Raw genomic sequence first — 54124 nt, 5'->3', positions numbered from 1 at the left:
ATCGTCTCCGGCATCGGCGGCGGCAGGTGCTCCCACTCCATCCACGCATTAGGCAGCAGATCGCGCAACTCGGTTGCCATCGCAATGAGATCCGCTTTCTTCACTTCCTGAAGATGCGCCCGATAACCGAAGCGCCGGGCGAGCGCGTCTTCGATCGGCGCCAGTTTTCGGTTGATCTCATCCCGGCCGAGATAGAGCTTGAGCGGCGACGGCCAGTCGCCCTGGATGAATTCGATCGCATCGTGCCAAAGCGCATCATAGGCTAGCTCCTCCCGCACGATGCGCGACACCATCACGCTGTGCTCCGCGACGGAATAGAACTGCTTCGTCGCACCACACCACCGCGGCTGGTAAGCCAGTGCACGTGCAACGTCCTCCACGGGCAGCCCGGTTGCATCCGGCTTCGTGAGGTCGAACACGAAACCCGAGGCGGTCAGCACCGCTGTGCGTCCACTTGGCTTGATAAAGAGATCCGCTTGATTTCCCTGGCTCACCTGCATGTCCTCCTTCGTACGAGGATAAAGTGTGCCGGATTTTACAGGGGTGCGCTGCAGCGGCCGCTCCACGCCAGTTGCGCCAGTCATGAGGATGCCGGGATCGACGGTTGGAACAGCTGCAACAGCGAAACCGCCTTAGTCGCGGCTGCGACTGCCGCGAGTCTGCCGGTACCGGATCAGCTCCTGCACGAAGCAAGCCCATTCCAGTTCCTCCTGGTACAGCTGTGCGCTGCGCTCCATGTAGTGATACACCCATGTGCATTCGCATTGTTCCGGGCATTCAAGCGTCGGGATTGCCTGCGCCATTGCAGCCGCCATGCGTTCCAGGTCGTCCATGGACACTTCCTGTTTGCTCGTCATACGTCCTCCTTGGGCTATGTCACTACGACAACGGCGACCGCAACTGATTCCTCGGGATGCCCAATCACCGCGCAAAGATCCATTGCGCCGCCACAAACGCGCTGACGCTCACGCGACATCCCGCCTTCGTTGTTCGGCGCCCCAATCAGCAACTACCGACGTCGATCCACATCTTCCTGCCGTCCTGCTGCACCTTCGCTCCCATTTCCTTGCACAGCACAGTCATCCAGTCGATGATGTAGCGCGCCTCATCGCCACGTGCCGTGCGCGTCTGGCACCGTTCGATAAAGACCGGATGTAGCGTGATGCGCCTTACTCGTTCCGGAGAGAGATCGAGCTCGACCAGCAGCTGATGGTCGTTCCTGAAATCCGGATCGACATAATAGTCATCCACCAGGTCCCCTGCCGCATAGATGATCGGGCAGCCGTGATGGAGCTCGATGCCCTGGAACACATGCGCGCTGTGACCGAACAGGATTTTCCAGCCCATTGCGATCGCGGCATGCGCGAGACGCCGGAATTTTCTTGAGGGGCGGAACACCATGTTCGGCCCCCAATGCAGCGACAGGATCGGCCAATCGACGCCCTGCTGGCGCAGCCTGTTCAGCGCTGTGTGCCAGGCCCGCGTGACGGCAGATTCGTCATCAAAATCGAGCCAGGCAATGCCGGGCGTATGCTTGTCTGCAGCGAAGTCGGACTGATGGTCGCAGAACGCCGCCATGCCGAAGCGCAGGCCGTGCCGCTCGACCAGTGCCGGCGACAGCGCCTCGTCCAGATCCGCGCCCGCGCCGGCATAGGCAATATCGTGCTGCTGCAACGTATGGAGCGTATCGATCAGCCCTTCCGTACCGAAGTCGAGCGCATGGTTGTTGGCCAGGCTCACCATGTCCACGCCGGCACCCGCGAGCGACGCGATCGCCTGCGGCGGCGCGCCGAAGTAAAACGCCTTCGGCATGCCCGGCCACTGCTCCAGCGACGGGGTCATCGCACATTCAAGATTGACGATCGTCAGGTCCGCATCACGCATGAGCGGTGCAATCGGACCAAGCGGATAGTCCGGGCCAAAGCGAAGGATGCATTCCTTCACATTGCGGCCCAGCATGACATCGCCGCCGAACATGGCGCGCACGCCGGGAGCAGAGTCAGCTTGCATGGGCAAAGACCCTCCCTAATGTGGCAAGGACGGCATGCAACCGCGCAGCCGCCTGCAGGCAAGTCCATGGAGGAACTATACGCCCGGCACCACGTGCCCGTTTGCAGGACCGATCAGATTTTTGAAAACTTTGATCCACCACAAAAAGCCCCGTGTCATCATGCAGGAACCGCCGCCGTACCAGCGTCTCTATGTGCTATCAGGGAGCACGCAATGCCTTCCCGGAGGAGAAATGCCATGCAACTCTTCGTCCTTCTCACCCGCCTGTCGCCGGAAGCGCTGAAGTCCCCTGCCTCGGTGGAAGATTTTGAAAAGCGCGCGGTCAAGCATATCGAGGAAGAATGCCCGGATGTGAAATGGCTGCACAGTTATGTGCTGTCCGGTCCGTACGATTATCTGGATATCTTCTCCGCACCGGATTTCAATGCCGCGCTGAAAGTCTCTGCGATGATCCGAACCTTCGGGCGCGCGCATTCCGAGATCTGGAGCGCGACGGAATGGAGCAGTTTCAAGGACATCCTGCATTCACTGCCTGCGCGCTAGCAGGCTGTTGAAAACTACTGTGCGGGCCGATCTTAATGCCTGTTCGCTACGTTTTTCAACAACCTGCCTGGAGTCCTGCCACACCCAGCAATCAAGCGTCCAGCAGCTCCGTGATGGAACCGCCTTCATGCAGGCGGCGAATCGCTTCGGCAAACAATGGCGCGCAGTTCAGCACGGTAAGTTTCGCCCGCGCAGGCGTTGCGTCGAGTCGAAACGGTGGCACGGTATCCGTCACGACGATCGCTTCCAGCGCGCTGTCGGCGAGCACGCCCGGTGCGTCGTCCGTAAACAAGCCGTGCGTTGCGGCGGCGAACACGCGCACCGCGCCGCCATCGCGGCAGGATCGTGCGGTGCGCACCAGCGTGCCGCCGGTGCTGATGAGGTCGTCGATGATGATCGCGTCCTTCGCATGGACATCGCCGACCAGCATGTTGCCGCTGACCTTGCCTTCGCTGCGGTATTTCTCGGCAAACGCAGCACCGACCGGCTTGCCGATCGTCTGCGCAAGGCGCTTACGGAACTGATCGGCACGCTTGATGCCACCGGCATCCGGCGAAACCACGACCACGTCCCGCTCCGTCAACAGTGGCGCGAAATGGCTGCAGAACAGTTTCTCCGCTTCCAGGTTTTCGGCGTTGCAGCGAAAGGCATTCTGGAATGCGGCGAGGTTGTGCACGTCCATGGTGACGACGGCATCCGTGCCCACCGCTTCGAACAGCGCGGCGACATAGCGGGTAGTCACCGGGTCGCGGGATTTGCTTTTCCTGTCCTTTCGCGCATAGGCGAGGTAAGGCACGATCGCGGTCACGCGTGCGGCGGAGGCATCCTTCAACGCCCCAATGAAGAACAGCAGGCGGCACAACTTGTCGTTGCCGCTTGCGCCCGCTTGACCGTACAGAGACTGGACCACATACACGTCCTTGCCGCGCACACTCACCAGCGGCCGTGCCTTGTGCTCACCGTCCTCGAATTCGCGCTCTTCATGCGGGCTCAGCGAAACGCCAAGATGTGCAGCCACCTGTTCGCCGAACACGCGGCTGCTGTCAAGCGCAAACAGGATCATGCCTTGGTCTATCATGACTGGGGGACCGCTCCTTGAACCGCTACTCCGGATACCTCATGGCCCACTTTGACGTATTCAACGGCGATGCCGACGGCATCTGCTCACTGCATCAGCTGCGCCTTGCAGCGCCGTGCGAGTCGGTGCTGGTCACCGGCGTCAAGCGCGATATTGCGCTGCTGGAAAGAGTGAACGCTCATGCGGGCGACTCGGTCACCGTGCTGGACGTCTCTTCCGATGTGAACGGCGCAGCACTGCACGCCCTTCTGGAGCGCGGGGTCAAAGTGCAATATTTCGATCATCATGGCTCCGGCGAAGTTCCGGCGCATCCGGGCCTGGACGCACACATCGATACATCTCCGGCGACTTGCACCGGCATCATCGTGGACCGCTGGCTGGGAGGCCGCTTCAGGATCTGGGCAATCGTCGCCGCATTCGGCGACAACTTCCCGCAGGAAGCAGCAAAGCTTGCACAGAGCCTGTCCCTTGACGCAGAACGAACCGTTGCGCTGAAGGAACTCGGTGAGTGCATCAACTACAACGCTTACGGCGACACCGAAGACGACCTCGTCATGCGTCCGGCCGAGCTCTACACCACGCTGCGCCGCCATACCGATCCCTTCTCTTTCATGGCCGAAGAACCCTTGTTTGCGCAATTGCGCGAGGCGCGGCGCGAAGACATGGAACGCGCGCGGCAGGTTTCGCCCTGCGCCGACCTGCCCGGCGGTGCGGTCGTCGTCTTGCCGGATACGGCATGGAGCCGGCGGGTACGCGGATCGTATGCGAACCAGCGCGCCGTTTCACTGCCACAGCAGGCGCTCGCCGTCGCCACGCCCAACCTCATTGGCGGCTATACCGTCAGCGTGCGCGCGCCGCTGGCGCGGCGGCTTGGCGCGGACACGCTCTGCGCGCAGTTTCCGACCGGCAGCGGGAGGCCGGCGGCCGCAGGCATCACGCATTTGCCGCAGGACCAGTTGCCGGTGTTTATACGTGCATTTGAAAAGACCTTCGGCGCTGCCGGGACGGCCGGAACCGTCAAAGCCTCATAGAACGTCCTTTGTGTCGCCAAGGAAAAGGTTGCCCCAAAGTAGATTACGGCGCCATTTCGGCGGAGCAACGAAGCCAGCTATCCAAGGAGAAACGGGACCTCTAACGTGGGACAAAATTTCAATTGCCGTTCGGTTGCCTGAGCCAGCTATACTGCCTTCTTCTCAATTGTTCGAAATCCTCGAAGAAGGAACCCAATGGATAAGCCATACGCGCCGCAGACCTTTCTCACCGACGGCGGAGAAATGGGCGAGCGGATGCGCAATCATGATTGGTCCCGGTCACCGCTAGGTTCCCCTGATACGTGGCCGCAATCATTACGCAGTGTTGTTGGTCTGCTGCTGAATTCGAAGTTTCCGATGTTTGTTGCATGGGGGCCGGAGCTGGGCTTCCTCTACAACGATTCCTACGCACTCATCCTGGGCAACAAACATCCGGCAGCATTAGGCTGCCGTTTCCAGGACATATGGTCGGAAATTTGGGACGACCTCTATCCCATCATTACGCAGGCCATGGAAGGCAAGGCGACTTTTCACGAAAACATGCCGCTGTTAATGCGCCGCAAGGGGTATGACGAGCCGACATGGTTCACCTTTTCATATTCTCCCGTGCGCGATGAAAGCGGCGCGGTTACGGGAATGTTCTGCGCCTGCACGGAAACAACAAGTCAGGTGCTCGCCGAGCGTAACAGTGCCGAGGAGAACGAGCGGCTTCACCAGCTCTTTGAACAAGCCCCGGGCATCATGGCGGTTCTACGGGAACCCGGCCATGTTTTCGAACTGGCCAATGCGGCCTACCTCCAGTTGGTCGGGGGCCGCGATGTCGTTGGCAAAACGGTGCGCGACGCATTGCCCGAGCTGGCCGGACAAGGTTTTTATGAATTGCTGGACCACGTCTCCACGACAGGAGAGGCGCATATCGGCAGAGCGGTTTCAGTCAGGCTGCGCCGCGGACAGGACAGCCAGTTGGAAGAGCGGTTCGTTGATTTCGTTTTCCAACCTATCCACAATACGGCCGGCGGCGTCACCGGCATTTTTGTCGAGGGCAGCGATGTGACTGAAGCGGTCAGTGCGACTGCCGCGTTGCGTGAAAGCGAGCGGCGGCTGCGCCTTCTTGCCAATACGATTCCCCAGCTTGCCTGGATGGCCGATGCGGATGGCCAGGTGCACTGGTACAACGACCGCTGGTATGAATATACCGGCACCACACCTGAACAAATGAAGGAGCGGGGCTGGCAGAGCCTGCATGATCCGAACGCGCTGCCGCAAGTGCAGGAAGTATGGAACAAAGCGATTGCCACCGGCGATGCCGTTCAGTTCAGTTTTCCGCTGCGCGGTGCCGACGGCAAGTACCGACAGTTCTTTACCTCGGTTGCACCGCTACGGGATGCCTCCGGCAAGATCCTGCAATGGTTCGGCACCAATACCGATGTGACTCCGCTTGAGGAGGCGCAAAATGAACTGCGCGCCGCGAACCGGCGCAAGGACGAGTTTCTCGCGATGCTGGCGCATGAGCTGAGGAATCCGCTTGCACCGATCAGCGCAGCGGCTGAATTGTTCAAACTGAGCGGCTTCGATCCGGAGCGGCTTGGCCAGACGAGCGACATCATCACGCGCCAGGTTGCCCACATGTCCGAGCTGCTGGACGATCTGCTGGATGTATCCCGCGTGACGCGCGGACTGGTCGTCCTGCAAAAGGAAATCATCAACATTAACGGGGTTGTCGCAGATGCTGTTGAACAGGCGCATCCGCTGATCAAGTCAAAGAATCAGCACCTTGTCGTCCACGTGCCGGCAGAAGACCTCTTTCTTGAGGGAGACCGGACGAGACTGGTGCAGGTCTTTGCCAACGTCCTGAACAACGCGGCCAAGTACACCCAAGCGCATGGACATATCACCGTGCGGCTCGATGCGGGCGAAGAGGATGTCGAATTCAGCGTGCAGGATAACGGCATCGGCATTACGCAGGAGCTGCTGCCACATATCTTCGGACTGTTCACGCAGGCCGAAAGATCGCCGGACCGGGCCCAAGGCGGGCTGGGATTGGGGCTCGCACTGGTGAAAAGCCTTGCGGAGCTGCATGGCGGAAGCGTCTGTGCGCAGAGTGAAGGCCTTGGAAAGGGAAGCCGGTTCGCCGTGCGCCTGCCACGACTGCCTGTCAACACAAACACGCAGGAAATCCGGCAACGCAATGCCGCCGCGCCCAGACGCAGCGATCCGTTGCGCCTGATGGTCGTGGACGATAATGCGGATGCCGCAAAGGTGCTGTCCCTGCTTCTGGAAACGGTAGGCCACCAGGTGGCTGTCGAATTCAGTGCAAGCAGTGCGATCGAACGTGCGCGCCGTCAGGCCCCCGAGATGCTGTTTCTCGATATCGGGCTGCCGGATATGGACGGCTACGAGCTTGTCAGGCGGCTGCGCGCAATGCCGGAGACGGCGCAATCCGTGCTCGTCGCTGTGACCGGTTATGGCCAGCCCGAAGACCGGGAACGTGCAAGGGAAGCCGGATTTGACCATCACCTGGTCAAGCCGGTGAAGCTGGCCGCGATTCTCGGCTTGCTTGCCGACTTCGAAAGCGCGCGGCGCACCTTGCCCCAGCTGTAACGCGTGAATGGTGCGCGTTACTGGTGCGGATCACATCGGAATAAGTTTTAGTGTGTCGGATCCAGCTCGAGCAGCACTGCCGCCGGGGCGTACTCGGCCGACAGGCAAAACGGCAATGGCGACCGGGAGGCGTTCGCACTATGGCGCCCGGCGGAGATGCGGTGAACTTGCGCGCCCGGCTCCGCCGCGACGTGGGTGGGATCGAGTTCATACAGATGGACGATGCGGTGTTCCGAAGCCGGCCATGCAGCCAGGAAACTGGTGAACTCGTGTTCAGCGTGAATCAACATTGCAGTGTTCCCAAGAAGTAAAAACAAGCGCGATCATCAATCGGTCCGGGTCAGGCCCGGGCGGTCAATTCACGCATGCCTAAGCTTACTCCTCGGACGCTGCGCTGCAGCAACATGACCAACTAAAAGTTGCATCTACGCGACATCTTTTTTGCGTTGCAAAACAGTTAAGTCCTTGAATAAAAAGCAAATTTTATCCAGCCCAGGAACGGATAAATGCTTGATTTCTCTCGGTTTCTCTCATGCTGCGTCGCAACTTTCCGTATGAAAAAAACCATCCATTGGCAAACCCGACACGCGCAATCCGGCAACGGTCGCCATTGTCATGCGACACCGATGTCGTTTCATATCCGGTCCTCCTTGGTTGGGTGTTAGCGCGCTGCCCTGCCCTGCGTGCGCCGCGTATGACCGTATCGCACCAATGCCGCCTCAAAATCTGTAAACGCCCTTGTATCGCCCCCGTCCTGCTCCCATCGCTGCTGCAGTTCCTGAAGAACATGCGCGCGGCTGCGCAGCCGGGAGGAAACGTAATGCAGTTGCTGCGCGGCCGCGACCACACGATCGGATGGCAGGGGCGCAGCCTTATACCAGATGCCGCGCAGTTCACGCAGGAAGATGTTGACGGTGACGTCACCGATGCCTTTGCCCAGCCCCTTGAGCCTGCGCTCGAGGTCGTCAGGATCGCTTACCGCTGCATGCAGCAGATTCAGGTCGCCCCTGTATTCGTGCAGCAGCGCTCGGTTGACTTCGAGCAGCTTGGTCGCCGTCTTGAAGTCGTAGCGAGCGTAGCCGCCCCGATCCAGCACTTCAACCAGACGGTCCCAGCCCGCATCGACAATCCTTTTCGGCGTAAGAAGGCGGGCGTGCTCGAACTCGCGATACGTGCGTTCCGCAAGCTCCTCGGAAATCCTCGCCCCGAACAGGATGGCGGCAAGGAACCATTGTTGGATCTCCGCCGCGCTCCCATCGGACAGGTCGATGCCCAGTTCCGCCGAATAGGTGCCGCCAAGCTGCGTGACAAGTTGGGCGGGATGGATTGGGTGCATTGTGCGCTTTACATGCCACTGGAAAAGCGGTCAGCTACCCGTCAGCTGCCGGTCAATCGCCTTGACTGGGCTTGTGCACCAGCACCGGGATCCTGCTGTGCACCAGCACCTTCAGCGTCTCGCTGCCGGGAAGCTGCTGCTCCCCGCCCTTCCAGCCATGCGACGCCATGTAGATCAGGTCGCAATGCGTCTGCTCTGCCGTCTTGATAATGCCGAGATACGGCTCATCCGCCTTCACCAGCTTGCAAGTGCACGGGACCTCTTCGGCCAGCGCACTGTTCGAGATAAAGGCAAGGTGCTCGTTCGCAAACTTCTCGAACAAGGCATGGCGCCGGTCAATGAAGTGCGCGTCATGATGCATCCATGCTTCCAGCTGGTCGGGATGCGGAGAAGGAAGGACATGGACACCGACCACGGTGGCGCCCGTGTTCTTTGCAAACAGGATGCCGCTCGTCACGGCTTGCCTTGACAATGCCGAGCCATCGGTCGGCAACAGGATGTGCTTGTACATGACGCTCCTTTCCGTTCATCAGACCAGGTGCGCTGCGCGCGACGGCGTTGTTCGAGCCCACTCCAGCAAGCCATCCGCAGCCGGAACTTCGGCGGCATCGCGCTTTCGGCCCACGATGGAACCACGATGCAGCCTGCTTCCATGGTAGCAAACAGCGCGGCGCGCTTTTAGCTGAAACAACAGCGGTACATCATGCGGCCAAGGCTGTCTTGCCTGGCGCAAAGCGTCGTTCCATCACGCCACAGGTCGCTCCGACATGACGATGGTCGGTGCCGCAACAGCCGCCGACCACCGTCATCCGCGGCAGGAAGCGGTACAAGGCGCCGTACGCGTCTCCGAGCTCGCCGGGATTGCCATCGTCCAGGTCGGCCGCCTCATCCAGTTCCGCATGGCTGCGCCGGGATGCATTTGCGCGCAAGCCGCGAATCCTGTCGGTCCATGCGCCGCCCTCCTCAAGCCGCTGTGCAAAATGTGTCGGGTGCGCGCAGTTGAGCATGTAGTACACGGCATACGCATCAGTCTCGTCATCGGTGCGGACAATCGCATCCTGCAAGGTATCGCCGGATGGCAAACGTCCGTCGGTCTCCAGAGTGAAGGAGATTGCGACCGGAATGCCGCACGCCTTCGCAGCCTTGACGATGCCGATTGCTTCCTCGACATAGTTCATCGTGAATGCGGCGGCCATGTCGGCATCCGTCCGGGCAAAGCATGTCACCTGCGCCCGGTGATAGTTCTCTGCCTGCGCCACCGTCATCCGCAAGTCAGGCCGGTAACCGTCACCGCGCGGGCCCAGGTTGCCGCTGATGACGATGGGCGTTGCGGGCGTCTCGTACGCGGCACGGATGCGCAGCAGCAACGAGATCGCCTTGCGGTTCGCATCATTCAACGCGGCATCGTCGTAGCCGAGCTTCGCTCCCCAGTCAGGATTGGCACGCCAGGTCGGCGCTTCCAGCACGAGGCCCACACCGCGTTCGGCCGCCATGTCGGCGTAGCGGCGGTAGTAATGCTCGAGCACCGCGGTCCCCGCTTCGTCTTTCAGCAGGTCGAATGCGGCAAAGTACGGCAGGTCGATGCCCTCGTGAAAGATCAGCGTGGTTTCGAGCCCGCCATCGGTGATGAAGAGGCGGTCACTCAGCTGCGGCAGGCGTTGGCGATATTGGCTCATGATGTGTCTCCTTCAGACAGGTGGTGGCGATACGTCGTGCATCGGCGCAGGAAAGCTTGCACTGTGAGGCGATCCGCACTGTCAAAGCCGGTAGCGGCGCAGATCCTTGCCCCCGGAAGCAGCAACCAGGACATGCGCAGAACGCGGCAGGGAAACGTCGGGGCATTGGCATTGCGTGTCTGGCTACTTCGATGCGAGCCTTCAAGGTAAACCCGGCATGCCCCTGCCACTAAAGCCATTTCGGTAATCAACCGGACATATCGGCCATGGATGACAAAGCACCGATACAGGTCGCGATCCTAGCGTTCCCGGAAACCTCGGCCTCCGTGGTTTACGGCATGTACGACCTGTTCATGTCAGCGGGGCGCGACTGGCACGTCATCTGCGAGGGATCACCGGGCAGGCAGGTGATCCTGCCGAAAATCCTGTCCTGCCATGGCAGTGCATTCGTAATAGGAAACAATGTACGGGTGTCACCGGAAGGCGGACTGGACCTGTGCGCGCAGATGGATGTGGTATGTGTGCCCGAGCTGACGGTGCCTCCGGGCGAACCGCTTGACGGACGCTTTCGAGAGGAAATCGACTGCCTGCGCAGAAGTTACGCCGCCGGCAAGATCGTGGCAACCGCCTGTTCCGGCGCCATCCTTCTTGCCGAGGCGGGTCTGCTCGACGGCTGCGAGGCGACGACGCACTGGGCTTATTGCGACCTGATGAGCCGCCGCTATCCCAACATCAAGGTCCGACGCCAGCGCGCGCTCGTTGCGTCGGGCGAAGGACAGCGGCTGATCATGGCAGGTGGCGGCACTACCTGGCTGGATCTGGCGCTCTATCTCATCGCACGCCTGTGCAGCGTCGACATCGCAATGCAGACCGCTCGCCTGAACATGATCGACTGGCACGACATCGGGCAACAGCCCTTCGCCCGTCTCGCGCAAACGCGGCAGACGGAAGATGCGCTGATCGCGCGCTGCCAGCGATGGATCGCCGACCATTACGCGGAACCTGCGCCGGTCAATGCAATGATTGCGCTGTCCGGAATCGCGGAGCGCTCCTTCAAGCGGCGTTTTCAGCAGGCGACCGGCATGTCGCCGCTCGAATACGTGCATACGCTGCGGCTCGAAGAAGCCAAGCAGATGCTGGAATCCGGCAAGCAGCCTGTGGAAGAGATTGCGAACGAAGTGGGTTATGAAGACGCCGGCTTTTTCAGCCGGCTGTTCCGGCGCCACGTCAACCTGACACCGGCGCAATACCGCAGACGCTTCGGCGCATTGCGCCACGCCATCGAGCATGGCGGATGAAGGAACGGGTCAGGCGTCGGGATGCCTTGCCAGTTCAATGTCCTGCGACCGATACCGGCCGCCATTCGTCGATCTCCTCCGCGCGCAAGACAACCGGCGTGCCGCGATCGAGGTGATAGAAGCACCAGCTTGCCACGCTCCATCGCGCCTCGAACTCACCCTTTGGTGTCGTGACAATGCAAAGCTCTCCTTCTTTCAGGTGCGATAACGCACTTCCTGTTTTCATTTCATCTCCCCTCCTTTCCTGGCAAGGATTGCGAACACAACATCCCTCGCCTTCCGTTCCGCTCGCCGTTCCTACAACGGCGATGCCGAGGAACTAACTGTACAAACATACAGTCCACCATGCAAGCGTTGATTGACTGTCAGCAGAGGAGAAACAAATGGACAAGCGAACGCAAGAGGATGCGCAGCAGAGCAACATGGTGAAGGATCCGAAAGACTGGACGACCGGCGACGAGCCGATGACAGGCGCCCAGCGGTCCTACCTGAAAACACTGTCCGAGGAAGCAGGCGAAGAGATGGATGACACGCTGACGAAAGCACAGGCTTCCGAGCGCATCGATGAATTGCAGCAAAAGACAGGCCGCGGCATGGACAGCGGCGCGCGCCACTGATCGCTCGGTGCCGTGCACAGCTTATTCACATTTGCTGTGGTCAATACTGTGGATAAGTAGGGATAAGCCACCTTATGTCCATGATCTCTAAGGAAATTTTTCCGTTGAGTAAAATCAAGGCAGGTGGCTGACCGACTGTCGAAACGTGCGCAGACGGCCCGGCGTGGCATCGCCCTCTTGCGAGGCGGTGTCAAACAAGCAATCCGCCACGGAATGACACACCGACCACGACGAAGAGCACGGACACCGTCGTGACAAGAGCCACCCTGCGCGCCAATGCAGGCAGCGTTTCTGCGCTGAGCGTCGGAATGATGCGCAAGCGCGCATCCAGCGCCGTGATCAGCGTAATTGCCAGCAGCGCCAGTTTGAACGTAATGAGCATCGCCGGCGCGCTCGAAAGGGAAAACCACATCCGCACGTCGGGCACCATCGACTGCGCCATCCACAGACCGGACGCGATCTGGATCAACAGCGCCGGCATGCCGACGCGCTCGAATCCCGACTCGAACGCCAGGAGGATTGTCGGGTCGCGCGCAGCGAGCGCACGCGGCAGCACCGTCGTCGCGAGCACCAGATGACCGCCGGTCCAGACGGTGGCGGCTAGGATGTGAAGCAGGAGAATGTAGCTGTACATCGCAGGAGGGGTGTTTGCCGTTGGGCTTCTGTTGAGGATGGAGTATTTTAGGTTGCTTCACGTTAATCCGTGAAGCAACTTAGCTTTCCACCCAGCAGAGGTAAAGGGGGATAGCGGACGGCGAGGCATCCGCCGGAAGGCCGGGAATGATCGGCAGGAAAACCTGAAGCGGAATCCAGAATCAGCGCTACCTTCCCGCGCTTGCATCCGGGCCAGCGTGCGCCGGCTCGGTGCGACGGCAGCGCGTCGCTCAACGACTTTGCGCCATGGGGAAGAACAGCTGCTGGCCATCGACGCGGAACTCGCCGATGCGCTGCTGGCCGGCTGGCGAGGTGATCCACTTGACCAGTTGCATCGCCCCCTTGTAGTTGGCGTCCGGGTGCTTTGCCGGGTTGACGGCGATGATGCCGTAGGGGTTGAACATTTTTTCGTCGCCCTCGACGGCCACTGTCAGTCCTGTCTTTGCGCGGTAAGCAACGTAGGTGGCGCGATCGGTCAGCGTGTAGGCCTGCATTTCCTGCGCCATCGTCAGTACCTGTCCCATGCCGAGCCCGGCGGAGACGTAGTTGCTGCCTGACGGTTTCACACCGGCCTCCTTCCAGTAAGCCTGCTCCATCTGGTCGGTACCGGAATTGTCGCCGCGAGAAATGAAGCGCGCATTGGTGTCGACGATCTTCTTCATCGCTGCGATGACGTCCTTCATGCCGCGGATGCCGGCGGGATCATTATCCGGCCCGACGATGATGAAGTCGTTGTACATCACGTCGCGGCGGTTGACGCCATAGCCTTCCATCACGAACCGGTCCTCCGCCTTGCGTGCGTGCACGAGTGTTACGTCGACGTCGCCGTTCTTTGCCAGCTCCAGCGCCTTACCGGTGCCCACCGCGATCACCTGCACCTTCAGTCCGGATTCCGCCTCGAAGGACGGCAGCAGGTATTGCAGCAGGCCGGAGTTGTCCGTGCTGGTCGTCGTGGACAGGCGAAGCACCTGCTGCGCCGATACCGGAAGCTGTGCCAGCAGCAAAACGGCGGCAAGTGCCGCCGCCCGGGAAAGACGTGATCTGAATGCGCTCAACATGCCAGCTTCTCCTTGTCGACAGGTGTCCATCTTCAGGAGTTTCAGGAAGCGCGATGAAGAGATATCTCAAAATCCAGTCGAGAATCGCCCTGCCATAGCGGTGCAGGAAACGAGGTACAGAGGAAGCCGGGAACGCTTCACAAAGGAGAGACTGCCGAAGCGCCACGATGCAGCATGAATGCACTGCGGCCGCAGAGCTTTCATCACCGTGCGGACTCAATCACATCTTCAGGCGCTTCATTCACGCTATCGCCGCGGACCTTGTTGACCGGTACGCGCCTCGACATGCGAGAAATTCGCCTCGGCCGCCTGCATGCGCAGGCCGATATCGGCCATGTCGAGGTGTGCCTGTTGCAGCTTCGGGAAAAACTGCGTTTCCTCTTCCTGCATGTGGTGCAGCGTGATGTCGATGACCTGCCGCAACAACTGCTCTGCCTGCGGGTCGTCAAGCGGCGCCGTCCGCAGAGGCTGCAGCATGTCATCCGTTCTCTGGTGCTCTTGCAGGAAGTGGTCGATCATCGCCGGATCGACGTCGCGCACCGCCGGATAAAACGCACTTTCTTCCAGCTGCGTGTGGCTGTCGAGCAGCAACAGGATCTGCAATGCCGCCTGCTTCCTGACTTCCTCGTCCTGGCTGCGTGTAAAGGCGTCCGCCAGCTTGCGGAACAGGTTGTGGTCCCGCAGCAGCGCTTCGACCGGCCGGTCCACGGGAAAGGCGCCACGGTTTTCGCTCATCTCGGTATCCATTCTGGCCTCCATTACTCAGCTTAGTTGCAGCGACAAGCAGGTTCGATGAAGGGGCAAGTCCAAAGTTCAGAACGAACGGCGACGGTCAACGACGGACAACCACAGAAGCCGCGAACGTTCCCATTCACGCAACGCGCATGCGATTCTGGCGTGCCTGCAGCCGGCCGTCCTGCAACTTCAGCCGTTGCACACCGGGCAAGGCGATCAGGTCGCGGTCGTGGCAGGCCATGATGACGCTGCTGCCTGCGGCGACCAGCGAAGGAATCAAGGCGATGACCTGCTCGCGTGCGGCGCCGTCGAGGCTGGAGGTCGGCTCGTCCAGCAACAGCAATTTCGGCTCCAGCACCTTGGCGCGGGCCAGCGCCACGCGCTGCTTCTCGCCGCCGGACAAGGTGTGCGGCTTGCTCGCATGCAAATGGGCGACGCCCGCCCAATCCATCGCCTGCTCCACACGCCGGTCGATTTCTCGCTTCGGCAGGCCCCGTGCTCGCAGGCCGAAGGCGATATTGTCCGCAACGCCAGTGGAGAACAGTACCGGATGCTGGTGCACATACACGACCTGTTCGCGCATGGCTTTGGGATACGCGGGATGGACGGCGAGTCGTACGCTCTCCCCCATGAACTCGGCGCTGCCAACCTCGGCGCTTTCCAAACCCGCAAGAATGCGCAGCAGCGTGCTCTTCCCTGCCCCGTTCAGCCCGGTCAGCACGCAGGCGCTCGATTGCCGGATGGTCAGCACATCGATGTCGAACAGCACCCGCTCGCCGAAGGATTTCTTCAGGCGGTGAACCACGAGCAAGGATGTCATTCGCCCCCCCATCATGCGGTTCCCCGGGCCGGACGCGGATCGCCCTGCAGCAAGACCAGCAAGGCGTTAATGACGAGTGCGACAAAGACCAGCACGATACCCAGCGCAATACCCTGCGCAAACTCGCCCTTGCTGGTTTCCAGCGCAATCGCTGTGGTGATGGTGCGTGTTTCGCCGGCGATGTTCCCGCCGATCATGATGGCGCAGCCGACTTCCGAGATGACACGGCCGAAGCCGTGAATGATCGCCGCCATCATTCCGAATCGCACTTCATGCAGCACCGTGCGCATCACGCGCCAGCGGGAAGCGCCGAGCGCAATGGCCGTCTCCGCCAGCCGCGGGTCGGCGCTCTGGATGGCGGCGAGCGAAAACGCGGTAAGCACCGGCAAGGCAATCAGCATCTGGCCGGCGATGATGCCGGGCTGGGAGAACAGCCAGCGCAGCTCACCCAGCGGCCCCTGGCGCGACAGCATCAGGTAAAGCAGCAGGCCGATCAGTACGGTAGGCAGCGACAGCGCCGCCTGCGCGAGCCAGATGACAAAGCGGCGTCCCGGAAAACGGTGCATCGCAATCGCATAGCCGGCAGCGATCGCCAACGGCGTGGCGATCACCAATGCGACCAGGGAGGTCTTCAGCGAGACCCAGATGATGCGCCACAGTCCGGCATCGCCGGAAAGCAGCAGCAGGAAGGCGTCGCGGATCGAATCTGTCAGCTGCATGGATACATGCTCACATCCCGCACGGTGCCCATTTCATGCCAGCCGCAGCACATCGTCGGCCGGCGCCGCAAGCTGCGGCTCGAGGATCATGCGCTCCTTGCCGGTCAGCAGCAGGAAGTGCTTGCCAGTGCAGCGTGCCAGCAAGGACATGCCGAGCCGCTGCGCCACCATGTGCCCCATCTGCGTGGTGCCGGAGCGGGACAGCAGGAAGGGAATGCCCATCTGCGCGCCCTTGATCACCATCTCCGACGTGAGCCTGCCGGTGGTGTAGAACACCTTGTCGCCGCCCTCCACGCCGTCCAGCCACATCTTGCCGGCAATGGAATCGACCGCATTGTGGCGCCCGACGTCCTCGACGAAGTACAGCATTTCGCCGTCCGCCGAGAACAGCGCGCAGCCGTGCACGGATCCGGCCTGCTTGTAGATCGACTGCTGGGTACGGATGGTGTCGACAATGCGGTACAGCGTGGACTGCCGCAGCCGCGCCTCGGCCGACAGGCAAATCGTGTCCACCTCATCCATCAGGGAGCCGAACACCGAGCCCTGGCCGCAGCCGGTAGTCACCACCTTTTTCGCGGTGCGCTGCTCGATGTCGTCGATGCCGTGCACGGTCTTGACGGCGACTGCTTCCACGTCCCAGTCCACATGGATGGAATGAATGTCCTCGATAGAGCGCACCAGCCGCTGGTTGCGCAGGTAGCCAAGCGTCAGCGCCTCCGGTGCGCCGCCCAGCGTCATCAGCGTCACCAGTTCGCGCCGGTCGACATAGACGGTCAGCGCGCGCTCGGCAGGAATCAGGATCGACGAGGTGCGCCCGCGCTCGTCAATCGCCTCCACGCCGTAGGTGAGGCCGATGCTGGCATGGCTCAGTTGCGGAAGCCGGGGCATGGGGAGGGACATGGAATGCGTGCCTTTCTGATGGGCCTTATCCGTGCTCGCGCCCGCGGCGCGGACGCGGCTGGTAATGCGTCTGCAGGTAGTCGGCAAGCCAGGCGTAGATATCGACCGGCATCGGCACGCCGTCCGCTGCCTCGCCAGAATCCAGCATGCGGGTGCCCTCGCCATAGCTGACGGAAGCGACGACGGGCATTGCGCGTTCGTCCTCCATGCGCCACATGACGAAGACCTTGGGCTCGGGCGCGACCCAGTTTTCGAAATAGCCGTCGTTCTCGTCCGGATACAGGTCGAGCCGCAGGCCGGTTACGAGGTACTGCAACTGGTCGGCGGTCTCGCTCACCGTTTGCAGGGGCGGCAGTCCTCCCTTGTCCGCCATCACGCCAACCGCGGACCACGACGCATCCGACCAAGGATGGTTGATCTTCTGCCGCTGCATCAGCACCGCAATCGGCAGGCTGTCCATGAGCATGCTGTCCTCCTCTGTCTTTTCCTTGTCCTTCCTTGCACTGCGCCTTCTGCGCTACCAGCCCCTTGTTTGCGCCTCATTTGCGCCTCATTTACCCCTCATTTACCCTTCTCCGCCGGATTTTTCACATCCTCGCTGGGCGGCGCCGTACCTGCCTTTTCGCTGCGGATCGGCTGCTTTGCTGCCGCCGCGCCCTGCTTGCCGCCGGGCTGGCCGGACGCGCTGGATTGCGCGCCGGATGCGGAAATGCCGCTGGTTGCCTGCACCGGTGTAGGCGAGTGCGTTTTCCACCCCTTTTCCGCGGCACGCTTGCGCCAATGGTTGCTGATGCGATCCATCGATGCGGCGAGTTCCTTCTTTTCCTTTTCTGCCTGCTCGGCTGCCTGCTGCTTTTTCGCGGCGGCGGCTTGCTGCTGCTCGGGCGACGGATCCGGCAGCTTGGCCGCTGTCATGCCGGATGCGCATGCCGCTGCCAACGCGACCATGAAACGAACGATGCTGTTCTTCATTGCCGACCTCGCTATCTTTTCTCTTGCTGCGCCGGCACGCTCGGTGGTGCGCCGCCGGGTGGTGACGCTGGTGGCGCCGCCTGCGACGCTGCTGCGCCACCGGTCGCGCCGCCCATGGCCGCGCCGCTCGTATTGCCGCCCGAGCCTTCCGGCACACCCGGCGTCCCGCTCGAACCCGTGCCCGCAGCGGACTGGCCGCGCACGCCCTCCTGCGTCGCACCGCCTCCGGGCGCCGATTGCTGGGCAGGCGGCTGAGGAGGTTGCTGTGGAGGTTGCTGCTGCGAGACTTCGCCGGGAGGCGACGTACCTCCCATTGCCGCACCGCCGGTCGTGCCGCCGGAACCCTGCGGAATGCCCGGCGTGCCGGCAGGCATGGAAGCAGTGGTATTGGCAGCAGACGCGGCGCGCGCCATCACTTCGCCGCTGGTACCACCGCCTGCAGTCACCTGACCGGGGAATCCGGTCTGCTTCGCTTCCCGCTCCTGGCCCGCCCGGTCGCAGCCCGGCAGTGATACTGCAGCAAGCGGCATTGCCAGCAGCAAGCCACACAACTTCGCTGTACGGATCGTCACGATGCTCCCCTCATGAGTGCTGCCACGGGGATGTCCCCTGCGGAACGTTGTCGTAATGGCTGCCGCCCACGACCTCCTGGTACCAGAGCTCATGGTGCGTGCGTGCCCATTCCGCATCGACGGTGCCATGGCGCATCGCGTTGTAGGCGCCGGGCGTGCCGACCGTGCCGATGTAGATGTGCCCCATTGCCAGCGCGATGTAGAGCGTCGCGCCGATGATGTGCAGGTAGTCCGCCATCTGCAGCGCGTAGCGTGTCAGCCCGTAGCTGTTGGGGCTGATGCTCTTAAAGTACGGAAAATTCAGCATCAGCCCGGTAATGGACATCAGCAGGCCGAGCAGCACCAGCCCGCCCCAGAACCAGAACTTCTCGCCGGGATTGAAGAAGCCTGCCGGCATGTGCTTGTTGGTCGACAGCTTCGATGCCTGCTTCATCCAGTCCCAGTCGGTGCGGCGGAAAAAATTGCGCCGCACGAAAGTAAAGAACATCAGCAGCGAGCACAGGATGAACAGCGGGCCGACAAAGTTGTGCAGGTATTTGGAGATCACCGCAAACCAGGAGAAGACTTCATGCCCCATCCACGGCAGCATGATCTGCTTGCCAAACAGCGTGATGATGCCGGTGATGGCGAGGGTGATGAAGGTGATTGCCGTTGCCCAGTGGATCAGCCGCTGCCAGTTCGTGAAGCGCTGGATATGCTGGCCGGTTTCCCCTCGCTCCATCCGGATCGGGCCAACCGCCTTGTAGAACAGGAAGATCAGGAACGGCACCACCAGCAGCACCGTGCCAGACACGGTGGCAAACGGGCCGTTGCGCAGGTTGCGCCAGGTATTGCCACCGCGCTGCAGGATCACGTCCTGCTCGTTCATGAAGCCGGGCGGAATGATGAAATGCCGGTCAAAGTGCTGCCGCCCGGAGGCCGCCGAACCGAAGCCCGGCTGCGGCAGGCCCTGCTCCGACTGCAGGATGGTCTGCTCTTCCGCATAGGCGGGCTTTGCGCTTTCATGCGGGACGGCAGCCTGTGCCGTCGTCATCCACAACGCCAGCATCACGACCGAGGCGAGAACCAGAAGAAGCCTGCGCACGAGGGCATCTTGTACGCGGAGGTGAGGCAGTATGGCCGAGCTATGCATGTCCGACTCCTTGTTCCACGCGCCTTCCGTCACTTTCCATCACTCTTGGTCACAGTTTACGGATTGGTGCGCCGGTATTCGTTCTGCTTGTGGTTGCGGTTGGCAATCGCCGCATTCCAGGCCAGCTTGTCGTTATGAAAATACGCCGTCTGGTGCAGGTTGTCCTTCTTGCCGTTGTATTCACCGTTTCTCCACACCGGATGCTGTTCCACTTCCAGGCAGCCCGTGAGCAGGAAGGCGGCAACGGCGAGCGCAAAAAAGTTTGTGCGTGTCATGTCGGCAGCTTTCTCGGGTTGTTCTGGAAGTCGCCGGGGATGGCATTGGTCGGTTTTTCGCCGCCAATGGCCTTCGTGCGCTCGCCTGGTTTGGTCTCGTAGGCAATATCCCAGCCCCACAATTCCGGCCCGTAGCCGCGTGTTTCCACGCGTTGCTTGTAGATGCCGGCGATGATGTTGGCGTCGCCGCCGATCAGCGCCTTGGTGCCGCACTGTTCCGCGCACACCGGCAGCTTGCCCTCGCTGATGCGGTTGCGGCCGTATTTCTTGAACTCCACTTCGGAGTTGTCCGGTTCCGGCCCGCCCGCGCAGAAGGTGCACTTGTCCATCTTGCCGCGATGGTTGAAGGCGCCGGTGTCCGGAAACTGCGGCGCGCCGAAAGGACAGGCGTAGTAGCAGTAGCCGCAGCCGATGCAGGTGTCCTTGTCATGCAGCACGATGCCGTCTTCCGTGTGATAGAAGCAATCGACCGGACAGACCGCCATGCACGGCGCGTCGGTGCAGTGCATGCAGGCCACCGACATGTAGTGCTCACCCGGCATGCCGTCGTTGATCGTGACCACCCGCCGCCGGTTCACACCCCACGGCGTTTCATTCTCGTTCTTGCATGCCGTGACGCAGCCGTTGCAGTCGATGCAACGCTCCGTGTCGCAGATGAATTTCATTCTGGCTGCCATTGCGCGTCTCCGATTTCAGTCACACCCTGACCACCCGGCACAGCGACACTTTGGTCTCCTGCATCATCGTCACGATGTCGTAGCCGTAGGTCCAGCCGGTGTTCGCCGCCTCGCCGCGCACGATGGGCGCTGCGCCCTCCGGATAATTCTTCAGCTGGTCCTCGCCCATCCACCAGCCGCCGAAGTGGTAAGGCATCCACACCAGCCCCTGCGGCACGCGCGGCGTCACCATTGCATGCACCTTCAGCCGCGCGCCGGTCGGTGTTTCCACCCAGACGAATTCCTTGCTGACGACGCCGATGCGCCGCGCATCGACCGGACTGATCTCGACAAACATCGCCTGCTGCAGCTCCGCCAGCCACGGGTTGGAGCGCGTCTCGTCGCCGCCGCCTTCATATTCCACGAGGCGGCCGGAAGTCATGATCAGCGGATAGTCCTGCGCGAAGTTCTTCTGCTGCACTGCCTTGTACAGCGTCGGCAGCCGCCAGAACGCGGCCTTGTTGTCATAGGTCGGGTATTGCGCGATGAGGTCCTGGCGCGGCGTCATCAGCGGCTCGCGGTGCACCGGCACCGGGTCGGGGAAGTTCCACACATTGCAGCGCGCCCGCGCATTGCCGAACGGCGCGCAGCCGTGCTGGATCACGACGCGGATGATGCCGCCGGAGATATCCGTCTTCCAGTTCTTGCCCTCGGCCTGCGCCTGTTCCTCCGGCGTCAGGTCGCTCCACCAGCCGAGCTTCTTCAGGAACACATGGTCGAATTCCGGATAGCCGATGTCGAGTTCACTGTCCTTGGTCGTCGAGCCGTCCGCCGCCAGCAGCGTTTCGCCATTGCGCTCCACGCCCCAGTTGGCGCGGAACGGCAGGCCGCCTTCAATTACTGGCTTGGACAGGTCGTACAGGATCGGCGTGCCGGGGTGCTTGAGTTCCGGCGTGCCCCAGCACGGCCATGGCAGGCCGTAGTAGTCGCCCTTGCACGGCCCCGACTCGGCGCGCAGCGTGGTCGGGTTGAAGGTGTGCTTGTTGTTCATGTGCAGCTTCAGCCGTTCCGGCGAGCAGCCGGTGTAGCCGATGGTCCAGCAGGCGCGGTTGATCTCGCGCAGGATGTCCTCGATGACCGGCTCGTTGTTGACCACCTTGATGTTCTTGCACAGTTCTTCCGCGAAACCGAACTTCTTCGCAAACAGGTACATGATCTCGTGGTCGGTCTTGCATTCGAAGATGGGCTGGATCACCCGCTCGCGCCACTGGATGCTGCGGTTGGACGCCGTCACCGATCCCTGCGTCTCGAACTGCGTCGCCGCCGGCAGCAGGTAGACGCCATCCTTGCGCCCATGCATCGCCGCCGTCATCGTCGGATACGGATCGATCACAACCAGCATGTCGAGCTTCTGCATCGCCGCCTTCATGTCCGGCAGGCGCGTCTGGCTGTTGGGCGCATGGCCCCAGTAGATGACAGCGCGCAGCGTGTTCGGCTGGTCGACGAACTCATTCTTTTCCAGCACGCCGTCGAACCAGCGCGACACCGTCATGCCGGGCTTTTCCATCAGCTCCTTGGATGCATAGCGCGACAGCAGCCAGTTGTAATCCACGCCCCAGACATTGGCGAAATGCTTCCACGCGCCTTCCGCCAGCCCGTAGTAGCCCGGCAGCGAATCGGGGTTCGGGCCGACGTCGGTTGCGCCCTGCACGTTGTCATGGCCGCGATAGATGTTGGCCCCGCCGCCCGCGACGCCGATGTTGCCGAGCGCTAGTTGCAGGATCGACAGCGCGCGCACGTTGCCGGTGCCGACATGGTGCTGCGTGATGCCCATGCACCACACCACCGAAGAAGGCCTGTTCTTTGCCAACATCTCCGCTGCCAGCCGTACCGCCGCTTCCGGCACGCCGGTTACGTTCGATACCTTGTCGGGCGTCCACTTCGCTACTTCCTTGCGCACCTCTTCCATGCCGTAGGTACGCTCGGCAATGTACTTCTTGTCTTCCCAGCCGTTCTCGAAGATATGCCACAGTACGCCCCAGACGAAGGGGATGTCGGTGCCGGGGCGGATGCGCACATAGTGATGCGCAAAGCGTGCGGTGCGGGTAAAGCGCGGATCGACCACGATCATTTTCGCGCCCAATTCCTTCGCATGCAGGAAATGCAGCATCGAGATCGGATGCGCCTCCGACGGGTTGGACCCGATGAACATCACCGCCTTGGTCTTGTGCAAGTCGTTGAAGGAATTCGTCATCGCACCGTAGCCGTAGGTCTGCGCGACGCCGGCGACGGTGGTGGAATGGCAGATGCGCGCCTGATGGTCGGTATTGTTGCTGCCCCACATCGACACGAACTTGCGCAGCAGGTAAGACTGCTCGTTGTTGTGCTTGGAAGAACCGATCCAGAACACCGCATCCTGCCCGGCCTTCTCGCGGATCTGCAGCAGCTTGTCGCCCACCTCATTGAGCGCCTGGTCCCAGGAAATGCGCTGGTACTTGCCGTCAACCAGCTTCATCGGATAACGCAGGCGGTGTTCGCCATGGCCATGCTCGCGCAACGATGCGCCCTTTGCGCAGTGCGCGCCCATGTTGAGCGGGGAATCGAAAGCCGTGTCCTGCCGCACCCAGACACCGTTATGCACGATCGCTTCCACCGAGCAGCCGACCGAACAATGGCTGCAAACGGTGTGCTTCATTTCCGTCTTGCCAGGCGCACTGGGCGGCAACTCCTGCGCTGCCGCAGCCGGTTCGATCACATTGAACGGCAGGTGACGCGCCAGTGCACCAGCACCTGCCACGAGGCCCGCGCGGAGCAGGAAGCCGCGCCGGTCGACCGTCGCCGCCGCAGCCTGGCTGAGCCCCCGCTGAAGCGACCCGACGAGGCCGCCCGCTGTGCCACCAGTGCCACCCGTGCCACCATTGCCGCCATTTCCGTTTGCCCGATGCGGCGTGCCGGATTTCTTTACGAGGCTCATGGTTAGAACCCGACGGAACGATAGTATTTCCGGATGTGCTCGGTCTCGTGATAACCGACACTCTCCGGAGCGCTTTCTTCCTTGTCGGGAAGCGCCAGTTCCTGGGCGAGCTGCTCGCGTTTCGTCAGCAGCACCGCTGCCGCGGCCGCCGACGTGCCAATGGCGGCCAGCAAGGTGCGCCGCCGGGGAACAAACCGGAATGCACGGGAGTTGCTCATCTCGTCTGCCCTTCCATTGCGTGTTGCTGCGCATTTGCAGCGTCATCAATTGCATCGCGTTCCATGGCGAAGGCTTCCACTTCGAGCTGCAGGAACGCCTCGGCGAAGTCGGCAATATGCCGGTAGAAATAAGCGCCCTCCGGCGCCTCGCTGGGCACCTCATCGGCAGTCTCGTCGGCACGGCGGATATCATCCAGGCAGCGCGCAAACCACGGTGCGATATGCCGGGTAAAGAAGGTCTTCTGTTCCTGCGTGGTGCGGCGCGGCAGGTCCGGCGCACCGCTGATCAGCATGCACATGGCTTCGCACAGCGCGCCGAGATGGTCTTCCAGTTCGCCCGTGCCTTGCCTGCGCTGCAGGCCTAGCACAGCAAGGTCGTCGCGCAACGCCGCCAGCGGCTTTTCCATGAGAAAGCCGGCCAGGTAATACGAGGCGTAGGGATTGAGCCGTGGTGTGCCGGTGCCGATGAACAAGGCGTCAAACTGTTCCTCAACCTGCCGCAGGCTGGCGGTGCGAGCGGCGTCGATCAGCGCGTTCCATGTGCGCGCGAGCGCATTTTGCGGCTGGGCAGCCTGGAGCGGACTGGCTTCGGCAATGACGGACAGCAGCTGCGCATCCGGCGGACGCAGCAACAGGTTGGCCATCAGCGCATACATGTCGGCACGCGCCTGGTCTTCCTGTGGCAGCGGGAGGAAGGCCGCCCGGGATGAAATCGTTGCCGCTTCCGTTGCATTCATTCTTGCGAGATCCTGCGCACCACGGTGCGCGCCGTGTTTGTGAGTGACCTCGGGCAGACAACCAGCGGCATGCCGCCTCGTGCAACTGTCCTTATGCAATTGAAAGATGGAATGCAAAGATGTTCCGCTGTGGTGCGCGCATCCGGCGCACATCAACGCGTATTTTGTGGAAGATCAAAGGTGCTGCAGACAGCATCCTGGTTGTCTGCAGCAGCGGAACCCGTCGTTACAAACCCGTTACGAACCGGTCTTTCCGCTCGGCGCTTTACACATCGCGCGGACGCGACACTGACGTGACCGACATCACCTGTCCGGCCAACATCATGTCCGCCACCCGGCAATCGCCGCACATGCGCAGGCGATCGAGGTTGCCGGCAAATGCGCCGTGGCTTGCCAGCCTGCCCAGCATGTTTTCCATCATCTTCACCGTGCCGAACGGCTTGTTGCAGCGGATGCAGTGAAACGGCTCAGTCTCGTTGAGCACCACCGGCTTGCGCACCGCGTCATCCATTGCAAGACGCGGCACGAGCGTTATCGCCTGTTCCGGGCAGGTTGCGGCGCACAATCCGCACTGCACGCAGTTGCGCTCGATGAAGCGCAGCTGCGGCGAAGCGGGATTTGCATTCAGCGCTGCTTCCGGGCAGGCACCGACACACGACATGCAAAGGGTGCAGGCATCCCGGTCCACCGCCAGCGTGCCGAATGGCGCACCGGCCGGCAAGGCAATCTCCTCTTGCGACGTTGGTGCGTGGCGGAACAGGTGCTCGAAAGCGAAGTCGAGCGTCGTGCGCTTGTCCGGCAGGATATGGAAGGTGGCGTGCTGTTCCGGCGCCTGCGCCGGCGTGATGCGGGCCAGCTCCGTATCGAGTTCGAGTGCGTTCTCCACGCGCAGCAATTCGATATGCGTGCCGGCATAACCAAGCCCGGACAGGATGACTTGGGCAAAGCCGATCTGCTGAAGAAGAGCATCGAGGTATTGCGGTGCCTCGTCGCCGGTGGTGAGGATCAGGATATTGCTGGCGCCGTAAGCGATTGCGGAGAGCCAGACATCGATCCCGCAGGAAGCCACGTGATGCAATCCGAGCGGCATGACCCGCGCCGGGACGCCGCGCGCACCGCCCGCACCGGCCAGCCGGCCGAGCTGGTTGACCAGTTCTGCGCCACGCTTCCCGTCATGCAGCAGGAATGCCGGATTCCGCCCCCCTGCCTGGCGGTAAGCGGAAAGCATGGCACGCAGCCTGCTCCCCATGTCGGGCGTACGCGGATAGGCGTACGACATCGCACCGGACGGACAGACTGTGGTGCACGCACCGCATCCCGCGCACAGGTGCGGATCGACCCTGACGTGGTCGCCAATGCTGCTGATTGCCTCGGCAGAACAGATATCCACGCAGGCAGTGCAGCCTGTCTTCCGGTTGCGGCCATGCGCACAGATCTTTTCCTTGTACTGAAAGTATTTCGGCTTGCCGAATCGCCCGACCATGCCGGCCAGTGCCAGCGCCTGCTCTGCCTGCTTCGCCTCCGACGATCCGGGTGCGAAGTAGCCGTGCGGCAGTTGATGCTGTCGCAGCAAGGGTTGCTCCGACAAATCAAGAACGAGGTCGAAATCGCCACCGCGCTCGGCATCGCTGCGCGCAAAATCGATCGCCCGTACCGGCCCGCATGCCGCAACGCAATCGCGATGCGCGCGGCATGCCTCCAGGTTGATCTGGTAGCTCAGGTCGATGGCGCCTTCGGGGCAAGCCTGCAGGCAGGCATTGCATCGCGTGCACAGCTCCAGATCGATCGGGTTAGATTGCCGCCACGTGACCTTGAATTCGCCCAGCCAGCCCTGCACGCGTACATGCGAGCCGGAATAGCTTGGATAAGGCCGGTCGAGCAAAGGCTCGCCGCCATGGCCGGAGGTCAGCAGCACGCTCAGGTCCAGTTCGCCGGCCATCGCATGAAGGCGTTGCGCCCATGGAAGCGCCAATGCCGACGGTCCGATCACCAGCACCCGCCCCGCCGATTCATACTCGATCTCCGGCACCGGTTCCGGCTCGGGCAGCGCAGCGGCAGCCAGCAGCGCGGCGATTTTCGGCAACGCCTCTCTTGCCTCCGCTCCCCATCCACCGGTCTCGCGGATGTTGACGAAGCGTAGCGGTGCCACCGCCTGCTTCCGATCCGCCAGTTCCGAAAACAGCGCCTGTTCCTGCGTGCAGGCGACCACCAGCTTGTCGTTGCCGTCCAGCGCATCGAGATACTGGCCGACTTCGCGCCTACACAGTTGCGACGCAACCGGCAACGCGCCGCTGTCGAGAACACGTCCGAGCGCCGCGCCGGCAGCATTGTCGAGCGGCATGGAGCGGTTGCAATTACATACGTGAAATCTCGTTGCCATGGTCTGGGCCATCCTCCGGTTTTTCGGTGTTTTCCGTTTGTTCCTGCTGCGTGCCGTCTTCTGTCGGACTTTCGGGCGCAGGCGGGGTCAAGGAGCCGGTCCGTGCTTCGATTTCTTCATGCTGGACAGGCGGCTCCATGTCGGCGGCCTTGCTCGCGCTGCTGGCGCTGTCGCCCGTCTCCTCGATCAGCTTTTCGGGTGTGCTGTCGAACAAGGGCTGCGGATTCAACACGCCTTGTGCATGGTTCAGCGCGGCAAGCATTGCGTCGGGCAGAGGCTGGAACTTGTTGTAGTCGTCCATATAAATATCCAGCCCGTCAATCACATTGAAATGCGGATCGGAAATCATCTTTTTCATCGCCGAGCGCCGCACGGCAGGATCGACGCCTTGCGCGAGAAAGCGGCGGAAATCGGATTGCGGTGTCAGTGCCGCGACGTCTTCCATGGTGGGCGGCGGTTCCTGCACGGGCTGCGCCGCCGGTTCGTCTGTCGCGTGATCTTCCTCGGTGGTCGATGGCTGATCCTGCTGTTCCTGCCGGGCCTGCGCCTTGCGCCGCGACCAGCGCGAGAAGAAGTTTTCAGCGTCCATGCATGCCTGTCTTCATCGTGTGACGATGCTCAATATTGCGCGCAATGAAATCGCTTGTGCGTGGTGAAGCCGCCTAAGTGCATCTCGATTGATCTGGAGCAGTCCGGAAGCGCAACCGGGAAACTTCTTGCCCCGGTCCGCGAATCGACAGCCTATTGCCACCGATTTACAATGAGGCACCTTCGCTATTCCCCATTCCATGACAATCGACATCAACCAGATTAGCGGGCTCATTTTGGCCGGCGGACGCGGTACCCGCATGGGCAGTGTGGACAAGGGATTGCGGCCGTTCCGCGGCAAGCCGATGGTGGCGCATGTGATCGCACGGCTTGCGCCGCAAGTCGGTTCGCTGATGGTCAATGCCAACCAGAATATCGATACGTACAAGGGCTTTGGCCTGCCCGTGTGGCCGGACCAGCTCACCGGCTTTGAAGGCCCGCTCGCCGGCATGCAGACCGGGCTCGGTCATTGCAAGACCGACTACCTCGTCACTTCCCCTTGCGACTCTCCTTTCCTGCCGGAAGACCTGGTGGCACGCCTTGCCGCTGCGCTGGCGGAAAAGGATGCCGAAGTCGCCGTCGCCGTGACGGGCGGAGGAGACACCTTCCAGCGGCATCCGGTGTTCTGCCTGATGAAAACGTCACTGCTGCCGCACCTGACCGATTACCTGGACAAGGGCAATCGCAAGATCGAGACCTGGTACCGGTCGCTGCGCTTTGTCGAAGTGCCGTTCCCGGACGAATCCGGTTTCCGCAATATCAACACCATCGAAGAGCTCAACCGCTTCGAGCCGACCTGAACTCCCATTCAACCTTTCCTGACTTCCGCAATGTCCCAAACCCGCCTGCAACACGCCATCCGCTGCCTGTCCGACTACGATCCCGACGCCCTGTCGGTTGCCGATACGCAGCGCATCATCCAGGACGTCGTCGAGCCGGTGCAGGCAATCGAGAAGGTGGCGTTGCGCAGCGCACTCGACCGCGTGCTGGCACAGGACCTGATCTCGCCGATCGACGTGCCCTCTCATGACAACTCGGCCATGGACGGCTATGCATTGCGCGGCGCCGACCTCGACGCGCAGAAGCCGGTGACCCTGCAGATCCTCGGCACCGCGTTCGCAGGCACTGCCTTCGACGGACATGTCGATGCGGGCCAATGTGTGCGCATCATGACCGGCGCCGTGATGCCCGCCGGCTGCGACACGGTGGTGCCGCAGGAGCTCACGGAAAACGCCCAGGAAAAATCGGTCACGGTTCCCGCCGGCGCGGTGCGTCCCGGCGACAACCGCCGCCTGAAGGGCGAAGATCTGCAGGCCGGCTCGCCCGCGCTGCTGAAAGGAAAAGTCCTGCGCCCCGCCGACCTCGGCCTGATCGCCTCGCTTGGCATCGCGGAAATCCCGGTGCAGCGCCGGCTGCGCGTCGCGTTCTTTTCCACCGGCGACGAGCTGCGCTCCATCGGCGAACCGCTCGATGCCGGCTGCGTCTATGACAGCAACCGCTACACGTTGCACGGCATGCTGACGCGACTGGGCTGCGACATCATCGACATGGGCGTCGTCAAGGACGATCCTGCCTCGCTGGAAGCCGCATTCCGTACCGCCTGCGAAAACGCCGATGCCGTCATCACCTCCGGCGGCGTGTCCGTCGGCGAGGCCGACTACACGCGCCAGATGCTGGCCAAGCTCGGCGATACCGCCTTCTGGAAGATCAACATGCGCCCCGGCCGCCCGATGGCATTCGGCCGGATCAGCTCCAACGGCAAAAGCGCCTACCTGTTCGGCCTGCCGGGCAATCCGGTGGCGGTGATGGTGTCCTTCTACTTCTTCGCGCGCGATGCGCTGTTGCGCATGATGGGCGCACAGCAGCGCCCGCTGCCGCTGATGCGCGCCGTGTCCGAGTCACCGATCAAGAAGAAACCCGGCCGCACCGAATACCAGCGCGGCATCCTGTCCGTCAGCGCACAGGGCCGCGCACAAGTGAAGATCACCGGCGCGCAGGGTTCCGGCATCCTCAAGTCGATGTCGCTGGCCGACTGCATCGTCGTGCTGCACCCGGAACAGGGATCGGTGAATGCGGGTGATGAAGTGGACGTCGTCCTGTTTGAAGGACTGGTCTGAGAGCCGTTTCAGTCTTACTGAACCGTTGATGCCGGCCGCGCAGCTCACGCCGCGCGTGCAAACGCCACGACCTGACGCAGCCATTTGTTGCGCTTTGCCTCAGTCGCAAAGCGCACCGGCCCGAATGACGTGATCTTCACCGGTTTGATGCCGCAAAACTCCAGAATCGTTTTCTTCATCTGATGGTGTCCCGGCATGCTGTAGACGAAGCGGTAATACCACGGCGGCGTGTCCATGGTACTGATCACATGCGCACTGCGCCCCGCCAGCAAGCGGTCCCAAAAAGATGAGTTCTTCCGGTACTTGAATGCATATCCCGGCAAGAACACCCGGTCGAACATCCCCTTGAGCAGCGCCGGAATCGATCCCCACCAGATCGGATAGACGAAGACCAGATGCTTCGCCCAGGTGATCGCGTCCTGAAGCTCCTTCAGGTCCGGCTCCAATTCCTGCCGCTGGCTGTAGCCGTGATGCAGTGTCGGGTCGAATGTCATCTCCCCCAGCTTGAAAAAGCGTACCGAATGCCCCGCCTCCTTCGCTGCAGCGACATACGCCTCCGCCAGTGTCCCGCAAAAACTGGATGAATCGGGATGGCCGAGGATGACTGCGATGTTCTTTGACACTTTTGTTTTTCCTCTTTGATAAAGACCGATTCACCACTTGGCGGCGGAAAGGCTGCCTTGCACCGCACACGACACGTTCCCGCCATCTACGGTTTGCGTGAAGATCCGGCAGCCCGAATCGATCCTAAATTTGCTCAAATCGCATGAGACGATAAATGCAATATGCACCGACATGTTGAGGCTGGACAGAACCATGCACAAATGCAGCCCGCCTGTCTCGGACTCCACGCAGTACTCAGCATGCCATGACAAATTGATTGCCAATTACTGAAGGACGTCCGGTGATACCTCTTCCCCCATTAAGAGCCTGTCAGCCGCCGGTACATGCCTGCTGATGTGAAGAGGAATGCCGTCGCAATGCCGGGATCGAAGGCCACATAAAACGCAAGCGCCAAGCCTGCATAGAGCCCGGAGATGAACAGTTCCCGCGAACGGTTCCCCTTGCCAAACGCGAGGAAGAGCGTGGTCAGTACCGTAACCAGCGCAATCCCCACGCTGATCAACGGAGACTGGCCAAGCCGCCAGAGCGTGGTTCGCGCAAACAGCGGCAGCTGCATGCCGGACGCATCAATCAGGTACAAGATTCCCGCCGTGCTCAGCAGGATCCACAACAAGACGGTATCCGTCAACGCCTGTTTCATCGCTCCCCTCCCGCACTAACGCCGGTCATGGCCGCACGCTGATCCCGGCGAAACAAGCCTCTGCCACCAAGCGCTGCCATCTGGCGATCATGCATCCTGGACAGCAGAAGCATCGCGAGCGACGCGCCGATAAACGCAAGGAACATGTCCGACTGCGTATCCCACTGGTCGCCCTGTGTGCCGAGGAATTCGTCCGCACCCTGCCCGAGTGCCAGCGCCGCCCACCATTCGATCAGCTCGTACCATGCACTGATCGCCATCGCCACGCAGACGGATAGGAAGGCAGCCATCCTGCGGCCGGACACATACGCGCCGCGGAGCAGGATCTCGCGCGCAATCAATGCCGGCACAAAACCCTGCGCAAAGTGCCCGATCTTGTCATACGGATTGCGGTCAAGCGCAAAGAGATCCTGCAGCCAGAATCCCAGCGGCACGCGCGCATAGGTGTACGTCCCGCCCAGGATCAGGATCAGCGCATGCACGATGATCAGGGCATACAGCAGCGAGGTCAGCGGAAACCGCCGGTAAGTGAAGATCAGAATCGGCGCCGCAATCACCGCCGGCGCCACCTCCAGCGCCCAGGTTCCGTAGTCGGTGGTGATCCATGCAGACAGCATGAGGACGGCCAGCATGCCGAAGCCGGATGCGGCCAGAATTTTTTCTCTTTTCATAGTGACTCCTGATCCTTGCCTTTTACCGTGCCACCGGGACGTGGCTAAATGAACTCGCAACTCTCATAGTCGAACGCTCTGACGCCAAAGCGCCGCTTCAAGCGCTCCAGCAGCGAGGCATCGACACAGTTCGCCAGGCCGAACCACATTACATCCCCAGAATCGGGATCCAGATGCACGGTGACCAGCACCGGCAGGCCGTTATATTGCCCCTCACCGGCTGCCATATCTGCATCCGCGACATCGTCGAGCGCAAGGTTATCGATCTCCAGCGCCAGCTCCGCCTGAAATGAAGCCAGCGCCCCAAGCCGGATGAAGTTGTCGCCATCCCACTCGTTGGGCGGTCCCACGTTTTCCGGGGCGCGATACAGCATTGGTTCTTTGTGGCTCATGATTGGATCCAGAAGGTTGATGCTTCAAGAGTTGCACCGTTAAGCGCGTGGTGGTCGCATATGTTGCCTCGCGCATCGCGAGAATGCCTGCAGCAACGCAATCCCCACGATGGTCAGGACAGCATTACTTTCATAAAAGCCGGGTATACAACTATGCGATTACGCGACTGCACGACGGCGCGACTGCGGGCCGCACCGTCATGCCGATTCTCTCGGTCAGTTTCTTGTATTTCGGAGGAGCCATAAACTACTTGCCAGCCTTACCTTGAGGCCAAGGTTCACCACTGGCACGGGCAATCCAGTCAAAGTACATCTCAGTGCCGTAGGGCTCGTGAGGTATTTCTTTGCCATGAACCGCGAACCTGAGATCTTGAAGATTCATCAGCTCGCTAAGGACAGCCAGGCAATCATGAATTCCTGCGTCTCTTTCGCTCTGAAGCAGTTCCGCGACCAAAGCGCGCTGCTCTTCCGAGAGCGATTGGATAAGAGCGTTGAACCTCGCGTTTTCTGCTGTTGCAAGCCATAGCTCTCCCGCTCTGACTCTCGTCGCAGTGACACTTTCCCGGCGCTCTACCAAGGAGTCGATTATTTTCTCGTATTCCACTGGAACCTCGCTTCTGGTGACTGACGTTGGAAGTAACCTGCCGCCGGAATGTCGGAGGCATGGAGCACGTCTTTATTCAAGCTTAATGTCGGGCTTCCTTCGTCAGCCCAACCGTACTTCAGGGAGCCTCTATGCGAACCCGTTAAAACACGCATGGCCGGCCGACGTTGGCTGTCATCCCGGCAGCCAGCGCCACCAGAAGGGCTCGCGTTTCTCTTTAGCGCCGAGTCGACGCAGCAGCTTGGCGAACTCATTGTGGCCATGCTTCGTGGCCGCCTGAAGTGGAGAGAGGTTATCAAGCTCTGAAACAAGACTTGGGTCTGAGCCATGCTCCAATAGATACTGCGCGATTTCCAGGTGACCTTCAATCAAACTCGCGACAAGTGGTGTTCGAAGGATCTCGGGGTGTTGATAGTTTGGATTTACACCCTCTGTGATGTGATGCTGCACCAGCGACAGGTTGCCTTCTACTGCTGCCTGGTACAAGTTTTTCCAGTCTCCCGCTGACATACTCCTCCTTTGTTGGGTGCTGCGTCGATCTTTCGCCTGTGGCATGAGTGGCCTAACTGTGTCCTTACTCAGAGGACGTGAAGTAAAACGACGTATGCCAGACCGTTTCAAAGGACATGTCACCAACTTTGTAGTCTTACTTGACATCGTCTGAGTAACAGGACAGTTCCCACGTTATGCACGACCACGAGCCGTTATGCAAAGCTTGCCCTTCGGCGGCAAACCACGCCCTGCCTCATCTCCGAGCACGTAGATGCCGTCTTATTCGTCAGCTCGACCGAGCTTCTTTGCCATGAACCGAGAATCTGCTCACCGTTTTCGCGGATAGAGGGGGATTTCGCCTCCGGGCGGCCCGGGCGGCACGAGCAGAACCACCTGTTCTCCTCCCGGCGTGATCTCAACCTTGCAGGCGAACGGGCCGTCGGGCCTCGTATCGCCGGCGAGGTTGATGCAGCCACGCAGTTTCGAGCCCGCGAATCGTTGCCCGACCGAATTCTTGGTACGTTCAAATAAGCCCAATCGCGGCGTCCCCGGGTTCGGGTAGCTCTCGCGCGCCCCGCCCATTGTTAACGTACAAGAAGTGTCCGAGCACTCGAGCGTCATTTTTATCGTTGGACTGGGGATACCAATTCGTTCGGGAACGTCAGCTTCATACGCGCCGCGGAATTCATCGAAATCGATCGTCGGCGCCGGTATATTCGCACGCTCACGCATCGCCTTCATTTTTTCGGGTGTCAACTGGGCCGATGCAAGGGGCACCATCAGCAACGCGACGAGTGCAAATACAGGTTTGATCCAGCTGGTTGTGTGCATGGGGGCATCCAGTCGACAAGCTAAAAGGGATCGCGCAACGGCATCCGTGTTGAGCGACAAGTTGAATGTATTCACGATTGCTAGTCTCTTATTACGTCAATCAACTTTCCTTGCTCGTCAAACTTCAATCCCAAACGACCAACCCACGTATATCCGTCTTTTTCAAAAGGCTCGCCAGCAGACCACGCCATTTGTGCAGCCTCCACAATTTGTGCTCGAGAAGCCCCAGATCTCGTCGTTGTTCTAAGCACCGCGAGAGCCTGATTTAAGGTCTGCTGTTCTTCTTCCAGTTGCGCTCCTTGGTAGGTCTCCGTGACACCGGCATCCAGAACCGTAAAAGCCCACCATGCGTTCGATGTTAGAAGCGCCGCCGCCAAAATCGAAATAATTATGGTGGACTTCTTCACTACTCCTCCTAGCACATTCAACGACCTGTTGACCAGCGCGCGTGCGCGTCGGCGTCGAACTTCAAGTTAAATAGCATCATTCGAGAGAACTTTTCCATCAAAAATTCGTACGATCTCTTCGACTGCATCGATGCCACCACTGGGACATGCGAGTTGATCGAAATGGATCTCACCTTTCCCTGGGCCAGTGAAATGCAGGTTTGAGAGTTCAATGTCGGCGTTAATGAACGCGTCGACCCATGATCCAAAATCCCATGGCATCTGAATGTTCGGGTTCGCTCTCCATTTCTCAACCCACTCATCTGCAGCAGCTTTTTCGTGCACGAACTTCGACACGTAACGTTCACCAAGTAGGTCTTTGAGGTGTTCCTCGGCGATGACACCTTTCTTCTTGCCATCGGCGATAACGTCAAAAACCTGCGTCATGACAGAAACGTCATCCAACTGAATCTCTGAAAACTGAATAGTCGCCATGCTTTGCTATTTAATGCCGTATTAAGAGCCTATCCCAGTAGGAATCAGCCCCGCGCCGGTACCCATTGGGATCCAGGGCCAGGCGCGAGGCCCGCCGCGTGGTGATCCACGCAAGGGGTTCGCAACACCGCCATGGGCTTCAATGGGTACCGGCCCTTCGGGTTGGGGGCAAAAACGCACACCGGCGGTGTTGCTCGTCTTTGCATAGATCACTATGCGGCATCCTCGCGCCTTGCCGGTGCACCTTTTTGCCCCCAACGCGGGGCTGATTCCTACTGGGATAGGCTCTAAACGGCACATTTATGCGTCCGGGTTCAATTTCGAGTTAGGAGATACCCCCGCTCCGCACCACATGCAATTTGCCTCTGCTGATAGCGTTTCCCTGTTACACCGTTGGCAAAATACCATTTGCACAACTTGAGTCTGATCGTCGTTTTCCGCTATTTCCTTACCAGTGAAAGTCGAACTAAGATAACGCCGCAGCACGATTAACCAAACAGCTGCAACAACGAGCATTGACACATTGAGCGCTTGCGGGGTCTTGCCACCGGCCTCCGCGATAGCAAGCGCAATAAGCATATTGATGACTCCTAAAAGTGGAGCAATCGCGAACATCAACATCGCGGCAAGTGCGTTTCCCTTTCCAAGTAATCGAAGAGCTTCCGGAACTACCAGACAAATAATTGGAGAAATAAAAACGAGCTTTTCCAGCAAAGTGGTTGAACCGACTTCCGCTAGGACGGCGAATAAAAACCATACACTTCCGGCAATAAGCGCTCCAAATATTGCACCCACGGAATTTCCTAACTGAATATTTAACAGGACAGCTGCCGCCGTTATGCACACCCACGAGCCGTTATGCAAAGAGTGCCATTCGGCTGTAACCCACACCCAGCCTCTTCTCCCAGCGATGCTGGTTGAAAAAACAGTGATAACTAAACGAGAAATGCGGCAGCTCTACTGGCGTGCATCTGTGTCGATGGATGCTGCCACGGAAAAGTTGCCAGAGCAATATCACGTTTATGGGAAAGCGGTCATTTGTGGCTCGTAACGGTTCGCCGACGTCGCCCGCTGGAAGTAAAATCGCATGCAACGCCCCTCCGCGCCGGATCGCCCTTATCCCCGCCGCCATGACGAAAGAAGCCGATGCAAACGTCCTCCACAACACCGCCCATGCCCCTCGCCGCGCTTGTCTATCGCGACGGAATCGATCCTGCTCCTGTTCTCCAGAATGTTGTTGCGGCGCTACGCCAGCGGGGTGTGGTGGTCGGGGGCGCGGTCCAGCATGGTGATGTGGGCTGTGCGATGACGCTGGAACTGCTGCCGTCCGGTGTGCGCATTCCGATCTCGCAGGACCTGGGTAGTGGTGCGAGCGGTTGCCGGCTTGATTCGGTGGGACTGGCGGAGGCGGCGTCGCTGGTGCGCAAGGCGATCGATGCTTCGCCGCAGCTGGCGGTGTTCAACAAGTTCGGGGCACAGGAGGCGGCGGGTAGCGGCATGCATGCGGAGATGGTGGCGGCGGTGACGGCGGGCATTCCGATATTGACCGCCGTGCGCGATACCCTGTTGCCGCAGTGGGAAGAATTTACCGGCGGCGAGTCTGCGCAGCTGTCCTGCACGGTCGAAGCAGCCCTCGCGTGGTGGGACGCGGTGGCTCGCGATTGATTGCTGCCCTCGCCTGCCATTTCCGCCCATAGGGCGATGGCTGGGTCACCTTCTGCATCCTGTTCGGCTTACTTTTGGGAACGTCTTGTCTGCGCGTGATGCGGGCAGGATGAATGCGCCTGACATACCGCTGCAGATTGCTGAAAAACGGCGGCGCTACTCCTTGCCTGTTCTCTGAAATACCTTCCTCTCTCGCTACAGTTCTTGTCGCTTTCCGGATTTATCTGCGGGATTACCGATCAAACAAGGGTTATTTCCGACAACACATTGCAATAAGGAGATGCCCATGGACGTGCAACCCCAAGCCGACGAGAGCATGGAAAAAGTCGCGGAGCTCGTAAAGGAAATCAAGTTTGCGATGCTGACGACGCACGAGCCCGACGGCGCGATGCACAGCCGGCCGATGGCGACGCTGCAGATGGACGCGGACGGCTGCCTCTGGTTCTTTACCAGCGTGCGTTCCTACAAGGTGGATGACATCGATCACGAGGCGAAGGTCAACTTGGCGTATGCGCGCACCGACAAGCAGGATTACCTGTCGGTGGCCGGCACAGCGGAAGTGGTGCGGGACCGGCAGAAAATGCAAGACCTGTGGACGCCATGGATCAAGCCGTGGTTCCAGAACGGGCTGGACGATCCCGATCTGGTGCTGCTGAAGGTGAGGATGGACGAGGCGCACTACTGGGAATCGCCCGGCAGCGCGGTGAAGCGGCTGTATGGCCTTGCCAAGGGCATATTGACCGGCAACACCGATGCACTGGGCGGCCAGGGCACGGCGCGCAATGTGCACTAGGAGGCTGTCTTTGCGCAGCCGGTCTTGCCACTGCGCGGCGCGGTGACGCCCTCACCCGCCCGCGCGATGGCGACGGCGCAATCCGCAGAACGGCGCAGCCGGTGTGCCGTCATCACCGGCGCATCGGCCGGCGTCGGTCGTGCCGCAGCGCTGGCCTTTGCCCGGCGTGGCTGGCATGTCGCCCTGCTTGCGCGCGGCGTGGACGGACTGGAGGCCGCGCGCAGGGAGATTGAAGCGATCGGCGGCACGGCCGTCGCCATTCCAGTCGACATCACCGACCATGCGCAGGTGGAAGCGGCTGCCGAGCGTGTCGAGCGCGAGCTCGGGCCGATCGACGTGTGGGTGAACAATGCGATGGCGACGATCTTCTGCCCCTTCGAGCAGATCTCGCCGGAGGACTTCGAGCAGGCGACACGCGCAACCTACCTCGGCGCGGTATGGGGAACGATGGCGGCGCTCAAGCGCATGAAGCCGCGCAATGCCGGCACCATTGTGCAGGTCGGCTCGGCGCTGGCCTACCGGTCCATCCCCTTGCAGGCGCCCTACTGCGGCGCGAAAAGCGCATTGCGCGGCTTTACCGATTCCCTGCGCTCCGAGCTGATCCATGACCACAGCCGCGTGCACCTGACGATGGCGCAGCTGTCGGCTTTCAACACGCCGCAGTTCGACTGGGGCAAGACCTGCTTCGACAAGCAGCCGCAACCAGTGCCGCCGATCTTCCAGCCGGAGCTGGCGGCGGAAGCGATCGTGTGGGCGGCACAGCATCGCCGGCGCGAGCTGTGGGTCGGATTTCCGGCCGTGAAGGCGATCCTCGGCACGCGCGTGCTGCCCGGCTTCCTCGACCGGCTGCTGGCAAAGCGTGCGTATGGCGGCCAGTTCACCGACCAGCCGCTGCAGCCGGGCCGCAAGGACAACCTGTACCAACCGGTACCAGGCGACCATGGCGCGCACGGGAGATTCGATGCGCGAGCGAAGGACTTCAGCATGCAGTACTGGCTGACCACGCATCGGCGGCCGGTGGCGGCGCTGGCGATACTCTCGGCTGCTGCTGTGGTCCTTGCGTGGCTCAGCGCGTGATGCGCAAGTGCGTGATGTGCAAGTGTGTGATGTTCAGGCGCGTGATTCGTCCTCGGTTTCCGGCACATCGCCCAGTGCCAGCCGCGACATGATCTGCGAGACATGGCTCAGCCCTTGCGGGAAGTTGCCGAGCATTTGCCTGCCGACGACGTCGTACTCTTCCGAGAACAGGCCGAGATCGTTGGCGCATTCCATCGCCCTGCGGTAATACGCCCATGCCTTGTCCTTGCGCCCCTGCCGCGCAAGGCAGTTCACCAGCCAGAAGGTGCACGGCAGGAAGACGCCCTCGTTGCCGGCGAGCCCGTCGGGTGACAGATAGCGGCGCAGCAGGCCGTGATAATCGAGCGTCTCGCAGATGGCATCGGTGGTGCGCAGCATGCGCGGGTCGTCATAGGCGATCAGGCCGACGCGCGGCATCAGCAGCAAGGCGGCATCCAGGTCCTTGCTGCCGAAGGCTTGCACGAAGACGCCGCGCCCGTGGTCATACCCCTCGCGTTCGATCGCATCGCGGATCATGTCGCGGTTCTTGCACCAGCGTTCAATCGGCGCCGTGAAGCTGTTGTCCTGCGCCAGCATCACGCCACGGTGGAGCGCCGCCCAGCACATCGCCTTGGAATGGACATGATGGCGCGGGACGTCGCGCACTTCCCACAGCCCGTGGTCCGGGTCCTGCCAGCGCTGGCAGACGAGGTTGACCACGTCGATCAGGAAATCCCAGTAATCCGGCTCGGTGCGATGCCCTTTGGCGTGCCATTCCCACGCCATTTCCAGCAGCTCGCCGTACACGTCGAGCTGCACCTGCCGGGCAGCGCAATTGCCGATGCGCACCGGCTTCGAGCCGCGATAACCTTCCAGCCAGCCGAGCTCGACCTCGGTCAGGCGGCGCTTGCCATCCACGCCGTACATGATCTGCATCTGCTGCGCGTCGCCGGCCGCGCTGCGCTGGATGAAACGGTGGAAGCGGTCGGCCTCTTCCACATAGCCCAGTTCATACAGTGCCCGCACGGTAAAGACCGAATCCCGGATCCAGCTGAAGCGGTAATCCCAGTTGCGCTCGCCGCCTATCCATTCCGGCAAGGATGTCGTGGCCGCTGCCGCAATCGCGCCGGTGCGGTCGAAGCTCAGGGCCTTGAGCACGATCGCCGAGCACAGGCTCTGCCGGTCAATCGCGTGCGAAGTGCGGATGTGCTGCGCCCATTCCTGCCACCAGTCGCGCGTGCGCTCGTAAGCGCGGTCGATGCCGGCGGCGTCCGGCAGGCCGGCCGAGATGGTGTGGTCGATCAGTTCCGGAAACTGGAACTGGATCACCAGCCGCACACGCTGCCCGGCATTGACGCGGAATACCGCTGCCAGGTTGCCGGGCTGCTCCATTTCCAGCGGCACGTCGGCATGGATGATCAGTCCCTTGTTGCTGCCGATGGCCGCAAATGCGCCGCGCTCGTCACAGCGAATGTGCGGGATGACATCGCCATAGTCGAAGCGCGGGCAGATCTCCATGCGCATTTCCACCGAGCCCGTCAAGCCGTCGATGATGCGCATCTGGTCGAAGCGCGCATGCTCCGAGCCTTGCGCGTCCATGGCAAAGAAGTCCACCAGCCGCACTTCACCCTCTGGCGTATGGAAATACGTCTCCAGGATCATGGTGCCGTCGACATAGTTGCGCGTCGCGCTGCGCTCCTCGCTGGTCGGCGCGATCGAGCAGAATCCGCCGCGATCCCAGTCGAGCAGGCGGCCGAAGCAGCTATCGTCGTCAATCCTCGGCATACAGCACCAGTCGATGGAACCGTCGCGCGACACCAGCCCAGCGCAATGGCAGTCGCTGATCAGGGCGTAGTCGGCTATCGGCGGGTAGCGCTGCATGGTTCTTCCGTTGAAATAAGCCGACACGGATGCAAGTTGCATACCCGAGTTCATGCGGCAACAGGGAATGCACGCAGTGAATCCGCGCAGTGAATCTGAGCAGTGAATCTGCCCAGTGAATCTGTCACCGCCTGCAATGTCGAAGAAGACATGCACTGCTGCGGGAGCGCTTCCCGTAGCAGTCCGACAAAACGACAAGGAGGATGTATGACGATCACGGTAAAGAACACGCGGCCGGACGAGCCGGCAGTCACGCTGTTCGGCAGGCTGGACGACGGCACCTATGCCGCCGAGGTGATGGCGGAGACGAGCGTCCCCTACTCAACTTACTGGGACAATGCCATCGAACAAGTTGCGGTGTATATCGAACCGGACGATGAGCAATTGCAACGCGTGGTGGAGGCGCTCAACGATGGTCGGCTGGAGTTTTCCGCGCTCCAGAATTTCGGCTCGGCCAACGGCGGGCAGTCGACCTTGCCGATATGAAAGCGTAGCCCCGCTTGCCCCCTCTTATTCCTGCGGCGGCTCTTCGAGCTTGTCGACGGTTGCCTTGACGACTGCGCTGCTGCCCTTGCGCCAGACTTCGATATCGACGGCGGTGCCCGGCTTGGTGCCAGCCACCAGGCGCGCGAGGTCGGCTGAGGTTTCTACCTTCTGTCCGTTCAGCGAGAGGATCACATCACCCGGCACGATGCCGGCCTTGTGCGCCGGGCCGCCTTTTTCCACTGCCGCGACCAGTGCGCCGACCGGTTCCTTCAGCCCGAAGGAATTGGCCAGGTCGACGGTCAGTTCCTGCACCTGCACGCCGATGCGCCCGCGCGTGACCTCGCCGTTCTCGCGCAGCTGCTTGGCGACGTCCATGGCGATATCGATCGGGATTGCGAACGAGATGCCCATGTAGCCGCCGGTCTGGCTGTAAATCTGCGAATTGATGCCGATCACCTCGCTGCGCGTGCTGAACAGCGGCCCGCCGGAATTGCCGGGATTGACGGCTACGTCGGTCTGGATGAACGGCACATAGCTTTCATTCGGCAGTACCCGCCCCTTGGCGCTGACCACGCCCACCGTCACGCTGTTGTCGAAGCCGAACGGCGCGCCGATGGCGGCGACCCACTCTCCCGGCTCCAGGCTGTTCGGGTCGCCGATCTTGACCACGGGCAGGCCGGTGGCCTCGATCTTGATCAGCGCCACGTCGGTATAAGGATCAATGCCGATGACTTTGGCCTTGTACTCGCGCTTGTCGGTCAGGCGCACATTGATCTCGCCGACATCCGCAACGACATGCGCATTGGTGAGGATGAAGCCGTCGGCACTGATGATGAATCCCGAACCGAGGCTGCCCGACGGCGCTTCGCCTGCTTCCGGCGGCACGCCGAAACGGCGGAAGAATTCCAACATCGGGTCACCTTCGCGCAGTTGCGGCGCCCCCGCCTGGTCCGCCACGGTCGATATGCCGCTGACGTTGACCACCGCGTTGCCCTGCTGCTTCACGAGCTCGACGAAGCTGGGCAGCTGGATGCCGGGTGTGGTTGCAGGAGCTGGTGTCTGTGCCGCCGGCGGCGCCGGCGCTGCCTGTTCCTTGTCCGCATCCGAGCAGGCGGGCAGCAGCAGTGCAACCAGTATGGCAGCCGCAGTCCGGCCGGCTAAGTGTTCACGTTTCATCATTATTCTTCTCCCGTTGATCGCCAGGCGACGGACCAATTCCCAGCTGGCTGATGATCGGTTATCGGCTGGCGACAATGCAATCTTTACCCGGCTGCGGCAACTTATACCGGACGTTCGCGCTGCAGTGGTCGGAATCCGGGGTCCTCACCGACATGCCCTACTTCGGCGATATGATCCTCTGCCGCTTGCCCAAGGGTTTCGCCGATCATGTCCGGCGCAACCGTGGGCAGCAACTCTGCCAGCTCGCTGACCGGCATCAAGCGGTTCCACTCCGGATCCCATTGGTCATAGGCTTGTGAAATCTGCTTCCAGACCACGCCCTGCATTTCCGTCAATGCCATGATTTCTCCGTTACTGTTGCGGTCTCTTGTATGAGAGCCATTTCAGATTGACCTTGCTTTAGCGTCCCGCGTCATTGCCGCTACTGCTGCTACTGCCGGTGCCGAGGCTGGCGCCGCCCGCCCCGTCACCCTTGTTGCCACTCTCCAGTGCCAGGAAATACCCGTTAATGCGATGGCGAAACTCGGCTGTGTTCAGGTCCGGCCAAAGGTCCCGTTCAAAGCCCTGCGACATGTCCAGCTGCTTGCGGTCCAGCGTCAGGACCAGGTCCGCACGCCGCTTCTCCGGGAAGCGCAAGGCCGATATCGGCACCGGCAGCAGCTTGTTGTCGGGGCTCCATGCCTTGTCGAAGTCCAGCACGGCATAGGACAGGCTGCCACGCCCGATGTCGATCACCAGGTCCTGCACCTCGCCCGCACTGCGTCCCTGACTGTCATCCACGTTCTTGCCGATCAGATCCGTTGCGCGCATGAGTTGCGCGCGCGGTGCTGCCTGTGCCGCCTGCCCTGCTCCTTGCGCCGACTCGCCCCGGCGGAAGAACTGGTCGACCCGGTCGAAATAGCGGCTGTCGCCCGCCTTCGGCCATGCGTCCCGCACAAACCCCGGTGCGCCCTTGAGCTGGCTGCGGTCCATCGTCAGCACCATGCCGTCGCGCCCGCTGATCTTGAAGGCCGACATCGGATAGGCATACAGCTTGTCGCCGAAACCGAGCGTGCCACCGAGCGACAGCACGGCATACGCCACACGGCGCGTGCCAACGTCGATCAAGAAGTCCTTGAACTCGCCCAGCGCTTCTCCGCGCGCATCCGCGACGCTGCGGCCGAGCAGCCGGCTCGCGCGCACATCGAGAGAGCGCTGCTCGGCGGGCGCAGATCGCGCCGACGGAGCAGAAGATGCAGACGCCCCGGCGGTCGCGCTGGATGCCGGCGAACTGCCGCTGGCGCCGCCCTCCTGCGCCACGCCATCCATCAGCACCGACATGCCGGCCGCAACGACGAGGCCGCAGGCGAGCAACTTGCGAGGGCGACACGCATTCATGTTGTGCTCCTTGGCGCTTGCCGGTCGTTGCGGCCGCAGCGTACTGCAGGCTCCAACGGCACGCGCCGTGGGAAAACGCCTCAGGGGGAAACCGGATCATCCGGGTCAGGATCCGGCGCCAGGGTGCGCTCGGCCTCTTCCCGGCTGATATGAGTGACATGCGGGGTGCCATGCGGGCTGACGTGCGGCTGCCCGTCTTGCTGCCCATCTTGCTGCACTCCACTGCGGCCCGCCTCTTTCCGATCGGTATCCGGCGCGGAGGCCGGACTGCCGCCTGCTGGCGAAGCCTGCAGTTTGCCAGTGTCCCCTTGCGGATCAGCCAGCGCTCCTGCCTGTTTTGCCTGTTTATCGCCGGTATGCATGATCAATCCCTTTCCAACCGGATCGGACTCTTTCCATGCCCGGCTCCGGAACATGACAGATAAGGATTTGTTGTGCGCGGGCGCCTTTAGTTCCTTTTTTTGCAATAACTGGCCTGGAAGAAACAGGGTGCGCACAGCTGCCCGCAGCCAACACGAATTACACGCATTTGTAAAAAGCGCTGAACCTTTTGCGCATTGTTGCAGTCGGCTTCACTGACTGTTTCCGGCGCCGAGGCTGCGTCCGGAGCGATCTGTTCCCCCGCTTGCCGGCAGTGGATGGAGACCCTCGTCTCGCTCGACGGCAACGCGGTTTGTTTCCTTACTTCACAGGAGAAACATCATGCGAATAGCTGACGCAATGACACGCGACGTCAAGATGGTCAGTCCAGAACAGAGCATCATCGACGCGGCACGGATGATGGCCGACTGCGACTGCGGCGTCCTGCCGGTCTCGGACAACGACCGGCTGGTCGGCATGATCACCGACCGCGACATCGTGGTGCGCGCGATTGCCGAAGGAAAGTCGAATGACTGCCGTATCAAGGACGTGATGAGTCCGGACGTCAAATACTGCTTCGAGGATGACGACATCGACGATGTGGCTGCCAACATGGGCGACCTGCAGATCCGTCGCCTGCCGGTATTAAGCAAGGACAAGCGACTGGTCGGCATCGTGTCGCTCGGCGACATTGCCAATACCGACGAGATCCCTGCGGCCGATGCGCTGTCTGCGATCTCCGAACCGGTTTCGCAGCACATCAGCACCGGCATTCGTCCGCACTAAGGCTACGCTGGACAAGTTCCGCTCGGGTACGTCGGTGCGTCGATGCGTCGGTAATGGCGCACCGCTTCTGGCATGCCGTATGCAACACGGCAAGCTTGTCCACGTTTTTTCCCCGCGGTTCTTTCCAGCACACAGGAGACTGGCATGGCTATGACGGTAGGCGACTTCCTCCTGCACCGTCTGTCCGAATGGGACGTGCAGCGCATCTACGGCTATCCCGGCGACGGGATCAACGGCATCATGGGCGCGTTCGACCGCATCGGGGACAAAATGCAGTTCGTGCAGGCGCGGCATGAGGAACTGGCCGCCTTCATGGCCTGCGCGCATGCCAAGTTCACCGGCGGCGTCGGCGTCTGCCTTGCCACGTCCGGCCCGGGCGCCATTCACCTGCTCAACGGCCTGTACGATGCCAAGCTCGACCATCAGCCGGTGGTGGCCATCGTCGGCCAGCAGAAGCGCGCGTCATTGGGCGGCGACTACCAGCAGGAGGTCGACCTGCTGTCGCTGTTCAAGGATGTTGCGCACGAGTTCGTGCACATGGCCACCACGCCGGACCAGATCCGGCACCTGGTGGACCGCGCCATGCGCATTGCACGCGACCAGCGCACCGTGACCTGCATCATCATCCCCAACGATGTGCAGGAGATGCCGGCGGTGGAGACGCCAGCGCGCGAGCATGGCACCGTGCATAGCGGCATCGGCTACACCTCGCGCCCGACGCTGCCCAATGAATCCGACATTGCCTGCGCCGCGTCGGTGCTCAATGCCGGCAACAAGGTCGCGATACTGGTCGGCGCCGGCGCGATGCACGCCACCGACGAAGTACTGGAAGTCGCCCGCCTGCTCGGCGCCGGTGTCGCAAAGGCCCTGCTCGGCAAGGCGGCGGTGCCCGATGACATCCCGTTCGTGACCGGCGCCATTGGCCTGCTCGGCTCCAAGCCGAGCTGGGACATGATGAATGAATGCGACACGCTGCTGATGGTCGGCTCGTCCTTCCCCTATTCCGAGTTCCTGCCGAAGGAAGGCCAGGCGCGCGGCGTGCAGATCGACATCGACGGCCGCATGCTGAACCTGCGCTACCCGATGGAAGTCGGCCTGGTCGGCGATTCCAAGGCGACGCTGCGCGCGCTGATCCCGCACCTGCGCCAGAAGCAGGACCTCGGCTGGCAGCAACAGATCGAGCAGAACGTCGCGCGCTGGTGGAAGGTGCTGGAAGCGCGTGCGATGAACGACGCCAAGCCGATCAATCCGCAGCGCGTGTTCTGGGAGCTGTCGTCGCGCCTGCCCGACCATTGCATCCTGACCTGCGACTCCGGCTCGGTAGCCAACTGGTATGCGCGCGATGTGCGCTTGCGGCGCGGCATGATCGCGTCCCTGTCCGGCGGACTGGCAACGATGGGCCCGGCGATCCCGTATGCGATCGCCGCCAAGTACTCCTACCCGGACCGTCCCGTGATTGCGATGCTGGGCGACGGCGCGATGCAGATGAACGGCATCAGCGCCCTGATCACGATTGCGCGCATCTGGCGCAACTGGGCCGATCCGCGCCTCGTTGTCATGGTCCTCAACAACCGCGACCTGAACCTGGTCACATGGGAGCAGCGCGTCCTCGCGGGCGATCCCAAGTTCGAAGACTCGCAAGACCTGCCCGACTTCCCGTACGCGGCGTATGCCGACATGCTGGGCCTGGGCGGCATACGGGTGGACAAGCCGGAAGACATTGGCCCCGCCTGGGACCGCGCCCTGTCGGCGCGCATGCCGACGGTAGTGGAGATGGTCACCGACCCGAACGTGCCGCCGTTGCCGCCGCATGTGTCGGGCAAGCAGGCCAAGGCCTACCTGTCCGCACTGCTGCATCGCGACCCCGAAGCCGTCGGCATCGTCAAGGCGTCCGCGAAGGAATGGTGGGATGGGCTGTTCCCGCCGGACAAAGCGTCGTGAGCAGCGCGCGCTGCGGTCAATGGTGCGTCAGCGTTGGCGTGGCGTGCAAGTGAGGATTTCCGGGAGCTCCGGCAAGTGCCCTGCATGTCTATAGCACGTCCACGTCCGTAGCCCGAATAAGAATCTGGTCCTGACTGAAGCGCTGCTCCAGCTCCTGCCGGTAATTGGTCCACCATGCGCGCTCCGTGGCATCGACCATGACCTCCGCAAGAATCACGTCGTCCCGGCAGACCGTGCCAGATTCCTTCTCCCACGCCCCGACAGCGGGCGAGCGCAGGTAAAGCGTCACGCCGCCAAACATGTCGGTCAGCTCCTGACGCACTTGCTCCACGAGGCCCTTCGGACAAGGCCGGCCGGCGTTGTCGTATACGGGAAGAAGAATTTGCACCAGTCGCATTGCGATTTCGTAAGCATTTAACGTGAGCCGCCCATGCCCCTGTTCAATGGCCAGTCCGCTTTTATACTGGCATTCCATTGAAAACCATTACCGGAAGCCGGATCTTTTCCTGCTCCTCGATTGCCATTTTCTTACCATGAGATGCGCAAAAAGAACTTTAAACCGCTAGCTCGACGCAGAGGCCGGATTCATGTGAGACCAATGCCCATGCCGCATGAGGTGGGCCAGTTCATCTGCCGAAACAGGGGGCTGGAACAGGAAACCTTGTGCGGCGGTGCAGTCCTGCGCCTTCAGGAATGCAAGCTGCTCGCTTGACTCGACGCCTTCGGCAATGACCTTGATGCCAAGCTTGTGCGCGAGGCCGATCACGCTGGATGCGATCGCCACGTCTTCGCGCCGTGTCGGCAAGTGCCGCACAAGCGACTGATCGATCTTGATGACGTCAATCGGAAAGTCGCGAAGATAGCTCAATGCCGAGTAGCCGGTACCAAAATCGTCAACCGAGATATGGATTCCCATCGATTTCAGGGATCTCAGGATCGACGTGCTGCCCCCGGAGTCCTGTACCAGGAGGCGCTCGGTGATTTCCATTTCGATGCAGCCAGGCTCTATGTCGTATTCCGCCAGTGTATTGCGCACAATGTCGAGAAAACCCGGATCCCGGAACTGCAGCGGCGACAGATTCACGGCGATGCGAAACGGTGGAAGCTTGTGCCTGCGCCAGTCGCGTGCCTGCTGACATACGGCGTGCAGGATCCACTTTCCGAAGTCAATGATGCTTCCGTTTTCTTCGGCGATGGCGATCAGTTCGGATACCGGGACGGAATGCATCTCGGGATCCTTCCATCGCAGCAAGGCCTCGACCGAGGTAGTCCGCCATGTGTTCAAGTCGATCTGCGGCTGATAGTGGACTTCAAGCCTCTGTGTCTCCAGCGATGCACGCAACCTGTCCTCAAGCCGCTTGCGCCCCTCGATATGCTCGCCAAGCGCTTCCGTGAAGAACTCGAAGCCGTCCCGCCTTGCCGCCTTGGCACGGTACATCGCGATGTCCGCATTCTGGAGCAACTGGGCTTGATCATGGGCATCGTCCGGGAAAATGCTGATGCCGATGCTCGAGCCGCTATACACATCGACGTCGCCGAGCCGGTACGGAGACGATAGCTCACCGGCGATTTTCCGGGCGAGTATGGCTGCGTCGTCGGCATTGTGCAGCCCGGTCTGGATCACCACGAACTCGTCGCCGCCGAGCCGCGCCACGAAATCGGTTTCGCGTATGCAGCCGCTCAGGCGAGAACCGACTTCCTTCAATAAAAGATCGCCCGTGTGGTGCCCCATCGTGTCGTTGATGTACTTGAACCGGTTCAGGTCAAGCAAGAGGACGGCAAGAGAAGTGTTGCCGCGCTGCGCATTGGCCAGCTCCTGATGCAATCGCGTGCTGAAATAGGCACGATTCGGCAGTCCGGTCAGCACATCGTGGTTGGCAAGGTAGTTGGCCCGCTCTTCCGCCAGTTTGCGCTCCGTGTTGTCGCGCATGATCTTGGCAAAACCACGCAGGTCGCCGGTGCGATCAAACAGGGGCTGGACAAGTCCCGTAGAAAAGAAACGCTCTCCGTTCTTGCGGATATGCCACTTGTCATCGGTCGAAACGCCCTCTTCACGCGCACGCTCGAGTTCATGTTCAGGACCGTTATGCTCATGATCCTCCGGAGTGAAGATGATCCCGATGGAGCGGCCGACGGTCTCATGCCGCCGGTAGCCCAGGATATTCTCCGCGCCATGGTTCCAGTCCGTGATGTTGCCGTCCTTGTCGAGCATCAGGATGGCGTACTCGGTCACCGAGTCCATCAGCATCCGGAAGTCGTCCTGCGCATGTTCAAGCCGGGTTTCCGCGCGACGGCGGCTCGTTTCCGCGCGACGGCGGCTCGTTTCCTCTGCGACACGGCGCTCCAGTTCCCGCTCCGCCTTCTTTGCCGCATCGAGGGCAAGTTGCCGCTGCGTGTGGTCCCTTAATATCTTGACGAAGCCCTGCAAGCTGCCTGACGTATCCCGTAGCGGAAAAACCAGTCCCGTCCCGAAAAACCGGGAACCGTCTTTCCGCATGTGCCACCGCTCGTCCTCCGCCTGGCCGAGCGCCGCGGCGGTATGCAACTCTTGTTCGGGTGCGCGCGCCTCCCGGTCTTCCGGGGTAAAGATGATCCGGCCATGGCGACCGATAATTTCCTCCTCGACATACCCGAACAGGCGTTGTGCACCGCTGTTCCAGCTTGAAACGTTTCCTTCTTTATCAACCGTAAAGATTCCATATCCGACGGCGGCGTCCACAAGCAGGCGATAGAGGTAATCGCTCCGCTGCATGCCGGCATCTTGTTCATCGGTGGGCATCCGTCTCTCCACTTTCCGTGCGGTCTTGAAGGAATAGAGGGATGCAAGGATTTAAGGTTTCGTATTCACACAAGAATTTTGTTGATTTGATGCAGGAGTGCAGCGGCACATAGCGGCATACAGCGGGTTCTGCTGGACGAAGAGCCCATCCCACAAGATTCCCGCAGTGCTACCGGGGCATAGGCAGAGCATGCCGTTGCTGCAGTCTTCTCCCGTCCCTCCAGCCATTTCCGGGCACTCGTCCAGACCTTGGTATCCTACGCCTGTCCCGGCAGCGCGATAGACAGGCGCCCAGGGAGGTTTCGCGCCTGTCCGCGACGTGCCGGGCATGTCAATTTGGAGATATTGATGAATCATCCGGAGCTTCACCAGAAAGCCTTTCTTTTCCTTCTGCTGGCGGTCAGCGTCGCCTTCGGCTGGGTTCTCTGGCCGTTCTACGGCGCATTGTTCTGGGGTACCGTGCTTGCCATCCTGTTCGAGCCGGTACACCGGCAATTTCTTGTCGCGATGCACCAGCGGCACAACCTCGCCGCGCTGTCGACACTGCTGCTGTCGCTGGTCATCGTGATCTTCCCGCTGACGCTGGTTTCCGCCGCGCTCGTGCAGGAAGGCGCGGCGGTGTACAAGCGCATCAAGTCGGGCGAACTCGATTTCGGCCTGTACTTCCAGCAGGTGATCGACGCGCTGCCGCCCTGGATCATGTCGCTGCTCGACAACGTCGGCCTCGGCACGCTGTCCGCAATCCAGCAGAAGCTGTCGGCGGCGGCCGTACAAGGCAGTCAACTGATCGCCACGCATGCGCTCAACATCGGCCAGAACACCTTCGACTTCCTGATCAGCTTCGGCATCATGCTGTATCTGCTCTTCTTCTTCCTGCGCGACGGACGGGGCTTGTCGGCACGGATCAAGCAGGCGGTCCCGCTCAGCGCCGACTACAAACGTCATCTGTTCAGCAAGTTCACCACCGTCATCCGTGCCACCGTCAAGGGCAACATCGTGGTAGCGGCGACCCAGGGTGCGCTCGGCGGCGTGATGTTCTGGATCCTCGGCATCCAGGCGCCGCTGGTATGGGGTGTGGTGATGGCATTCCTGTCGCTGCTGCCGGCCATCGGCGCAGGACTGATCTGGGGACCGGTGGCGATCTATTTCCTTGTCACCGGCGCCATCTGGCAAGGCGTGATCCTGATCGCTTTTGGCATCCTCGTGATCGGGCTTGTCGACAACGTGTTGCGCCCTATCCTCGTCGGCAAAGACACGCAGATGCCGGATTACGTGGTGCTGATCTCGACGCTCGGCGGCATGGCGCTGTTCGGGCTGAACGGCTTCGTCATCGGGCCGGTGATCGCGGCGCTGTTCATCGCCGCATGGGACCTCTTTTCCTCGACGGCCGACGCCCCGGCCGAGCGGTCGCAATGACGTGCTGCCGGGTGCGGTGTTGATGCCGCCCCCGGCACGTTTCCCCAACGGTCATACCGTTCCTGCCACACCGCTCACTGTCCGCAGAAAAGCGACAGCGCATGCGTCATCACCTTAGCGTCATCACCTTATCCTGCGAGACATCGCTGACGAAGCTGACGTCGTGCCCGCAGCGCGTCTCCAAGTCGAATCCAGCGATCAGACGGTGCAGCTCTCTCTGCTTTCAGCCCAATCGTCAGGCGCGCGTCTGACTGCTGGACGAGGGCATTGGAACAATGTCCGCCACCGTTGGCATGTATCGCGCGATCGAATGACTGCGCACGCATCACGTCGATAAAGTGGCGTATCGCAGTGGGTTGTGCTCCGCATCCGGTGGCCCTGCGACAGCCGGGCAAGGCGACACCACCGCGACCTCATCCAGCGAATCCGGCCGCCCCGCAAGAGAATCCGCATGCCAAAGCGCTCCGCGTGGTCGTTGAGGCCGGCGCCGCAATCCCCTCCCCGCCGTGCTCATTCCTGTTGTTTTTGATTTTCTCTCGCCCTGTCCATGCGCCACCGGGCCAACTTCCCCAGCGTGAGCGCCTGCACCAGCAAGCTGAAGATGACAACAGCATAGGTCGAAGAAAGAATGAGTTCCTTCCCTGCCATGTCGGGCAGAGACAAGGCCAGCGCGATGGAAATGCCGCCGCGCAAACCGCCCCATGCCATCACGGGCAGCGTGACGTCGGCAACGGCGCGCAGCCTGGGTGTCGCCAGGATCGGCCCGGCTATGCTGAGCAACCGTGCCGCGAGGACAATCGCGATAGCGGCAATCCCGATGACCGCGTGGTCAACAGAATAGGTCAGGACCACCATCTCCAGCCCGATCAGGCCAAACAGCACGAGATTCAGCAACTCATCCAGCACTTCCCAGAATTCGAACAAGCGCATTTGGGTCACTTCCGACATCGCCCGCTGCTTGCCATGATTCCCCGTGATCAATCCCATCACCACAACCGCAATCGGGGCCGAGACATGCAGGGCCTCTGCGGCCGCATATCCTGCGGTTGCCATGGCCACTGTAATGAGGATTTCAACCGCATAGCTGTCGACGTCACGCAACATGAGAAAGCCGGCATAACCGGCCACCACGCCAAATACCACGCCGCCCAGTACTTCGGTAGCAAACAGCAAAGCCGTACCGCCGAACGATGCCGAGTGACCTGTTCCCGTTGCCAGGCCTAAAAGCGTGAGGAAGACGACCACACCGGTACCGTCATTGAACAGGCTTTCGCCGGCAATGCGTATTTCCAGGCTTTTCGGCACGCCTGTACGCTTGAGGATGGCAAGCACCGCAACCGGGTCGGTGGGTGATATCAGTGCGCCGAACAGCAGGCACTGCAAAAGCGGCACAGGATGGCCAAGCAACTTGGCCGCAAGGAAGAACATTGCACCCACGATCGCGGTCGATAGCGCAACGCCGACAGTCGCCAAGAGCAGGATGCTCCACTTCTCCTGCCTGATCTGATCAAAGCGAATGTGCATACTTCCCGCAAACAGCAGCATGCCCAGGATGCCGTGCAGCAGCGTATTGGCGAAATCGATCCGGGAGACGATTTGCCGGACCGAATCGGCAAATGCCGGGAAATAGGCGCTTGCGATGACAGCCGCGACTGATGCCGCCATGCCAAATGCCGTAATACCGATGGCATCCGGAAGCCGGATGAAGCGGTGATTGAGATACCCGAACAAGGCAATCAGAAAAACAATACCGCCGATGATCTGCAATGCCGTCACGTTGCCCCCCATTGGTCTGTCACGCCGATTTCCGGTGTACGGCCGTTCGTCCGGGCCGGAGTGAGCTGCTCCCGGTACGACGACACCCTCCGTGTGCATCAATACCGCCCCCCGATCATCAAGCTGTTGCGTGATCGTCGAGGGGTACTCATCCATGGCGAGCGCCCCCATCGGCGTGTTCGGCGCGCAATGGATTCTCGCCCTTTGGCGGGGCCGGCTCCATCGCCTCCCGCTCCTCTTTCAATTCCTTGCTAAGGAAAAAATTCAGGGCGGTTCGTATGATCGCGATGGCTGCCAGCTTTCCGATACGCTCCCACGTAGGTGCAACGGAAGTGGACAGAATATCGGCGGCCAACTGCAGCTCCAGCGCCAGCGTGAGGTACCGGGCAAATGCCAGGCGTACCGCGGTAAAACCCGTGCCTCGCGCACGAATGGCATGACGAATCAGCCCCGTGACGGCAACCAGCAGCCCAATCGCAATGACCGATGCACCAAGCGTTTCAATCAACAGCCGCAGCCATTCCACGCCTGAACGGACTTGCTGTTCCACATCTTCAAACATGTTTCTTTCCCGGCTCATTGGAGGAATTACACATAGAGATTGAAAGAAGTGGAAAAGGTGCCGAAAGAATGAGTGTTCATCGGATCAAGGCTACGCCGAACAAGGCGCGGCGACGCGGCGTAGCGGGCTCGGCGCGCCCGGCATCGGCGAGCAGGTCAGGGCGAAACCGCTCTAATGCACCAGCTTCAGCTCCGACGCCAGCGACGGCAGGTCCGGGAAGAGATTCGATTTCTTCATGCCGAGCACGCTCAGCTCCTCGAAGAAATCGCAAATGCTGTCGTTGGGAATGACGAGTTTGTGCAGCCAGGTGTCGGCGCCGGGCAGCCGGTCGATCGGCGTGCGATTGGAGTGCACGGTAAAGGCGGCCTGCTGGAGCTGGATGCGCGCGTCGTGCTCGATCGCCATCGCCACGCCGACCGTGCCGGGCTCGTCGCGGTTCTTGAAGGCGGGGACGATCAGCGCTTCATAGGACGCGGCATCCAGCGGAAAAATCAGCGGCTCGAAGCCCTGCGCCTGGTTCAGCTTGCCGGCCGCCAGCGCCCAGATGCAGGCATCGCGGCCCGTGTCTGCATCATGCGGTGTGTATTCCGGATGGACGGCAAAGTAGGCAGCGACCAGCGGCGAATGGGTCCAGTCGAGCAGCCTGGTCGGCAGGCCGTAATGCTGCATCAGCGCCAGCCAGCTCGGGTAATCGTTGTCTGCCGGGCAGCTGAGGTGACGGCTGCGCGCCCGCACGCGAAATTCGTTGGTGAGATAGCGCTCCTGTTGCGGCGTATAGCCGCGATGCACGCTGGGCGCAAGGCTCCAGCGTGCATCCGGCTGGCCGCGGTACAGCCAGCGCTCGTTTGCATCCAGCGCCCTGATCTCGCGCGACAGATCGCCGACATTGCGAATGACGGCTTGCGGGATGCTCATTACCTTCTTCGTGCTTCCTTCGTACCTTCTTCGTGCCTTCTTGGTGCCGCGGTCACTTTGCGGCGCCGCCACTGCCGGGCGCGCCCTTCCCCGCCTGCGCGCCGGCGGCTTTTTTGTCCACCACGCCCGGGATATCCTGCGTTGGCCGGCCGAACCTGCCCTTCAGGTCATCGACCCCGGATTGCGGCCTGGCGAGCTTCTGCAAGTCGGCGCGCTGCTTGCGCTTTTCTGCCGAGTTCATGTCCATCTGCTTGTCGCGCTTTTCCACCAGGCCGGGCTTTGCCTCGCCGTCGCGGCTGAACGACCACGCGAGCATGGCC

The 54124-nt window shown here is 61.3% G+C and carries 61 protein-coding genes (2 of these 61 only partly in view); 14 read left to right on the top strand and 47 right to left on the bottom strand.

Features of this window, described 5'->3' with window-relative positions; all coding sequences use genetic code 11:
* The 3 genes from ACYVIA_RS01705 to ACYVIA_RS01695 form a co-directional block, all read right to left on the bottom strand.
* On the bottom strand, window positions 1-584 hold the 5' portion of the coding sequence (locus ACYVIA_RS01705) for a hydrolase (RefSeq protein WP_460837272.1). It extends 118 nt beyond the left edge of the window; only the first 584 of its 702 coding nucleotides appear in the window; the start codon lies at window positions 582-584; its stop codon lies off the left edge, out of view.
* 48 nt (window positions 585-632) lie between these two features.
* A complete protein-coding gene (locus ACYVIA_RS01700) occupies window positions 633-857 on the bottom strand; it encodes a hypothetical protein (RefSeq protein ID WP_460837269.1) in 225 nt (74 codons plus the stop codon).
* A gap of 145 nt (window positions 858-1002) precedes the next feature.
* A complete protein-coding gene (locus ACYVIA_RS01695) occupies window positions 1003-2010 on the bottom strand; it encodes a CapA family protein (protein WP_460837267.1) in 1008 nt (335 codons plus the stop codon).
* A gap of 237 nt (window positions 2011-2247) precedes the next feature.
* Here ACYVIA_RS01695 and ACYVIA_RS01690 point away from each other — a divergent pair, with 237 nt between their 5' ends.
* Window positions 2248-2553: a GYD domain-containing protein gene (locus tag ACYVIA_RS01690; protein WP_460837265.1), complete on the top strand. Its 306-nt coding sequence runs from the start codon at window positions 2248-2250 to the stop codon at window positions 2551-2553.
* Window positions 2554-2644: 91 nt separating this feature from the next.
* Here the strand turns inward: ACYVIA_RS01690 and ACYVIA_RS01685 are convergent, their stop codons facing one another.
* Window positions 2645-3631 carry a ribose-phosphate diphosphokinase gene (locus ACYVIA_RS01685; protein ID WP_460837264.1) on the bottom strand — a complete coding sequence of 329 codons (987 nt, stop codon included), beginning with the start codon at window positions 3629-3631 and terminating at the stop codon, window positions 2645-2647.
* Window positions 3632-3672: 41 nt separating this feature from the next.
* On the opposite strand from ACYVIA_RS01685, the gene ACYVIA_RS01680 reads away from it, so the two are divergent.
* Window positions 3673-4662, top strand: coding sequence for an acetyltransferase (locus ACYVIA_RS01680; RefSeq protein ID WP_460837262.1), 990 nt, complete (start codon window positions 3673-3675; stop codon window positions 4660-4662).
* A 195-nt stretch (window positions 4663-4857) separates the two neighbouring features.
* On the top strand, window positions 4858-7263 hold the full coding sequence (locus ACYVIA_RS01675; RefSeq protein WP_460837260.1) for a hybrid sensor histidine kinase/response regulator: 2406 nt from the start codon (window positions 4858-4860) through the stop codon (window positions 7261-7263).
* Window positions 7264-7310: 47 nt separating this feature from the next.
* Here the strand turns inward: ACYVIA_RS01675 and ACYVIA_RS01670 are convergent, their stop codons facing one another.
* From ACYVIA_RS01670 to ACYVIA_RS01655, 4 genes are all read right to left on the bottom strand, one after another.
* Complete coding sequence (locus ACYVIA_RS01670; RefSeq protein ID WP_460837258.1) at window positions 7311-7553, bottom strand: hypothetical protein; 243 nt, start codon at window positions 7551-7553, stop codon at window positions 7311-7313.
* A 371-nt stretch (window positions 7554-7924) separates the two neighbouring features.
* A complete protein-coding gene (locus ACYVIA_RS01665) occupies window positions 7925-8599 on the bottom strand; it encodes a hypothetical protein (protein WP_460837256.1) in 675 nt (224 codons plus the stop codon).
* 52 nt (window positions 8600-8651) lie between these two features.
* Window positions 8652-9110, bottom strand: a complete 459-nt coding sequence (locus tag ACYVIA_RS01660) for a universal stress protein (RefSeq protein WP_460837254.1) — start codon at window positions 9108-9110, stop codon at window positions 8652-8654.
* Between the two features lie 190 nt (window positions 9111-9300).
* Entirely contained in the window at window positions 9301-10275 is a 975-nt protein-coding gene (locus tag ACYVIA_RS01655; protein WP_460837252.1) for a homocysteine S-methyltransferase family protein, read from the bottom strand.
* 266 nt (window positions 10276-10541) lie between these two features.
* On the opposite strand from ACYVIA_RS01655, the gene ACYVIA_RS01650 reads away from it, so the two are divergent.
* The gene (locus tag ACYVIA_RS01650) at window positions 10542-11573 is read left to right on the top strand and encodes a GlxA family transcriptional regulator (RefSeq protein ID WP_460837250.1); all 1032 of its coding nucleotides are present in this window, start codon (window positions 10542-10544) and stop codon (window positions 11571-11573) included.
* A 34-nt stretch (window positions 11574-11607) separates the two neighbouring features.
* On the opposite strand, the gene ACYVIA_RS01645 is transcribed toward ACYVIA_RS01650, so the two are convergent.
* Window positions 11608-11799, bottom strand: a complete 192-nt coding sequence (locus ACYVIA_RS01645) for a hypothetical protein (protein WP_460837249.1) — start codon at window positions 11797-11799, stop codon at window positions 11608-11610.
* A 157-nt stretch (window positions 11800-11956) separates the two neighbouring features.
* Here ACYVIA_RS01645 and ACYVIA_RS01640 point away from each other — a divergent pair, with 157 nt between their 5' ends.
* Window positions 11957-12190: a DUF3072 domain-containing protein gene (locus ACYVIA_RS01640; RefSeq protein WP_460837247.1), complete on the top strand. Its 234-nt coding sequence runs from the start codon at window positions 11957-11959 to the stop codon at window positions 12188-12190.
* A gap of 190 nt (window positions 12191-12380) precedes the next feature.
* Here the strand turns inward: ACYVIA_RS01640 and ACYVIA_RS01635 are convergent, their stop codons facing one another.
* The 17 genes from ACYVIA_RS01635 to ACYVIA_RS01555 form a co-directional block, all read right to left on the bottom strand.
* The gene (locus ACYVIA_RS01635) at window positions 12381-12824 is read right to left on the bottom strand and encodes a CopD family protein (RefSeq protein ID WP_460837245.1); all 444 of its coding nucleotides are present in this window, start codon (window positions 12822-12824) and stop codon (window positions 12381-12383) included.
* A gap of 250 nt (window positions 12825-13074) precedes the next feature.
* Entirely contained in the window at window positions 13075-13902 is an 828-nt protein-coding gene (locus ACYVIA_RS01630) for an ABC transporter substrate-binding protein (protein WP_460837242.1), read from the bottom strand.
* Window positions 13903-14148: 246 nt separating this feature from the next.
* Window positions 14149-14649: a hemerythrin domain-containing protein gene (locus ACYVIA_RS01625; protein WP_460837240.1), complete on the bottom strand. Its 501-nt coding sequence runs from the start codon at window positions 14647-14649 to the stop codon at window positions 14149-14151.
* 124 nt (window positions 14650-14773) lie between these two features.
* Entirely contained in the window at window positions 14774-15457 is a 684-nt protein-coding gene (locus tag ACYVIA_RS01620) for an energy-coupling factor ABC transporter ATP-binding protein (RefSeq protein WP_460837238.1), read from the bottom strand.
* A gap of 11 nt (window positions 15458-15468) precedes the next feature.
* Window positions 15469-16176: an ABC transporter permease gene (locus ACYVIA_RS01615; RefSeq protein ID WP_460837237.1), complete on the bottom strand. Its 708-nt coding sequence runs from the start codon at window positions 16174-16176 to the stop codon at window positions 15469-15471.
* A gap of 33 nt (window positions 16177-16209) precedes the next feature.
* A complete protein-coding gene (locus ACYVIA_RS01610; protein WP_460837626.1) occupies window positions 16210-17064 on the bottom strand; it encodes a formate dehydrogenase accessory sulfurtransferase FdhD in 855 nt (284 codons plus the stop codon).
* 37 nt (window positions 17065-17101) lie between these two features.
* On the bottom strand, window positions 17102-17542 hold the full coding sequence (locus ACYVIA_RS01605) for a DUF3305 domain-containing protein (protein ID WP_460837236.1): 441 nt from the start codon (window positions 17540-17542) through the stop codon (window positions 17102-17104).
* Window positions 17543-17637: 95 nt separating this feature from the next.
* The gene (locus ACYVIA_RS01600) at window positions 17638-18048 is read right to left on the bottom strand and encodes a hypothetical protein (RefSeq protein WP_460837235.1); all 411 of its coding nucleotides are present in this window, start codon (window positions 18046-18048) and stop codon (window positions 17638-17640) included.
* A gap of 11 nt (window positions 18049-18059) precedes the next feature.
* Window positions 18060-18620, bottom strand: a complete 561-nt coding sequence (locus ACYVIA_RS01595; RefSeq protein WP_460837233.1) for a hypothetical protein — start codon at window positions 18618-18620, stop codon at window positions 18060-18062.
* Between the two features lie 10 nt (window positions 18621-18630).
* Window positions 18631-19704, bottom strand: a complete 1074-nt coding sequence (locus ACYVIA_RS01590; protein WP_460837230.1) for a formate dehydrogenase subunit gamma — start codon at window positions 19702-19704, stop codon at window positions 18631-18633.
* A gap of 104 nt (window positions 19705-19808) precedes the next feature.
* Window positions 19809-20027: a hypothetical protein gene (locus ACYVIA_RS01585; protein ID WP_460837228.1), complete on the bottom strand. Its 219-nt coding sequence runs from the start codon at window positions 20025-20027 to the stop codon at window positions 19809-19811.
* Window positions 20024-20704, bottom strand: coding sequence for a formate dehydrogenase FDH3 subunit beta (fdh3B, locus tag ACYVIA_RS01580; protein WP_460837227.1), 681 nt, complete (start codon window positions 20702-20704; stop codon window positions 20024-20026). The genes ACYVIA_RS01585 and fdh3B overlap by 4 nt, the downstream gene beginning before the upstream one ends.
* Before the next feature lie 19 nt (window positions 20705-20723).
* Window positions 20724-23657 (bottom strand): formate dehydrogenase subunit alpha, encoded by a 2934-nt coding sequence (locus ACYVIA_RS01575; RefSeq protein WP_460837225.1) that lies wholly within the window; start codon window positions 23655-23657, stop codon window positions 20724-20726.
* A gap of 2 nt (window positions 23658-23659) precedes the next feature.
* The gene (locus ACYVIA_RS01570; RefSeq protein WP_460837224.1) at window positions 23660-23875 is read right to left on the bottom strand and encodes a formate dehydrogenase; all 216 of its coding nucleotides are present in this window, start codon (window positions 23873-23875) and stop codon (window positions 23660-23662) included.
* Window positions 23872-24612, bottom strand: a complete 741-nt coding sequence (locus ACYVIA_RS01565) for a TorD/DmsD family molecular chaperone (RefSeq protein WP_460837222.1) — start codon at window positions 24610-24612, stop codon at window positions 23872-23874. Before ACYVIA_RS01565 ends, ACYVIA_RS01570 begins: the two co-directional genes overlap by 4 nt.
* Window positions 24613-24877: 265 nt before the next feature.
* Window positions 24878-26953, bottom strand: coding sequence for a 4Fe-4S binding protein (locus ACYVIA_RS01560; protein ID WP_460837220.1), 2076 nt, complete (start codon window positions 26951-26953; stop codon window positions 24878-24880).
* Window positions 26954-26966: 13 nt separating this feature from the next.
* Window positions 26967-27581: a DUF3306 domain-containing protein gene (locus tag ACYVIA_RS01555; RefSeq protein ID WP_460837218.1), complete on the bottom strand. Its 615-nt coding sequence runs from the start codon at window positions 27579-27581 to the stop codon at window positions 26967-26969.
* Between the two features lie 199 nt (window positions 27582-27780).
* On the opposite strand from ACYVIA_RS01555, the gene mobA reads away from it, so the two are divergent.
* Window positions 27781-28380 carry a molybdenum cofactor guanylyltransferase MobA gene (gene mobA / locus ACYVIA_RS01550; RefSeq protein WP_460837216.1) on the top strand — a complete coding sequence of 200 codons (600 nt, stop codon included), beginning with the start codon at window positions 27781-27783 and terminating at the stop codon, window positions 28378-28380.
* Window positions 28381-28410: 30 nt separating this feature from the next.
* Window positions 28411-29697 carry a molybdopterin molybdotransferase MoeA gene (gene moeA / locus ACYVIA_RS01545; RefSeq protein ID WP_460837213.1) on the top strand — a complete coding sequence of 429 codons (1287 nt, stop codon included), beginning with the start codon at window positions 28411-28413 and terminating at the stop codon, window positions 29695-29697.
* Between the two features lie 44 nt (window positions 29698-29741).
* Here moeA and ACYVIA_RS01540 read toward each other — a convergent pair whose 3' ends face one another.
* The 10 genes from ACYVIA_RS01540 to ACYVIA_RS01495 form a co-directional block, all read right to left on the bottom strand.
* Complete coding sequence (locus ACYVIA_RS01540; RefSeq protein WP_460837210.1) at window positions 29742-30320, bottom strand: NAD(P)H-dependent oxidoreductase; 579 nt, start codon at window positions 30318-30320, stop codon at window positions 29742-29744.
* A gap of 299 nt (window positions 30321-30619) precedes the next feature.
* Complete coding sequence (locus tag ACYVIA_RS01535) at window positions 30620-30961, bottom strand: hypothetical protein (protein ID WP_460837209.1); 342 nt, start codon at window positions 30959-30961, stop codon at window positions 30620-30622.
* Window positions 30958-31632, bottom strand: coding sequence for a DUF2238 domain-containing protein (locus ACYVIA_RS01530; protein ID WP_460837207.1), 675 nt, complete (start codon window positions 31630-31632; stop codon window positions 30958-30960). The genes ACYVIA_RS01535 and ACYVIA_RS01530 overlap by 4 nt, the downstream gene beginning before the upstream one ends.
* A gap of 44 nt (window positions 31633-31676) precedes the next feature.
* A complete protein-coding gene (locus ACYVIA_RS01525; RefSeq protein WP_460837206.1) occupies window positions 31677-32024 on the bottom strand; it encodes a hypothetical protein in 348 nt (115 codons plus the stop codon).
* Between the two features lie 247 nt (window positions 32025-32271).
* Complete coding sequence (locus ACYVIA_RS01520) at window positions 32272-32628, bottom strand: DUF6547 family protein (RefSeq protein WP_460837205.1); 357 nt, start codon at window positions 32626-32628, stop codon at window positions 32272-32274.
* Window positions 32629-32802: 174 nt separating this feature from the next.
* Entirely contained in the window at window positions 32803-33114 is a 312-nt protein-coding gene (locus tag ACYVIA_RS01515; protein WP_460837203.1) for an ankyrin repeat domain-containing protein, read from the bottom strand.
* Between the two features lie 333 nt (window positions 33115-33447).
* Window positions 33448-33951, bottom strand: a complete 504-nt coding sequence (locus ACYVIA_RS01510; RefSeq protein ID WP_460837202.1) for a hypothetical protein — start codon at window positions 33949-33951, stop codon at window positions 33448-33450.
* 80 nt (window positions 33952-34031) lie between these two features.
* Entirely contained in the window at window positions 34032-34358 is a 327-nt protein-coding gene (locus ACYVIA_RS01505; RefSeq protein WP_460837200.1) for a hypothetical protein, read from the bottom strand.
* Window positions 34359-34424: 66 nt separating this feature from the next.
* Window positions 34425-34832, bottom strand: coding sequence for a hypothetical protein (locus ACYVIA_RS01500; RefSeq protein WP_460837198.1), 408 nt, complete (start codon window positions 34830-34832; stop codon window positions 34425-34427).
* Window positions 34833-35132: 300 nt separating this feature from the next.
* A complete protein-coding gene (locus ACYVIA_RS01495; protein WP_460837197.1) occupies window positions 35133-35627 on the bottom strand; it encodes a hypothetical protein in 495 nt (164 codons plus the stop codon).
* A gap of 351 nt (window positions 35628-35978) precedes the next feature.
* Between ACYVIA_RS01495 and ACYVIA_RS01490 the strand changes: the two genes are divergently transcribed.
* The 3 genes from ACYVIA_RS01490 to ACYVIA_RS01480 all read left to right on the top strand — a co-directional run bounded on the left by ACYVIA_RS01490 (window position 35979) and on the right by ACYVIA_RS01480 (window position 38367).
* Entirely contained in the window at window positions 35979-36497 is a 519-nt protein-coding gene (locus ACYVIA_RS01490) for a DUF2478 domain-containing protein (RefSeq protein WP_460837194.1), read from the top strand.
* A 286-nt stretch (window positions 36498-36783) separates the two neighbouring features.
* Window positions 36784-37290, top strand: a complete 507-nt coding sequence (locus ACYVIA_RS01485; protein WP_460837192.1) for a pyridoxamine 5'-phosphate oxidase family protein — start codon at window positions 36784-36786, stop codon at window positions 37288-37290.
* 66 nt (window positions 37291-37356) lie between these two features.
* On the top strand, window positions 37357-38367 hold the full coding sequence (locus tag ACYVIA_RS01480; RefSeq protein ID WP_460837624.1) for an SDR family oxidoreductase: 1011 nt from the start codon (window positions 37357-37359) through the stop codon (window positions 38365-38367).
* Window positions 38368-38400: 33 nt separating this feature from the next.
* Here the strand turns inward: ACYVIA_RS01480 and ACYVIA_RS01475 are convergent, their stop codons facing one another.
* Window positions 38401-40227 (bottom strand): glycoside hydrolase family 15 protein, encoded by a 1827-nt coding sequence (locus ACYVIA_RS01475; RefSeq protein WP_460837190.1) that lies wholly within the window; start codon window positions 40225-40227, stop codon window positions 38401-38403.
* Between the two features lie 207 nt (window positions 40228-40434).
* Here ACYVIA_RS01475 and ACYVIA_RS01470 point away from each other — a divergent pair, with 207 nt between their 5' ends.
* On the top strand, window positions 40435-40713 hold the full coding sequence (locus tag ACYVIA_RS01470) for a hypothetical protein (protein ID WP_460837188.1): 279 nt from the start codon (window positions 40435-40437) through the stop codon (window positions 40711-40713).
* Between the two features lie 24 nt (window positions 40714-40737).
* On the opposite strand, the gene ACYVIA_RS01465 is transcribed toward ACYVIA_RS01470, so the two are convergent.
* From ACYVIA_RS01465 to ACYVIA_RS01450, 4 genes are all read right to left on the bottom strand, one after another.
* Window positions 40738-41892: a trypsin-like peptidase domain-containing protein gene (locus tag ACYVIA_RS01465; RefSeq protein WP_460837187.1), complete on the bottom strand. Its 1155-nt coding sequence runs from the start codon at window positions 41890-41892 to the stop codon at window positions 40738-40740.
* Between the two features lie 101 nt (window positions 41893-41993).
* Window positions 41994-42233, bottom strand: coding sequence for a hypothetical protein (locus tag ACYVIA_RS01460; RefSeq protein WP_460837184.1), 240 nt, complete (start codon window positions 42231-42233; stop codon window positions 41994-41996).
* Window positions 42234-42291: 58 nt separating this feature from the next.
* Entirely contained in the window at window positions 42292-43269 is a 978-nt protein-coding gene (locus ACYVIA_RS01455; protein ID WP_460837182.1) for a PRC-barrel domain-containing protein, read from the bottom strand.
* A gap of 80 nt (window positions 43270-43349) precedes the next feature.
* A complete protein-coding gene (locus ACYVIA_RS01450; RefSeq protein ID WP_460837180.1) occupies window positions 43350-43631 on the bottom strand; it encodes a hypothetical protein in 282 nt (93 codons plus the stop codon).
* 340 nt (window positions 43632-43971) lie between these two features.
* Between ACYVIA_RS01450 and ACYVIA_RS01445 the strand changes: the two genes are divergently transcribed.
* Both ACYVIA_RS01445 and ACYVIA_RS01440 read left to right on the top strand, forming a co-directional pair.
* Window positions 43972-44415 carry a CBS domain-containing protein gene (locus tag ACYVIA_RS01445; protein WP_460837179.1) on the top strand — a complete coding sequence of 148 codons (444 nt, stop codon included), beginning with the start codon at window positions 43972-43974 and terminating at the stop codon, window positions 44413-44415.
* A 144-nt stretch (window positions 44416-44559) separates the two neighbouring features.
* Entirely contained in the window at window positions 44560-46356 is a 1797-nt protein-coding gene (locus tag ACYVIA_RS01440) for a thiamine pyrophosphate-requiring protein (protein ID WP_460837177.1), read from the top strand.
* 88 nt (window positions 46357-46444) lie between these two features.
* On the opposite strand, the gene ACYVIA_RS01435 is transcribed toward ACYVIA_RS01440, so the two are convergent.
* Together ACYVIA_RS01435 and ACYVIA_RS01430 are read right to left on the bottom strand one after the other, a co-directional pair.
* Window positions 46445-46753, bottom strand: a complete 309-nt coding sequence (locus ACYVIA_RS01435) for a hypothetical protein (RefSeq protein ID WP_460837175.1) — start codon at window positions 46751-46753, stop codon at window positions 46445-46447.
* Window positions 46754-46918: 165 nt separating this feature from the next.
* Complete coding sequence (locus tag ACYVIA_RS01430) at window positions 46919-49135, bottom strand: sensor domain-containing protein (RefSeq protein WP_460837173.1); 2217 nt, start codon at window positions 49133-49135, stop codon at window positions 46919-46921.
* Window positions 49136-49483: 348 nt separating this feature from the next.
* Here ACYVIA_RS01430 and ACYVIA_RS01425 point away from each other — a divergent pair, with 348 nt between their 5' ends.
* Entirely contained in the window at window positions 49484-50551 is a 1068-nt protein-coding gene (locus ACYVIA_RS01425; RefSeq protein WP_460837169.1) for an AI-2E family transporter, read from the top strand.
* A 510-nt stretch (window positions 50552-51061) separates the two neighbouring features.
* Here ACYVIA_RS01425 and ACYVIA_RS01420 read toward each other — a convergent pair.
* The 4 genes from ACYVIA_RS01420 to ACYVIA_RS01405 all read right to left on the bottom strand — a co-directional run.
* Window positions 51062-52483 carry a cation:proton antiporter gene (locus ACYVIA_RS01420; RefSeq protein WP_460837167.1) on the bottom strand — a complete coding sequence of 474 codons (1422 nt, stop codon included), beginning with the start codon at window positions 52481-52483 and terminating at the stop codon, window positions 51062-51064.
* On the bottom strand, window positions 52476-52889 hold the full coding sequence (locus ACYVIA_RS01415; RefSeq protein WP_460837165.1) for a DUF1622 domain-containing protein: 414 nt from the start codon (window positions 52887-52889) through the stop codon (window positions 52476-52478). Before ACYVIA_RS01415 ends, ACYVIA_RS01420 begins: the two co-directional genes overlap by 8 nt.
* A gap of 171 nt (window positions 52890-53060) precedes the next feature.
* Window positions 53061-53804: an FRG domain-containing protein gene (locus tag ACYVIA_RS01410; RefSeq protein ID WP_460837163.1), complete on the bottom strand. Its 744-nt coding sequence runs from the start codon at window positions 53802-53804 to the stop codon at window positions 53061-53063.
* A 52-nt stretch (window positions 53805-53856) separates the two neighbouring features.
* Window positions 53857-54124: the end of an OBAP family protein gene (locus ACYVIA_RS01405; RefSeq protein WP_460837160.1), read on the bottom strand. 572 nt of this gene lie beyond the right edge of the window; the window shows 268 of its 840 coding nt (coding positions 573-840); the start codon falls outside the window, past its right edge — the gene reads right to left on this strand; its stop codon occupies window positions 53857-53859.

The sequence above is a fragment of the Noviherbaspirillum agri genome (genome assembly GCF_054780595.1).
This window is presented reverse-complemented; position numbering and strand designations above follow the sequence as displayed.

What these genes read in the sequence shown, in the direction of transcription:
- ACYVIA_RS01700 (WP_460837269.1), bottom strand. Translation starts at nt 857, where the DNA reads ATGACGAGCAAACAGGAAGTGTCCATGGACGACCTGGAACGCATGGCG.
- ACYVIA_RS01695 (WP_460837267.1), bottom strand. Translation starts at nt 2,010, where the DNA reads ATGCAAGCTGACTCTGCTCCCGGCGTGCGCGCCATGTTCGGCGGCGAT.
- ACYVIA_RS01690 (WP_460837265.1), top strand. Translation starts at nt 2,248, where the DNA reads ATGCAACTCTTCGTCCTTCTCACCCGCCTGTCGCCGGAAGCGCTGAAG.
- ACYVIA_RS01685 (WP_460837264.1), bottom strand. Translation starts at nt 3,631, where the DNA reads ATGATAGACCAAGGCATGATCCTGTTTGCGCTTGACAGCAGCCGCGTG.
- ACYVIA_RS01680 (WP_460837262.1), top strand. Translation starts at nt 3,673, where the DNA reads ATGGCCCACTTTGACGTATTCAACGGCGATGCCGACGGCATCTGCTCA.
- ACYVIA_RS01675 (WP_460837260.1), top strand. Translation starts at nt 4,858, where the DNA reads ATGGATAAGCCATACGCGCCGCAGACCTTTCTCACCGACGGCGGAGAA.
- ACYVIA_RS01670 (WP_460837258.1), bottom strand. Translation starts at nt 7,553, where the DNA reads ATGTTGATTCACGCTGAACACGAGTTCACCAGTTTCCTGGCTGCATGG.
- ACYVIA_RS01665 (WP_460837256.1), bottom strand. Translation starts at nt 8,599, where the DNA reads ATGCACCCAATCCATCCCGCCCAACTTGTCACGCAGCTTGGCGGCACC.
- ACYVIA_RS01660 (WP_460837254.1), bottom strand. Translation starts at nt 9,110, where the DNA reads ATGTACAAGCACATCCTGTTGCCGACCGATGGCTCGGCATTGTCAAGG.
- ACYVIA_RS01655 (WP_460837252.1), bottom strand. Translation starts at nt 10,275, where the DNA reads ATGAGCCAATATCGCCAACGCCTGCCGCAGCTGAGTGACCGCCTCTTC.
- ACYVIA_RS01650 (WP_460837250.1), top strand. Translation starts at nt 10,542, where the DNA reads ATGGATGACAAAGCACCGATACAGGTCGCGATCCTAGCGTTCCCGGAA.
- ACYVIA_RS01645 (WP_460837249.1), bottom strand. Translation starts at nt 11,799, where the DNA reads ATGAAAACAGGAAGTGCGTTATCGCACCTGAAAGAAGGAGAGCTTTGC.
- ACYVIA_RS01640 (WP_460837247.1), top strand. Translation starts at nt 11,957, where the DNA reads ATGGACAAGCGAACGCAAGAGGATGCGCAGCAGAGCAACATGGTGAAG.
- ACYVIA_RS01635 (WP_460837245.1), bottom strand. Translation starts at nt 12,824, where the DNA reads ATGTACAGCTACATTCTCCTGCTTCACATCCTAGCCGCCACCGTCTGG.
- ACYVIA_RS01630 (WP_460837242.1), bottom strand. Translation starts at nt 13,902, where the DNA reads ATGTTGAGCGCATTCAGATCACGTCTTTCCCGGGCGGCGGCACTTGCC.
- ACYVIA_RS01625 (WP_460837240.1), bottom strand. Translation starts at nt 14,649, where the DNA reads ATGGATACCGAGATGAGCGAAAACCGTGGCGCCTTTCCCGTGGACCGG.
- ACYVIA_RS01620 (WP_460837238.1), bottom strand. Translation starts at nt 15,457, where the DNA reads ATGACATCCTTGCTCGTGGTTCACCGCCTGAAGAAATCCTTCGGCGAG.
- ACYVIA_RS01615 (WP_460837237.1), bottom strand. Translation starts at nt 16,176, where the DNA reads ATGCAGCTGACAGATTCGATCCGCGACGCCTTCCTGCTGCTGCTTTCC.
- ACYVIA_RS01610 (WP_460837626.1), bottom strand. Translation starts at nt 17,064, where the DNA reads ATGCCCCGGCTTCCGCAACTGAGCCATGCCAGCATCGGCCTCACCTAC.
- ACYVIA_RS01605 (WP_460837236.1), bottom strand. Translation starts at nt 17,542, where the DNA reads ATGCTCATGGACAGCCTGCCGATTGCGGTGCTGATGCAGCGGCAGAAG.
- ACYVIA_RS01600 (WP_460837235.1), bottom strand. Translation starts at nt 18,048, where the DNA reads ATGAAGAACAGCATCGTTCGTTTCATGGTCGCGTTGGCAGCGGCATGC.
- ACYVIA_RS01585 (WP_460837228.1), bottom strand. Translation starts at nt 20,027, where the DNA reads ATGACACGCACAAACTTTTTTGCGCTCGCCGTTGCCGCCTTCCTGCTC.
- fdh3B (WP_460837227.1), bottom strand. Translation starts at nt 20,704, where the DNA reads ATGGCAGCCAGAATGAAATTCATCTGCGACACGGAGCGTTGCATCGAC.
- ACYVIA_RS01575 (WP_460837225.1), bottom strand. Translation starts at nt 23,657, where the DNA reads ATGAGCCTCGTAAAGAAATCCGGCACGCCGCATCGGGCAAACGGAAAT.
- ACYVIA_RS01570 (WP_460837224.1), bottom strand. Translation starts at nt 23,875, where the DNA reads ATGAGCAACTCCCGTGCATTCCGGTTTGTTCCCCGGCGGCGCACCTTG.
- ACYVIA_RS01565 (WP_460837222.1), bottom strand. Translation starts at nt 24,612, where the DNA reads ATGAATGCAACGGAAGCGGCAACGATTTCATCCCGGGCGGCCTTCCTC.
- ACYVIA_RS01560 (WP_460837220.1), bottom strand. Translation starts at nt 26,953, where the DNA reads ATGCCGCTCGACAATGCTGCCGGCGCGGCGCTCGGACGTGTTCTCGAC.
- ACYVIA_RS01555 (WP_460837218.1), bottom strand. Translation starts at nt 27,581, where the DNA reads ATGGACGCTGAAAACTTCTTCTCGCGCTGGTCGCGGCGCAAGGCGCAG.
- mobA (WP_460837216.1), top strand. Translation starts at nt 27,781, where the DNA reads ATGACAATCGACATCAACCAGATTAGCGGGCTCATTTTGGCCGGCGGA.
- moeA (WP_460837213.1), top strand. Translation starts at nt 28,411, where the DNA reads ATGTCCCAAACCCGCCTGCAACACGCCATCCGCTGCCTGTCCGACTAC.
- ACYVIA_RS01535 (WP_460837209.1), bottom strand. Translation starts at nt 30,961, where the DNA reads ATGAAACAGGCGTTGACGGATACCGTCTTGTTGTGGATCCTGCTGAGC.
- ACYVIA_RS01530 (WP_460837207.1), bottom strand. Translation starts at nt 31,632, where the DNA reads ATGAAAAGAGAAAAAATTCTGGCCGCATCCGGCTTCGGCATGCTGGCC.
- ACYVIA_RS01525 (WP_460837206.1), bottom strand. Translation starts at nt 32,024, where the DNA reads ATGAGCCACAAAGAACCAATGCTGTATCGCGCCCCGGAAAACGTGGGA.
- ACYVIA_RS01510 (WP_460837202.1), bottom strand. Translation starts at nt 33,951, where the DNA reads ATGCACACAACCAGCTGGATCAAACCTGTATTTGCACTCGTCGCGTTG.
- ACYVIA_RS01500 (WP_460837198.1), bottom strand. Translation starts at nt 34,832, where the DNA reads ATGGCGACTATTCAGTTTTCAGAGATTCAGTTGGATGACGTTTCTGTC.
- ACYVIA_RS01490 (WP_460837194.1), top strand. Translation starts at nt 35,979, where the DNA reads ATGCAAACGTCCTCCACAACACCGCCCATGCCCCTCGCCGCGCTTGTC.
- ACYVIA_RS01485 (WP_460837192.1), top strand. Translation starts at nt 36,784, where the DNA reads ATGGACGTGCAACCCCAAGCCGACGAGAGCATGGAAAAAGTCGCGGAG.
- ACYVIA_RS01480 (WP_460837624.1), top strand. Translation starts at nt 37,357, where the DNA reads ATGGCGACGGCGCAATCCGCAGAACGGCGCAGCCGGTGTGCCGTCATC.
- ACYVIA_RS01475 (WP_460837190.1), bottom strand. Translation starts at nt 40,227, where the DNA reads ATGCAGCGCTACCCGCCGATAGCCGACTACGCCCTGATCAGCGACTGC.
- ACYVIA_RS01470 (WP_460837188.1), top strand. Translation starts at nt 40,435, where the DNA reads ATGACGATCACGGTAAAGAACACGCGGCCGGACGAGCCGGCAGTCACG.
- ACYVIA_RS01465 (WP_460837187.1), bottom strand. Translation starts at nt 41,892, where the DNA reads ATGATGAAACGTGAACACTTAGCCGGCCGGACTGCGGCTGCCATACTG.
- ACYVIA_RS01460 (WP_460837184.1), bottom strand. Translation starts at nt 42,233, where the DNA reads ATGGCATTGACGGAAATGCAGGGCGTGGTCTGGAAGCAGATTTCACAA.
- ACYVIA_RS01455 (WP_460837182.1), bottom strand. Translation starts at nt 43,269, where the DNA reads ATGAATGCGTGTCGCCCTCGCAAGTTGCTCGCCTGCGGCCTCGTCGTT.
- ACYVIA_RS01450 (WP_460837180.1), bottom strand. Translation starts at nt 43,631, where the DNA reads ATGCATACCGGCGATAAACAGGCAAAACAGGCAGGAGCGCTGGCTGAT.
- ACYVIA_RS01445 (WP_460837179.1), top strand. Translation starts at nt 43,972, where the DNA reads ATGCGAATAGCTGACGCAATGACACGCGACGTCAAGATGGTCAGTCCA.
- ACYVIA_RS01440 (WP_460837177.1), top strand. Translation starts at nt 44,560, where the DNA reads ATGGCTATGACGGTAGGCGACTTCCTCCTGCACCGTCTGTCCGAATGG.
- ACYVIA_RS01435 (WP_460837175.1), bottom strand. Translation starts at nt 46,753, where the DNA reads ATGCGACTGGTGCAAATTCTTCTTCCCGTATACGACAACGCCGGCCGG.
- ACYVIA_RS01430 (WP_460837173.1), bottom strand. Translation starts at nt 49,135, where the DNA reads ATGCCCACCGATGAACAAGATGCCGGCATGCAGCGGAGCGATTACCTC.
- ACYVIA_RS01425 (WP_460837169.1), top strand. Translation starts at nt 49,484, where the DNA reads ATGAATCATCCGGAGCTTCACCAGAAAGCCTTTCTTTTCCTTCTGCTG.
- ACYVIA_RS01420 (WP_460837167.1), bottom strand. Translation starts at nt 52,483, where the DNA reads ATGGATGAGTACCCCTCGACGATCACGCAACAGCTTGATGATCGGGGG.
- ACYVIA_RS01415 (WP_460837165.1), bottom strand. Translation starts at nt 52,889, where the DNA reads ATGTTTGAAGATGTGGAACAGCAAGTCCGTTCAGGCGTGGAATGGCTG.
- ACYVIA_RS01410 (WP_460837163.1), bottom strand. Translation starts at nt 53,804, where the DNA reads ATGAGCATCCCGCAAGCCGTCATTCGCAATGTCGGCGATCTGTCGCGC.